A 46,470-nucleotide genomic window follows, 5' to 3' on the forward strand; every position below is an offset into this window, starting at 1 on the left:
CGCTCAGCACTCTCACTTTCAGAGAGTGTCAGCGATGTCCCCGGGACGAGCTGTCAGCCATGTGTCCGGGCTAAACACACTCTCCAATCAGAAGGGTGCTCACTTTTCGACCGGAACTACCTGCTCACTTTTCGACCGGAACTGACATGGCCGCCGATGTGCTCGAGGTGGCAGCAACCAATCAGCTGCACGATCGTTTGGTGGCCCTAGCGGCACAGCCCGGCAGGCCGCCGCGTCTCGCAACTCGTCCACATCACGCGACCTGTGCCGTTGCTAATGTGGCCGGATGCGCCCACTGTTCGCCGCGGTGTCCGCCAGCGCGCTGTTGCTGGCGGCGTGCGCCGCTGAAAAGCCAAACCCCACTTCTGACACCAAGCCATCCCCGACGACCGCTCCTAGCTCGGCGACCGCACCTGCTGCACCCAGTGATGAGAACGGGTTTCTCAACGACGCATACGGCCCCAGCGGCGAAGGTGGCCATCGCTACATGGCCCAATCCCCCGCCTTCCTACTACGGAAGGGTTACGAGGTCTGCGACGAAATGAAAAGGGGCTGGGCGTGGAACTACATCCTCAACAACTTGAGCGACCCATCGATATATGAGGACGTCGAGCCCATCGCTACGGCCGCATCAACTCATTTGTGTGGGTTGACCAAAGATCAACTAGCCGAGTACAAGAAGGTGCATATGGCTGCCTCCCGCTAGCGCAGGCACCTTCTTGGGCGAGTCAGTTTGCGCCACGCGAGCGCATTGCGCTTGATCAAATAGTGATTACGGGAGCGTCCATCTTCGCTGAATTGCCTCTGGGCGGATGGAGGTTCGTTGCCGGCATAGCCAGGTTCACCCGAAGGTGTGCAGTATGTGGCCGAGGCGTACGAGGCGTTGGCCGGAGGCTACGCATTTTGGGCGCCAATGCTGTTGCGCGGCCTTCGGGGAGTTGCGCGGCCAGGGCGGCGGGGTCTCCGGCGGCGAGCACCGCGTCGATCGCCCTTTGCAGATCGGCGAGCACCTGGCCTGGCGTTGTCCCGGCCGGACGGCGGTGTTGCTGTCGGCACACTGTCGAGTGAACTGTGCGAAGCGCCGGAAGAATCCGATCCCACCCAGCGCCCTCTGCGGTTCCCGCGGAACGCTTCTCGGTGGGGCCCACATCCCAGGGCGGGCCTTCGTCGGCGAAAGCATCTCCGGCCGCTTCAGCAGCTGTGTACGTCGCGGTGACGGAATCATCGTTGTCGTCGTCGTCATCGGATTCGGGCAGCGCGGCCGGAACGAGCTCGCCCAGTGGAGATTTCGGTGCTGTCGCCGATTCACTGATGGGCCGAAACTTTCCTCGGCGCCACTGTTCTTGACGGATTCGATGAGCTCGCGCAATGCTTCGGTCTGGTGTTCTGGTTCCTTAATGCCCGACATCGTCGGCTGCAGAAGTGGCTATCCCGCGCGCCTTAAGAGGATTACGTGATTCTTCTGGTCGGTCGTGCTACTCGCTATCGCGTAAATCCCCGAGTCGTCTGCTGCGATGCCACTGGGGGACTCGAATTTGTCGCCGAGATTCAGCCTCTCCGGTGCCGTCCCGCCGGTGGGCAGCACAGTCACGGCTGAGTGCGTTACCCCGGCGAAAACGTCCGTGAACTCGGTCGTGACGGCGTACACGGTCCCGGCCCTGTCTACGGTGATCTCGTCAAGTGAGTTCGTTGAACTCAGTGCGGGAAACGGCAGCGGCGTCGCCGAATTCGGTTCAGAGGGATCAATTTTGATCACCGCACCGTTGTGGCTCCCAGCGTATAGACCGTCAGCGGTGTCGACAGCCACCACGGATACCGTCGCCACCCCTGGGTGAGCTACCACGGTGGGCTCGGTGGCGCCGGGCGCTAGCTTCACCAGCTCCGCGACGTACTTGCTGAAACAGACGATGTAAAGGTTGTCGTGGGAGTCGACGGCGATGTCCCAGGCGCCAGATGGCAGATGTGCGGTCAGCTGCACCGCGGTGGTGGAACCTGCCGAGATTTTCAGCAACGTGCTGCCGGCCATGCTGCAGCCATCCAGCATGTATAGGTCGCCACTCTTGTTGACTGCCATTGCGCAAGGACCGCTGAGACCGCTGACAGGAAGCAGCGTCGGGGCACTCGCGCCAACCGGCAACTTATAGAGCATTCCGGCGGAACCGGCCCTGGCCGCGACATAAAGATTGCCTGCGTTGTCAACGGCAATACTGCTCGGGCCCTCCACAGAAACCGGCAGCTGCACAGGATCGGTGACAAATTTAGGTTGCGGCGCCGGTGACGGTTTCGATGCGGCCGTGCCAGGCATCATGGCGCTGCCGGATTGCGCGGAGGACGTCGCCTCCGAGGCCTGCGGATGAGAGGCGCTGCGAGACAGATTGATTCCGACAATCACTGCGCCTGCGAGAAGCACCGCGACGAGCGCCCCCGGCACTGCGATCGCGGGACGTAGCCGGCGGCGCCGTCTTCCAGCAGTCGCCGCCACTCCCTTCCCGTTCGCACTACTGACGGGGGGCACCTGCCGCGCCGGTGCAACAGCAGTGGGTTCTTCAGCTCGCGCCCCCGGCATTGTTGCCGCCGGCCGCGATGACCACTCCACAGCACCGCCAGCCAAGCCCGCCGGTGCTGCATCTGTTGCCAGCGCGGCGGATGACCGCTGCAACGCTGCCGCGAAGTCAGCACACCGGCTGTAGCGGCCGGAAGGATCCTTGGACAGTGCGCGTGACAACAACGAGTCGAGGCCGGCAAGCTCGATGCGATGCCTGCTGATCGGCGGTGGGACGGCAGTCAGGTGCCGGCTAATGACCACAGCCGGATTGCTGTGCACGAACGGCGGCACCCCGGCCAACAGATGGTAAGCAGTGGCAGCCAGGGCGTATTGGTCGGTCCGGCCGTCGATATTCTCACCCATCAACTGCTCCGGCGCGGCGTAGGCGACGGTGCCGACCGCCATGTTGGTGGTCGTGAGTCCACTGATCTGGTCGACCGGTCTGGCGATACCGAAATCGGTGAGCAGGATCCGTTGTTCGTCGTCATCGAGTCCCGACAGCATGATGTTGGCTGGCTTGACATCTCGGTGCAGCAGACTCCGCTTGTGGGCGTAGTCCAACCCACCGGCTACCGCAGCGACGATGGCACCGACTTGATCGGCCGGCATACCGCTCGGGTAACAGCTCTGCATCAGCTGCGCCGCATCGACACCCTCGACGTAGTCCATCGCGATCCAGAGCTGGCCTTCATGCTCACCGCGGTCATGAACGCCAACGATGTGGGGATGCCACAAGCCCGCCGCCAGGTCGGCTTCCCGAATGAACCGTTCACGGAAAGCGGCGTCGCTCGAAACATCGGTGCGCAGAACTTTCAGCGCATCTTGCCGAGGCAAGCGCGGGTGCTGAGCCAGATAAACTTCGCCCATTCCCCCGGAGCCGAGCAAGCGCAGAATCGTGTACCCGGCAAAGGTTCCACCGATCGTGAGCGGCATTGCCGCATGTTAGCCGCCAACATTGGATTAGCCCGACCCAGGATGAGCCCCGGGGCGCCCCACGCGGCTTGCTAACGGCCTTACTAAACAACGGAGCACTACTGTCAATCACCACTGCTTCTCGACATGCCGCCAGCAGCGGTGACCTCAGTCAGGCAAACGAACCCCCTCCCCACCCCTGCAGCGGGCGGGGAGGGGGTGTCAGCTCGCCTGCTCAGCCTTGTGGCTGGTGGTGTGCGCGCGGCGCCAGCGCACCTTCACTTTGGCCGCTCCTGCCGCCGCTGTCACCGTTGCCGTTAGCCCCCGAAGCCAGCGCCCGGGGCGCTGCTCAGCGTGGTGGCAGTAGTCATCGCGACGGGGCAGGCCCGAGCGCTGAATCCCTCCCCACCTCGCCTAGATAGAAGTTCGACCGAAGCCTCGACCAACCTCTGTCAACAACCTGAGTCCGTTCACGTATTCAGCACGCGGGTACAAACCATTACGTATGGGACAGTCTCGACATCCGGCCCTTCTGCTGCGGTACCACCTACGTGCCTTGCTAGCTTCGTTCTGGACGCATGCTGGATCCGACGTGGACGCTTACCACAGGTGGACATATCCTCAGAATGGATCAGCGTTCAAACCGGATTGCGTTCGTCGACAAAAGACCTGCGCGCCGTTGACTGATAACTGGGGGGGTTTGCGATGCCTATTCAGGCTGCGGGTTGGTACCCCGACCCCAATGACAGCGCCTCTGAGGTGTATTGGGATGGAACCCGCTGGCATGGACGTCGCAACAAGTTGCCTGGGGCTACCGCAGCGGCTGGCGGCCAGCCCAGCGCTCATACGCCGCCGTTCAACACTCTTTCTCAAAAGTGGACCGCTGCATCGCCCGAATCGAAGAAAATGATGATTGCTTTTGGAGTCGCAGCTGTTGTCGCGGTACTGGCATGTATTTTCTTCGTGGTGCTGTCCACCAAGCCTTGGGAATCAGAAACCGAGAAACATTGCCGCGCCACAATGCAGGCAGAAGGCTATAGAGGCGACCAGCTCAAAGACGCAATAAACTTCTGCGTTAAATACGCTACCGAATATGGAGGTCCCACGTCGCGTTGACGATCACCTACCCGAGGCTCAGGTTGAATTCTGGGCAGCCTGCACCCGGGAACTACCTGCTCACATTCCGACCGGAGCCGACAGGAAGACCGCAGCGTCGTGGGCACTCGGCCAGGGCTAATACAAGAAACTTTGACGTGTACAAACAGCACTAATTTGCATGAAAGTCACGTCGTTCTGTTCGACTCTGACGTACTGGCTCAGGAAGCGGGTAGCCGTGGAAGACGAGAAAGACGCCCTGTCACGGCGTATGCACACTCAAACTGCGCGCCGGGTTGGTCGCCACCGCCCCTCTGTCGGCGCCGAACAACGACGCCATGTAGCCCTCCGCCGAGTGATCGCAGCGGCCGTAAGTACAGGCGCTCTGGTTGCCGTTGGCGTTGTCGCAATGACAACAGGCGCCTTCGCTGGACGTCAGGCTGCGCGGCCCACAAAACCGCCAACCGAGACGAGCAATACTTCGACTGTGGCCCCAGCAGAGGCGTCTGCACCCCAATCATCGTGGACTGCCACAACGGAAGGGCTATCTGCTGACTTCGAGCAATTGCGATCAAACATAAATGGTGTTTTAGGTATCGCGCTAAGCGCCGTCGGAGCGCAGCAAGAAGCAGTGCAATTGGGTCAATGGTCATCCGGTCCGGCTTGGTCGACGATCAAAGTTCCGCTAGCAATTGCCGCTCTCCGGCAAGCAGGGCGTCCGCAGGTATCCCAAAACATGTCCGCTGCAATCGAGGAGTCCGACAACGCTGCCGCTGAGGCTCTCTGGGAGAGTCTCGGTGACCCCGTCGTTGCCGCACGGAGCGTCGAAGACGTCCTGCGTGAAGCGGGCGATCAAACGGCTGTGCAGTCGCGAAGGGTGCGTCCTCCGTTCACGGCATTTGGTCAGACGGTCTGGTCCCTGCCCGACCAAGCCAAGTTCCTTTCAGCCGCAGCATGCGATCGTCGAAACGAGCCGATCTTCGATCTCATGGGGCAAATCGTCAGCAGTCAAACCTGGGGGCTCGGTCGAATTGCTAACTCTCGCTTTAAAGGCGGTTGGGGCCCTTCACCTGCGGGCAAGTATCTCGTCCGCCAGATCGGCGTCATTCCAACTCCCGGCGGCACGACCGCGGTAGCGGTCGCACTCGACCCAGCTTCGGGCTCGTTTGACGACGGTGTCAGCAACTTGAACGAAGTTGCGGAGTGGCTAGTAGCACATATCGCTGCACTACCGGCAGGAAAATGTAACAGCTGAAGTGCATTCCTGTGCAAGACGTTTGAGTAAGCGACGCCGCCGCGCTATGTCAATCTGTCAGTATGGGGACTTGACGGCGTTGTCCGTCAGCGGCTGATGCAGGCCGCTGCCACCAAGGCGGCTGCGACGGCTCCGGTCTTCTCGTTGTCACCAGGTCATCGCTGAGGAATTCACCAAATAAATCGAAGTTGCTCCGAGTCGCGCAGATACTAGGTTGGCTGCTGTGAATTCACTGGTCCGGTCTTTGTCACCAGAATCCAAAATTACTTTGCCGCGTGCACCACCATGTGCAGACCACCGATCCGCAGCCGGCTGCCATCCTGCAGCGGTGTCCGTTTTCCGTTGGAAGTCTCGATGTGTTCGATACGACCGTTTCTACAGATAATGCTTGAGACTTGGGGAGGTAGGCCTTTCATGAAGATGTGATCTCCGCCGCCACCGCCGATAGTCACCGGCTGCGCACCCAGACCCACTCGAGTGGTCTCGTAGGGTGCCCATTCGATTTCGACGCTGGCTTCGCGAATCATGTTCTCCACCAGATGTATTGCTAAACCAAGGGCGAGGCCCAACAAGCCTAACCCAAAGATACGGCCGACAAACTCAGCCGAACTGGGCAGTGTTTCCCACGTCAGCAAAGCGCCTAGACAGCCAACAGCACCGCCCAACGCTCCGGCAGCAGTTGCGCGTACCAGTGGAAGGTTGGGTACACGACGCGAAAGGATCACTCCGAGCAACATCCCAAACATCGCCCAACTCACTACCCGGAGGACATAGAACTTAAAAAATCCGGGATCCGCCAAGTTATAAAGCGCCTGTGCCGCGGCACCGGAAAAGAAGCCCGCGACAGCACCCAGGAGGAAAATTGACTGCAGTCTTGCGGGTTTGATTTCGCGCCGCTGATGCCACTCGCCAGCCACAAAGAGTGCCAGAGCAAGTACACAGGCAAGGATCGTGTCATGCAGGCCTTGGTCGATAATCAGGCGAGCAGGGCTATGGCCGAAGCCGTAGTTTGACCCCATGCCTACCTCGGCGGCGAACGCTCCTAACGCTCCGCCCAAAAAGCCGCCGCCTCCGTAGAGGGCCAGTTTGTTTCCTCGCAAAGCCGCAAATGCGTCAGCCATCATCTCCTCGTTCCTCACAAACTGAGTAGCGATTCCGGGATATGATTTTATCCACTCCCCTAACGCTCCGAACAGGTCGGCCGAGCGCGCCTACGGGCACCATCCCGCACCTTTCATCTCGTTCAGATCCTCCTCGTTCGAAGGACGGACCCCTGTGGGACGGCGATCGACGGAAGGCACAGCCTGGCACAGAAATCTGGCGTCGCCTGCCGATGGTAGCTAATCGTTGTGGCTGGCAGCAGGGTGACTTATTTGGTGCTGGGTGGGTAGGGTTTAGTGGGTGTTCAGTCTTTGGTGGGGGTGGCTGGCAGTGTTTACCTTGTGGGGTTGATGCGCTAGTTTGGCGTATCACCTCAGGCCTCGGTTATATAGCTTGAAGTGCGTAAATGTAGAAGAAGGGGTGCAGGGGTGGAACCACAGGGGACGATCATTCCGGTCTACTTCGTGGTGGATCAGTCTGGGTCGATGACGCCTAATATGGCTGAGTTAAATGATGGGTTGACTTCGCTGTTGGATGAGTTGCAGAAGGAGTCTTTCTCTGCAGCTAAGGTTCGTTTTTCGGTGATTGGTTTTTCCGACGCTGCGCACACGTATATGGAGCCGTCGGATCTGCGATCGGTCCCAGAGATGCCCACCTTGCATCCGGGTGGCATGACCTCTTACGCGGCGGCTTTTCGGGAGCTCGCACACCGTATCTCTGTCGACGTGCCTGCTTTGAAGTCGCAGGGGTTCGCGGTGATCCGTCCAGTTGTGTTTTTTCTGACTGACGGTCAGCCCAATTTCGGGGATGATTGGCGAACCGCGCGGTCGAACCTTCTTGCCCAGCAGGCGCGCCCGAATATTGTGGCGTTTGGTATCGGTGAAGCAGATGCCGCGACCGTCGCGGAAATAGCTACGAAACCGGATTACGCTTTGGTCGCGCAAAAAGGCTCCGACACTGGCCAGGCGCTTGCGAGGTTCTTCACGGGCTTGACGCAGTCGGTCATCAGTTCAGGCCAGGCGATCGCCTCCGGTGCCGCCGAACTGCAAATGGAGAGGCCGGAAGGTTTCTCCCTCGCAGTCGACATCCTGTAGTACTGATCAGCTATGTCGGGGTCCGATAGGGGGCGATGGCCTCAGCGTGGTCGGCGGCGGCATCGCCGAAACGATGGTGAGACTTCCGAGACGCACGCGGGGCGTGTCGAACACGGTCCCAGTGAGTTTGATGTCGACATATACAGCAGGTCCGCACGTCCTAAAAGGCCGGCGCTGGCCGGTAACGAGTTTGACCATCCGGATCCCGATGTCGCTTACGACCGGTCGAGACGCGATCTTGCAGTGAGGTATCCGGCTGGGGAGGACTCGGCCGGCCCCCTGGGTGCAAACGAGGCGGATGCCGAAGCTGTTGCCGCTGCGGCTGTTTCGGAACATGCATCAGCGCCTGCTGTCTATTCGGAGATCCATGGGCCTATAGCGGTTCCCCAGATCGTGATCGGGGAGGCTTCTCCTGAAGTGGAGCCGGCAGTAACAAGCGAGGGCTTTCGTTCCTTTCCCTTTCGTCCAGACACGATCATCGACGGGTGGTCTAACGACCTAGTCACCGTCCGCGGCGCCTCACTCCGAGGGCATCTTCATCGTTACAACGGTGCTCCGCGCCAAGATGATTTCGCCGTACATTCGTTGCCGGATGGGCGGGTGATCGCCGTTGTTGCGGATGGTGTTTCGGCCGCGGCTCAGTCCCAGTTGGGGTCGACTATTGCGGTGCGTCAAGCGACCCAGTGGCTGCAGTCACACATGCCACGGGAAACGGCGGCAACGGACTGGATGGCGTTGATCAAGGACGCAGCCTGGGCCTTGATCCAGCAGGCGCAGGTGATGCTTCAACTCGATGAACCTGATCCCAGCAGAGCTGAACAGCAATTGGCGACGACCCTGCTGTGCGCTGTGATTGAGCCGGCCGACTCAGGTGTATTGCGTGCCTTCATCGTTGGCGTCGGCGATTCTGGCGCATGGCTTCTACGTGACGGGGATTTCACGTCGCTATTAGGGGGCAAGACCGCTGATGAGGGAGGTATCTCTTCGTCGGCAGTTGCGGGTCTCCCCCGGCGGCCTAGTGAAATCGAGCCTGTTGTGGTCGAAATCGGAGCAGACGACGTCTTGTTGCTCGGCACGGACGGCATCGGTGATCCTCTCGGGAGTGGCCAAAGCGGCGTGGGGAACCTATTCCGCGAGCTATTTAGCGGCGCTCATCCGCCGTCCCTGTTCGAGTTCGCACACGCCGTGGATTTCAGTCGATTGACGTTTGACGATGACCGCACGCTCGTCGCGGTTGTCCCGCGGCAGGCAAAAACCAATGGGTCAGTGTCACAGGTAAACCCCGATGCGGGCGGTGGCGTGCACTCATGACACAGAAGGTCCAACTCAGCAGCATCGGCGTTCTTACCAAGATCAGCCAAGGTGGGCAGGGGATCGTTTACAAAGCTCCCAACGTGGCGGCTGTGTTCTCGAAATCAATGGTTTTCAAGAAGTATCACGACGGCACTGGTGGCAAACCAGACGTGCTCGCCTCCCTTGACGTCGCCGCGCTAGAAGCCATGCCAGACTTCCTTACCAGCATGCCCTACGGGGAGGGTGCGAAGCTGATCAGTATTGCCGCGTGGCCCTGCCGGATCGTCGAAGACAACGGCCGGGTCAAGGGCTTCGTCATGCCAAGTATCCCGGATGAGTTTTTCACTGACTTTTGGACAGCAAAGGGGCCGTCACGAGTGGCGGCAGAGTTCCAGCACCTTTTGAACGATCCACAGATCACGGCGATGCGATTTCGAGGAAGGATCATCTCTGACCGCCAACGATTCGAGCTTCTTCGTCAGGTCGCTTCTTCGTTGGCCTTTCTCCACGATCACGGTGTTTGCGTTGGGGACATCTCGCCGAAGAATCTTCTCTGGTCTTTAGACGGAGCGCCGGCGGTCTACTTCATCGACTGCGACGCCATGCGAGTCGAAGGCGTGTCGCTGATGAGCCAGCTCGAAACACCGGGATGGGAGGTTCCAAGCGGAGAAGAAAAGGCCACTCCCCGCTCGGACAGATACAAACTTGGACTGCTGGCATTGCGACTCATCCTTGGCGATCAGGACGCCAGAGACCCCAAGCGATTACCGCTTTCATTACCGAACACACTCCGCCAGGTCATCACCGAGACACTAACGGGGCCACCCGCCAAGCGCCCATCATTCTCGAAGTGGGAACTCGCGCTCGAAGAGGCACAAATCGCAGCCCCCGCACAACCGGCAACAGGACCGATTCCCACACCACCCACTCGAGTCCGCCCACGGGTCGTAAACTCCCCACCCCAACCCCCGCGACCGGCACCAACCCCGCCACCACCACCGATGGCCGTCCCATGGAGTGGCGTCCCCGTCGCGAAGCCGTCGTCAAACAAAGCAGCCTGGTTAGTAGTCCCAGTACTCCTGGGACTACTCATCCTTATCATCAACATCGCATCCGGCCCCTCCGAATCCACCAACAGCGCCTACACCACAACGCCAACACCCCCAACCACAACCCGCTGGAACGACGACCCAAACCCACCCACAAGAATGACCGCCACCACACCAAACACCCCAGCGTCAGTGCCCACCCATACAACACCGTCGCAACGCACTACCGGACGAATTCCTAGCGACGCTGACTCACAGGGTTTTCTGAGCTATTCCACTGCGCGCTGCAGTTACACGAACCCAGCCGTTGTGATTGCTAGGACGCCAGATTCGGCCCTGGTGATCTGCGAGACCGGGGCGGATCGCTACTACTACAGGGGTGTTGGGTTGCGGAATGGTTTGTCGGTAGAAATCGACGACCCAGTGCCGACAGGGACCGGCTTCGTCGCGACGAATAACGGCGTGCGCTACTCGATTACCAGTAGCGCGCTGGTCATTAGCCAAGGCTCGAATATCCTGAGCAACGAGTCGATGCTGGAGTACTGGTCCAACTAGTCAGGGTCCGCTCGGCACGACAACTGTCCCCGATCAGCTGGCACAACGACGGCGTCAGCCGCCGTTGAAAGACGTCCACTCCATCACAGCCACCAACATCGCGACCCGCTGACCGATTCGCGTCAACAAACGGACAAATCGTTGTGGCTGGCAGCAGGGTGACTTATTTGGTGCTGGGTGGGTAGGGTTCAGTGGGTGTTCAGTCTTTGGTGCGGGGTGGCTGGCAGTGTTTACCTTGTGGGGTTGATGCGCTAGTTTGGCGTATCACCTCAGGCCTCGGTTATATAGCTTGAAGTGCGTAAATGTAGAAGAAGGGGTGCAGGGGTGGAACCACAGGGGACGATCATTCCGGTCTACTTCGTGGTGGATCAGTCTGGGTCGATGACGCCTAATATGGCTGAGTTAAATGATGGGTTGACTTCGCTGTTGGATGAGTTGCAGAAGGAGTCTTTCTCTGCAGCTAAGGTTCGTTTTTCGGTGATTGGTTTTTCCGACGCTGCGCACACGTATATGGAGCCGTCGGATCTGCGATCGGTCCCAGAGATGCCCACCTTGCATCCGGGTGGCATGACCTCTTACGCGGCGGCTTTTCGGGAGCTCGCACACCGTATCTCTGTCGACGTGCCTGCTTTGAAGTCGCAGGGGTTCGCGGTGATCCGTCCAGTTGTGTTTTTTCTGACTGACGGTCAGCCCAATTTCGGGGATGATTGGCGAACCGCGCGGTCGAACCTTCTTGCCCAGCAGGCGCGCCCGAATATTGTGGCGTTTGGTATCGGTGAAGCAGATGCCGCGACCGTCGCGGAAATAGCTACGAAACCGGATTACGCTTTGGTCGCGCAAAAAGGCTCCGACACTGGCCAGGCGCTTGCGAGGTTCTTCACGGGCTTGACGCAGTCGGTCATCAGTTCAGGCCAGGCGATCGCCTCCGGTGCCGCCGAACTGCAAATGGAGAGGCCGGAAGGTTTCTCCCTCGCAGTCGACATCCTGTAGTACTGATCAGCTATGTCGGGGTCCGATAGGGGGCGATGGCCTCAGCGTGGTCGGCGGCGGCATCGCCGAAACGATGGTGAGACTTCCGAGACGCACGCGGGGCGTGTCGAACACGGTCCCAGTGAGTTTGATGTCGACATATACAGCAGGTCCGCACGTCCTAAAAGGCCGGCGCTGGCCGGTAACGAGTTTGACCATCCGGATCCCGATGTCGCTTACGACCGGTCGAGACGCGATCTTGCAGTGAGGTATCCGGCTGGGGAGGACTCGGCCGGCCCCCTGGGTGCAAACGAGGCGGATGCCGAAGCTGTTGCCGCTGCGGCTGTTTCGGAACATGCATCAGCGCCTGCTGTCTATTCGGAGATCCATGGGCCTATAGCGGTTCCCCAGATCGTGATCGGGGAGGCTTCTCCTGAAGTGGAGCCGGCAGTAACAAGCGAGGGCTTTCGTTCCTTTCCCTTTCGTCCAGACACGATCATCGACGGGTGGTCTAACGACCTAGTCACCGTCCGCGGCGCCTCACTCCGAGGGCATCTTCATCGTTACAACGGTGCTCCGCGCCAAGATGATTTCGCCGTACATTCGTTGCCGGATGGGCGGGTGATCGCCGTTGTTGCGGATGGTGTTTCGGCCGCGGCTCAGTCCCAGTTGGGGTCGACTATTGCGGTGCGTCAAGCGACCCAGTGGCTGCAGTCACACATGCCACGGGAAACGGCGGCAACGGACTGGATGGCGTTGATCAAGGACGCAGCCTGGGCCTTGATCCAGCAGGCGCAGGTGATGCTTCAACTCGATGAACCTGATCCCAGCAGAGCTGAACAGCAATTGGCGACGACCCTGCTGTGCGCTGTGATTGAGCCGGCCGACTCAGGTGTATTGCGTGCCTTCATCGTTGGCGTCGGCGATTCTGGCGCATGGCTTCTACGTGACGGGGATTTCACGTCGCTATTAGGGGGCAAGACCGCTGATGAGGGAGGTATCTCTTCGTCGGCAGTTGCGGGTCTCCCCCGGCGGCCTAGTGAAATCGAGCCTGTTGTGGTCGAAATCGGAGCAGACGACGTCTTGTTGCTCGGCACGGACGGCATCGGTGATCCTCTCGGGAGTGGCCAAAGCGGCGTGGGGAACCTATTCCGCGAGCTATTTAGCGGCGCTCATCCGCCGTCCCTGTTCGAGTTCGCACACGCCGTGGATTTCAGTCGATTGACGTTTGACGATGACCGCACGCTCGTCGCGGTTGTCCCGCGGCAGGCAAAAACCAATGGGTCAGTGTCACAGGTAAACCCCGATGCGGGCGGTGGCGTGCACTCATGACACAGAAGGTCCAACTCAGCAGCATCGGCGTTCTTACCAAGATCAGCCAAGGTGGGCAGGGGATCGTTTACAAAGCTCCCAACGTGGCGGCTGTGTTCTCGAAATCAATGGTTTTCAAGAAGTATCACGACGGCACTGGTGGCAAACCAGACGTGCTCGCCTCCCTTGACGTCGCCGCGCTAGAAGCCATGCCAGACTTCCTTACCAGCATGCCCTACGGGGAGGGTGCGAAGCTGATCAGTATTGCCGCGTGGCCCTGCCGGATCGTCGAAGACAACGGCCGGGTCAAGGGCTTCGTCATGCCAAGTATCCCGGATGAGTTTTTCACTGACTTTTGGACAGCAAAGGGGCCGTCACGAGTGGCGGCAGAGTTCCAGCACCTTTTGAACGATCCACAGATCACGGCGATGCGATTTCGAGGAAGGATCATCTCTGACCGCCAACGATTCGAGCTTCTTCGTCAGGTCGCTTCTTCGTTGGCCTTTCTCCACGATCACGGTGTTTGCGTTGGGGACATCTCGCCGAAGAATCTTCTCTGGTCTTTAGACGGAGCGCCGGCGGTCTACTTCATCGACTGCGACGCCATGCGAGTCGAAGGCGTGTCGCTGATGAGCCAGCTCGAAACACCGGGATGGGAGGTTCCAAGCGGAGAAGAAAAGGCCACTCCCCGCTCGGACAGATACAAACTTGGACTGCTGGCATTGCGACTCATCCTTGGCGATCAGGACGCCAGAGACCCCAAGCGATTACCGCTTTCATTACCGAACACACTCCGCCAGGTCATCACCGAGACACTAACGGGGCCACCCGCCAAGCGCCCATCATTCTCGAAGTGGGAACTCGCGCTCGAAGAGGCACAAATCGCAGCCCCCGCACAACCGGCAACAGGACCGATTCCCACACCACCCACTCGAGTCCGCCCACGGGTCGTAAACTCCCCACCCCAACCCCCGCGACCGGCACCAACCCCGCCACCACCACCGATGGCCGTCCCATGGAGTGGCGTCCCCGTCGCGAAGCCGTCGTCAAACAAAGCAGCCTGGTTAGTAGTCCCAGTACTCCTGGGACTACTCATCCTTATCATCAACATCGCATCCGGCCCCTCCGAATCCACCAACAGCGCCTACACCACAACGCCAACACCCCCAACCACAACCCGCTGGAACGACGGGGGCTCAACCTCCCAACCCGATACCGCCGGGGTCACTAAACCTCAACTCTCGTTCGGCACTCCGCCGGAGATATTTCGAGGCGCCGATGCCGGTAACGACTCCAGGTGCAGCGGCGGTTATCCCTTGTCTGCCGCAAGCACCAACGTGCTTGTTGCGCCAGCGACGTCGCGCGGCAGTCATTACACGTCCTGCGGGTTTGCTATCGAAGTGGGATTGGCTTACTTGAATAGCGTTAGTGATTGGACAACCCAGACTCGGATCAGCGTCGCAAGTCCAAAAGCCGTGTGCTCAAACGCGCAGTGCGACGGCACGAAGTTCGTTATGCAGTGTCAAATGGAGGGCCCCTACACCGCGATGTGGATCACCTGCCGCGGCGGAAACGACGCAGTCGTCTACATCTGGGGCTAGCTCTGCGGTAGCCGCGGCCGGTAGCTTAATCGAAGGCTAGACAACTGAAGCCTGGATACCAGGGGTCAGTTGGGTTGCGTCGATACCCCGAGGGAGACACATGGGGAAACAGATTTGGGCCTCAGTCGTGGCGGTGCCCCTGATTTTGTTCTCCGTGAGTGTCGCTCATGCCGACAGCAACGACGACGACTTCATCCAAAAGGTCAGTGGAGCCGTTCAGGGTGCTCCCGCCGATGTAATCCGCATTGCACATGAAATCTGTCAATCGCTTGACAGCGGCCAGAGTGTCGATGACGTGCTCGACGGCATCGTGAAGCAATTGCATTTCAGCGTGAAGAACGCCGCGATGCTGCAGGCGCAGAGTGTGACGCACTACTGCCCCAAATACGCTAACGTCCCTTTTCAAAGAACACATTAGGACAATGAAGAAACTGCTCCTGGCGGCGGGACTGACCGAATTTTAGTGGCGGCATTGACGGATACAGCGTCACCCGCTCACGCAATCGGTCCCCAACTGGGAGAGTATGGCTCGCCATCGGCGATTTGGTGGCGCAACTCCCTGACCAGGTGGTGTAAGCAATTCGCCTCGGCGCAGTCGCCGCTTTACGACATAGGTGGCATGCTCGCCCGCCAGCGGACTGATCGCGACAGCATGATCTTCCAGAGTCATTGGCGGACCTGATAGTTGATGCCGACCGGTCAGGTTGTTCCCGTTGGGCAAATGCTCTAGCGGATACTGCGGAGTCGTGTTAGAACAGTTTGCTATCGGCCACGTCGATCATGACTCAATCGGAGGATTGCAGTGTCGTTTCTCATCACAACACCGGCGGCTTTGACCGCAGCCTCGGCGGATTTGACTGGTATCGGGGCGTCGGTCCGCGCCGCCACCTTAGCAGCAGCGCCCTCGACAACCTCAGTGCTGGCCGCTGCCCAGGATGAAGTGTCAGCGGTGATCGCGACGCTTTTCTCCAACCACGCCCTGGACTATCAGGCGCTGAGCAGGCAGACCACCGCATTTCATGCCGATTTCGTGCAGGCGATGAGCAGCGCGGGGGGTGCATACGCGGCTGCCGAGGCGGCCAGCACTGACCCGCTGGGGCTCCTTTTGGAAGTGGTCAACGCGCCCACCAACCTGCTGTTGGGGCGCAAGCTGATTGGCGATGGCACCAACGGAGCAGCCGGGACCGGGCAGGCTGGCGGCGCAGGCGGGATTTTGTGGGGCAATGGCGGTGTCGGCGGCTCCGGGGCCACCGGCCAGAGCGGCGGTCGCGGGGGTGACGCCGGGTTGTTCGGAAACGGTGGGCGGGGGGGCGTCGGCGGGGCCGGTATTGCGGGCGAGACGGGCGTCCTTGGCGGCACGGGCGGCAACGGTGGGACCGGCGGTGCGGGAGGCGTTGGCGGTACCGGGGGGATCCTGCTCGGTAACGGCGGTGTGGGCGGCACCGGCGGTGTCGGAGGCGCTGCCGGTCATGGCGGTGCCGGCACCGCCGTGGCGGCGGGCGGCAAGGGCGGCAACGCTGGCGTTGGAGGCGCGGGGGGCCGCGGCGGGGCCGCCGGATTACTTAGCACGGGCGGTTTGGGCGGCGACGGCGGTGCGGGCGGGACCGGCGGCGACGGCGGCGCCGATAACGGCGCTGGCGCCGGTGCTGGCAGCGCGGGCGGTCGCGGAGGTGGCGCCGGGTTTGGTGGTAATGACCTTTTAGGGGGGCGCAACGCCGCTGGCAGCGGCGGGGACGGCGGGGACGGCGGGGACGGCGGTGCCGCCGTCACCGCCGGTACCAAGGGTGGCGCCGGCGGCAGCGGCGGTAGTGGCGGATTCGGCCTCGTCGGCGGCAACGGCGGTGTCGGCGGTGACGGCGGCAATGGCGTTCTCAGTACCACTACGAAGGGTGCCATCGCCGGTGGTGCTGGTGGTTCGGGCGGTAGCGGTGGTTTAGGTTCCACCGACGGTCACGGCGGTGCCGGCGGGCAAGGCGGCAGCGCCCAACTAATCAACTCCGACCTCTCCCTTGACATAACCGCCTCCGGCGGTGCCGGTGGTCAAGGTAGCCGAGATTGGCTGCTCGGTGGTGGTGGTGGCGGCGGTGGCGGCGCCGTCAACTTCGGTGCCACCTCGATCAGTGGCGGTAGCGGAAGTGGCCTCGGCGGCAGCGTCAGCGGGACCAACGCCGCCGCTGTCGGAGCCGCCGGCGGTGGTGGTGGCAGCGGTGGCAGTGGTTCCGGCGGCGCCGCCGGCGGTGATGGCGGCGCAGGCGGAGCCATCGGCAGTACCGGCGGAGGCAGCGCAGGCGTCGGCGGCAGCGGTGTCAACGGCGGCACCAATGGCGGTGCCGGCACAGGAGTCGGTGGCGGCACCGGCGGCGCCGGTGGAACGGGCGACTCCTCGTCCGGAGGAGGAGGAGGAGGCGGCGGAGGTGCCGCCTTCAGGGGCGCCGGCACCGGCACCGCTACCGGCGGCAAAGGCGGCAGCTAGGCGTCCTAGTGACGGTTCTCAAAGCCGCTGGCGTGAGGTTGAACCGTCAAGGCCGCCGGCGGAACCCACAGATCCATCATCAGCTCCGAGCGCCCGTTGGCGCTACGAGCGGGCATCTGTACGGCAGCTAACCACTCCCCATCAGATTTTCGGATCCAAGCGACCTGTCTCGCCGGCATCGAAGGCTCGATCAGGAGACCAAAACATCTGACCCACAGCGGCAACTCATCCTTGCGAACTGCCCGGGAAGGGAACAGGCGTGCCGTGTCGACGAGGACTTGCCTGTCCATCGCAAACAACGTCGGGAAGTCCGCATCCACCTCCCATGAATCGAACATGCGTTCGATAATAGACGGTCGAGCTGTCGGTGCCCAGCTTCGGGACAAGCGGCATTGGGCTTGGTTGAGGTCCCTCAAGCCCCTTGCCTCGTTGCCTCACGGATTCCGCTAGTGGCGGTGGGTGCGATGAGCTGGCGGGTACAGCTCGCAAACCAGGCAAACGTGCCCCGAATGGATCGTCGCCACGCACCGCTTATGTAGAGACGTAGAGGTAAGACGACTCGTCCGGGCCGAGTGGTTGCACGCACTCGACGGTAATCCGCGTTCTCCCATTGCCCCAATGGGCATGACCGCCTCATAGTCGACGCGCCGGCCGTCCCAGCCGAGGTCGAGCGGGTGGTGTTCGTGGCGTCCATTCACGACGCCAAAGCCAGGCGGTCCCCGCCAGACGGAATAGCGCCGGCGTGCCGAACCGACCCGTCGCGCGAGCTGGGCTGGTTGTAGAAGACGAAGTCGTTGTCGTCGCGCACCTTTCCGGCGCCGGTCAGCAGCAGGGCGCTGGCATCAGCGTCGATGCCACCGATGGCCTGCCAGCTGACTTCAACAACGAGCTCGGCGGTGGGCACAGGCGCGTTGGAGCCCTTTGTCAGCTCGGGCATGAACCTCCGATTCGTCCGATCGTGGCGACAGCGTAATCGGGGACCCCAGTGCGCGTACTGAGAAGCATCAGAAGTCAATCCCCACGCCGACAAATCCGCCCGCGTTAGAACTTGATGAGTGATACACGTGGACCAGCAGCTTCACCGATCGTTTCTTGAATGCCCCTGCAGCGAGCGGAAATTCCCCTTCTGAGGCGAAGATGATGTAGCGGGTCGAACAGTGCAGAAGTGTCCCATTCGCCCTTTTTAACGTGATGAAGTCTTCGTTCGCATCGACCAGGTTGATGAGTTTGAAGTCGTTGGGCTTCTCCACATTGATTCCGATAACTTCACCTTTGTGACGTGCAATTATCTGATGCATCTTCACTTTCTTTCGAGGGTGGACCTGACGAGGTGGAGGTTCCCGGCCTACTCGGCCTGTGCACATCTCAGGGTGTGAGCACACTACCTGCGGCAGCATGCGGCGATCGACACGTTATTGAGAGTTGACACCGCAACGCTTGGGTCCCACAACCACACGTGGCAACACACGTCGTGCATGTCTACCGAATGGTGATTGAAGCCGTGCGGAGTTGCGCCGGGAACGTTGCCCGGCGGCGACCTGGACGACCGGCCCGAGCCTCTATCCGCGAGCGCAGAAGCAGCACCGCTACTCCCCCTAGTCTCCATAGGGGCACTAGGGGCACTAGGGGCACTAGGGACGCGCGAGGCACTAGATGGAAGGACTCTGTCCTTAACACTCCCTTCGCCGTCACCGGAAACCACGGAGCGCGCCGCCGCAGTTGACGTCATGCAGCATTTCGGCCGCAGCGGCCAGCGCACTCACTGCCACCAGATCTGCCTTGCGGGCCGCGCCCATAATTGAACTAAGGTTTGCCAAATTGCTGCTGGCGGGGGTACACCCCGGGTTAGACACGGAAGGAAATCCCAACATGAAGGTTGCCGTTGCTGTGGCCGGGACTCTCGCCGCCGTCGTGGCGCTGGTCGTCACCCCCAACGCTTCCGCATACCCTGGTGACCCGATGCCGGGGTGCGAAACGCAAGTGTTTGCCACCTACTGCGACGGCCCGATCCGGCCCGATGGGTCGCGGAAACGCTGCCTGTTCGCCAACGGGCAGGGCAACGTGCCGCCCGTCCAGAACTGCTTCATTGTGCCTGGCGCCGACCAGATTCCGCCGACGCCGCTCGGTCAACCGAACCACCACGTCGATTAGCCGGGACTGATCGCGTTGACCAACGCTAAGACGCTTGTCGTTTGCTCGCACTGCGCGGCGCGGCTAACGCTGCCAACCGCCAGCACACGAAAGCAATTCTCTTGCGCCAAGTGTGGGGAACCGACCACCCGCGAGCTCGGGATCGCGTTGGCTGGGAAGGCGACAGCTCGCCAGCCGGCTCAATCCGATCATCCGAAACAATCGAGGGTCCTTATCCCTTGCCCTGCGTGTGGGAAGAAAGTCTCGAACAGGGCTCCTGCCTGCCCCGGATGCGGCGAGCCGATCTTCCGGGAATCCAAAGTCGTCGTTTATGGATATACGCAGCAGTTTTTGGTCAACCCCAAGGTTCAGGTCTTTTGGAACGGTGAGTTTGTCGCCTCGGTCAAGAAGGGCGACAGCATCTCATTTGAAATTGACGCCCCCGGAGAGGTCACCTTTCGCTCTTCATTCAGGGAAGCGTCACTTCGGGTGCTGGCCGGGCGCGTAACCAACATCAAGATTTCGTGGGACCGAATCACGGGCAAGATGATCCCGCAGATCGTTGACGCTGTAACGCCAGGAACCTAGCTGCAATTTTCTCCGTGAGCGGTGATTTTTTTGCGTGCCTTGCGCGCCGGCACGCGCGCCACGGCCGGCCGACGCCCACTCCCACAGCTTCACCGGATGAGACGGCGATCGCGTATTCTCTTAGCGACCATGCCGCTCCACGGGTACCGCGAATCCGGAAAAAGACGGAGCCCTCGCGGCGGGTGCGACTGACGGCCTGATCGATATTCGCCGCCCGCCGCGGCCCGCTGGGAGGCATCGCGCTCGGCTGAGACAGAGCCAGGGTGAGCGGTGCCGTAGAGGGGATGACATTCACCATCTGCCCCGAGTGCGGAAAGCGCGGTGCCCACATCAAACTCGACCGGCGCGGCCAGGATGAGTGGCGCTGCCGGTACTGCCGCTGGTGCGTGCTCACCGATGACGTGTTCGATTTTTGCCGCGGCCAGTGGGTGTGGGTCGAGGTGGTTTAGACCGCGCGCCATTGGTCGGGCTTGTTCTTGTCATCTAGATGCCTGACGCGGGCCACGTGCGGGGTGTACCCCTGCTGTTGGGCCCAGTCGATGGCTTCTTTCTGGGTCGGGAACTTCCTGAGCACGGTGTCGGCGTTCTTTTCGACGACGAAGTGGGAGATGGGGTCTCCGTCGCGGCCTTTGGGTCGCGCTTCGATGTAGACGCTGGTCATGATTGATCCTTTCTGGGTACTGACCCCGACCGTGTCTGCATACCCAGAGGTCGGGCCCTTCCAAGCGCGTATGACCGCATCGGCGGCGAATCGTCGCACCTATCCCCCTTGCTGCACACGCCGATTTACGCGCCGTTCCCAGGTATCGAAAGCCCGCCGATAGGCACACCGAAGCGGTCCGGTAGGTGCAACCACGTTGCAGCGCAACGCATAACGGGGCCAGAGCGCAACTACTGTTGCGTTTTCAGCGGGCGGTTGATGACTTGAGCAGTTGGTGCCGGGCCCTTTGCAGATCGGCGACCCGGACGTCGGGCCGGCCAGCTGCGGCGCGGGCCCGTACGTACATGGCGTTGAGCACTGACGGGTTGAGGTATTGGTTCGGGTTGCTCACCGAGGGGAACAGCAGCGCGTCGGGGTGGGGCGCTACGTGATCACGCAGGTGGGTTCTGAGCGCCGCTCGCGGATGCGCGGGAATGGTGATATCCCTGATGCCTTCAGTGCTTTTAGGTGTTGTGACTTCGTAGCGGCCGCGCACGAGCGCGACGGCGCGGCGTACCCGCACGATGTTGGCCTGCAGGTCGATGTCGTGTCGTCGTAGTTCCCGCAGCTCGCTGAACGGCATGCCCAGCCACGCCGCCATGAGTACGGCCGCGGCGTGAGCCTTCGGCATCGCGGCCGCGATCGCGGCGATTTCGCTGGCGTCGGGTGAGGGTGCCTGGGCGGCGCGGTGCGAGGTGGTGATGCCTTCGCACTGGCAGGGATTGGCCTCAATCAGCCTGTCTGCCAACGCGGTTCGCATGATGGATCGCAGCAGCACGTAAGCGTGGAGTTGTGCGGTGGGTGCTGCGGGGGCCAGGGCGTCGAGCCAGTCATTGACGGCTGCCGCGCTGATGGCCGACAAAGTGGTGTCGCCGAACGCTGGCAGCAGGTGGTTTGTCAGCAGTCGGCGGTAGTTATCGCGGGTGCGTTCCGAGATCTGGTGATGCTGCCGCAGCCACGCGTCGGCATAGTCAGCGAACCCAGGGGCGAGATGCCCGTCGCGGCCAGGTGTCGCGGGCAATGCACCGCTCATAACTTTCTCTCAAACGCTGAAGGTGGGCATGCTCGCCGAACGGCACGGTACGCCAGTAGCAACATGCACCCACCAACCACTGCTATACCCTGCACGCTTCAGCGACCGGACTCGCCGCTCGAGCGACGGGAGACCGCCTGCACGCGGTCGACCACATGGCCCGCCAACACGAACTATGCACCTATCCGTGGGATGGCCGTTTGCGCGAATTGCTTGAGCGTGTCGCAAGATTCACCGTGCCGGCCGCTCGCCTGATACAGACGGTTACCGCTGAGAAGCACCTGCAGCATCGTCGTTGCTTTGCCGTCGCTCTGACTCGTGGAACAGTACGCACGACCGGGTAAGCCGGTCACCTCGTTGCCATGCCCGCCGGCCGCGAGCAGGTTCAAATCGGTCTGCGCATCGACAGGGAAGCTCGCCGGCAACCTGAGCCCGGAAGTCACCATTTTCGAACTGCCGCTGTAAACGCACGACTGTTGCACCGACCCCGCCTCGTCGCCCGTAGGGAGGGCCGACGTGGAAGCGCCAAGGAACTTTGCGGCTTCGGCGGTTGTCACCCAGTCGCACGGGTGGAACGCGGGCGTGGCCGATGGGTCCAGCCGGGTGACGTGCAACGTGACCACGTCATTTTTCCCGATCAGCGTCCCGGGCGGCGGCGACACGGTCGTGATGCGATACGCGCCGCTGTTGGCTGGCTCGTTGGACACGTCATGCCCGTCAGGGGCTAGCGCCTTCACGTTGTCCCAGCACGCCAGCGCTCCGCCCAGGGCATCGTCGAAAATCACCCCGGAAACTTGCGGCACCGGGCGTGGCCACGCCTGCGCGTCGCAAACCTGCTGCACAGTGGTGGGCTGAGGCGACGCGGTCGCCGATTTTTCAATACCCCCGCATGCGGCCAGAGGCAAAGCGAGCACGAACGCACATAATCCGAGAGTCGTCCCCTTCACGACGGCCGATGCTACTGCGACAGTCGCGGCTGGGGACGCTTCCCCCGTGCAATTGAGCTGCAGGGGTGGATCGTTCAGGCCCGGCCTGGCTGACCTGTCATCCCTTTGACTGCACGGGAAGGCAATTCACAGTTGCGAGTCGCGCTCGGGCGTTCGACAAGGACATCAGCCTTCCACCGCGAGGGACGGCGGTGAAGTGCGGCGGGATAGATCAGGCCACCACTTCACCTGTTGTGGCCCACGAAGTGGCTCCGCCTAGTCGCCCGCATTCCGGAAGCTCCACCGAACAGCGCGCGCCAGGCTGGATACGTACCGGCTCTGGTAAGGGCCGCGTTCGAGTTCCGGCAACTTGTTCCGCTCCCGTATAGCTGCTGACGGATGCAGTGTGAACAAGAGAGCGGGACCGTTGTCGATCCGCCGGCGCGGCACAGTGAACGGCGACGATAATGCGACTCCTTGGGGATAAATCTTCCGTACTGCATATGCAGCGACATCACCGAGACAAATCACCAGATTGGGCGATACAGACTTGAGTTCGCGCTTGAGACGCGGGATTTCGCGATCAATGTCCTGGCGGGTCAGCCGATAATCATTGCGGGGGTGCCAATCAACGACGTTCGTAATGAACAGCGCCCCCTTCGCTTTGCCCGCTTCCTTCAGTGCGCGATCCAACAACCAGCCCACACCACCATCAAACGGGATCCGCGACTCTTGAGGACCAAGACTCTCCCCCACAATGACCACCGGCGATTCCCGCGATCCGTTTCTAGCTACAGTCGCCATGGTTGACCGAATATCATTGCCCGACGCGTCTTGTCCAGCTTATTCACTAGCGCACGCATCAGAACGAACTGCGCACTCCGTGGCGAGCGTAAGCTGCGTCCCGTCCATAGCGGAAGCGCTAGACCGCCCAAGCGATCAGACTCCGGTGCGTCTACAGCGATTTTGCGAACTGGGGGCACAGATTGCGCACCGCGATACTTACCAAAAGGTAGGCCTTGCTGAATTCGAAAGTCGGATACATTCCATCGGCGACACCGGCCGGCGTCTCACCTTCGCCTATGCGCCTGCAGAGCGTCCGCCCCAGGGTAAGTTCAGCCGCAACGCCATCCGATCTGGCATATCCGTTTGCATGCAGATCAGTTAGATAACTCCACTCATCGTTGGCGTGCGCTGTGCCCATTCCTGATGTAGCTGCGACTATCAGGGACAGGGCGATCCCGACAACAGCAAGTCTCATCAACAGCACGCTAGCGGTCGACGACTACCCAACGTAAGCGCCATTCCCGGACGGCTGTTGTCGCAGCCCCGCGTCGCGGGGCTGAATCACTTTGCGTCCCCAGCCTTCAGTCCGTCAGCCGGCGCGGCCCGTAGCTGATCACACTGGCTGGCGAAGTAGGTCAACGACACCAGCGCGTCCGGCACGATCAGATCAAACGTGCGGAGGGCGCCGACCGCAATCTTGACGTGGGCACATATCAACCACGAACTAGTTTCACTATGCGGTTGTTCCCCGTATCGGCGATGTAGACGTTGCCAAGATTGTCCACGGCAACGCCCCCGGGCTCGTTTAGCCCGCTCACTGGCAGAGCCAGAGTCGCGGCCGCTTGGCCAATCGGCAGTTCCTGCACGCGGTCGTTGCCGGCGTCGACTACGTAAACAGTGTCCTTTCTGTCCACTGCGATCCCTGGGGCTTCGAGTCCAAAGAAGGGCTACGGACTTGCTGCAGGCTGTCCGGATTGACTTGGAACACTTGCTGCCTGGCGAAGTCGACCAGGCCGGCGTCGTGGGCAACCGACATCTCTGATTCAGCAGCAGCTCGTGGACCCCTGCGCGGGTGCCAGCGCTGATCATGCCGATGTAGTGGCACAACCTGATGCCGTCGTCCAGCGAGTGGCGCGGCGAGGCGGTATGCCACCGCATTGAACGGGAAGTGGTCGAGCCTGGCGGCCGCCTGGGACAGATCAATTGATGCTGTCGCCAGTCGCGCTCTGCGCGGCAACAACGTTCTGCGCCAGTTGGTTTGGGAGGTGTTCTTGTTCGAGTTGCAGTTCGCGTCGGTGTTCTTGATGGTGGTGGGTGAGCCGTTCGTAGAGGGCGGATTCGGCTGCGGTGAGCCCGGCGGGCACTTCGTCGTTGGTGACTTGGGTGCCGGTGGTGTGCCAGATGAGCGGGTGGGCATCGAGTGCGGTTTCGTCCATCAGGATGCTGTCTGCGGGGATCCCGGCGCGCCGTACCGACGCGAGGATCGCTAAGCCGGCGCGATCGATGTCACCCCAGTACAAGATGTGGTCGGCGTCGTCAATCCAGTTGAGAGCGGCAAGGATTGGTGCGCCCGCGCCGAGGCCGACGATGATCGCGACGCCGTTCAGGTCGGTGTTCAGTGTTTGAAACGGCGCAGCGTTTTCGGCGATCAGTACCGTCGTTGGTGCGAGCACGGTGTTGTTGAGTTCCGGGATGGTCGCTTGAAAGCGGTGTAGTCCGCCGGCCTGGGCCCGCAGATGTGGGCAGGCCAGGGTCACATGCAGAGGTGTTTGTTTGGCGAGGAGTCCGATGTGGGTGATGAGTCGGGTGATCGGGTCGCCGGCGGCGGTGTCGGCGGGCACTCCGAGCATGGCGCCGACCAGGACGGCGTGTTGTTCGATCCATTTGCTGTGTACGCCGGGGATGGTGAGCTGCCGAAGGACGGTCGCATCGCCGGGGCCTACACGTACCAGGTGGCCGACGACGGCGACCGCGTGGCTCCAGTCGCGGTCTTCGAGATCGGCGACCAGGCGGGCAATCCGAAGTGGTATCTGTTCGACGGTGTCCCAGACGATTTCGGGCAACGCGGCTGCCTCGCGGAACCGCGCAACGGTGCGCCGGTAGCCGACAACGATGCTTGGGTCCGCCAAGGTCAGTGCGGTTATGGGGTCCTCAATCAACCATGCCGTGGGCAGATCGTGGGTGCCTAGGGCGCGGGCGCGGCGTGCCTCGACGGTGATCGTTCCGGGGATGCGTTGGGAGTCTATTGCGGAGCGCCAGGTGCCGGCCCATGTGGTGGACTCGATGACGGCGGTGTCGAACCTAGTTCCTTTGGGGGCGCCTAGCTTCAGGCGCATGGGCCACGTGCCCTGGCCGAGGGTCCAGTGCAGCCAGTGATCAGCGCATTGGCGGCGCACCTCGTTGACCGCGTCATCGACAGGGAGCACCTGCGGTCACCGCCCCGCAGTCGGGGTGCCGGCCATTTCGCGGCTGATGTCGGCGAACTCCCGGACGGTTACGGTGCGTGTCGAGGCGATCGGGTCCGTGCCGGGGGTGTCACGTTTGGAGACCATCACCACGCTGTCGATGTAGGGCTGGATCGTCGTGGTGTTCTGCACGGTCGCCACGATCAGTAGCTGGAATCCGAACTTGCGGAACGCCGAGAGCGCTTGGTCGGCGAACACCGGATCGGATTTGGAGAAGGCTTCATCGAGCATCAGCTGGGAGAACACCGGACGGTTGTCGTTGCTGGCGGGATCGGCCAGGTTGAAGCTCAGTGCGCCCGCCAGGCAGAACGCCATCAGCTTCTCTTGTTCGCCGCCGGAGTTGGCGCCGGCGTTGCTGTAGGTGCGGATCAGCCGGTCAGGGTCGTCGGCGGCGGTTTCGGCGCAGTACAGGGTGAAGCGGTTACGTACGTCGAGGGCGTCGCGTGTCCACTGGCGCGCTTCGGCGGTGTCGGAGGCCAGCAGGTTACGTAGCTCGAGGATGTCGCGGTACTGATCGTGGATGGCTTTCTCGTCGCCGAACGACACCTCCGTTGCGCGCGCGGAGATCCGGCGGGCACGTTCGTTGAAATCCTTCACCGCAGAGAGGGTTTTCGGGTCGGCATGCAAGGACAGCCGGGTACCGCGGTTGAATTCCACGGACCCCAGCCCGCGGTTGACCCGCGCGATCTGTTCCTCGATGTACTGGGCTTCCTGCTCGGCCTTCTGGTAGAGGTGCAGTGCGGCCATCGGCGCTTGTTCGGTGATCAGCCGCAACATGCGGTCGTGGGCCTGGGGCAGTTCGCGGTCGTCGATGCGCCGGCATAGGGCGACGTAGTCATGGACCTTTTCGTCGAGATCTGTGCTGTTGTTGGGGATTTCGTCTTCGAATTGTGCATCGAAGTTGACGATGATCCGCTTGAGCTCGGCGATGGAGCGGTTCACTGAATCACGCAGGGACTGCGAGTGGTTGACGGCGACACGGTTGACATTGTCGACGATGTCCGCGGAAGGCTTCGAGTGCGCATTTTGGGCGTCGACACTCCTGAAACCAAGAAGCCCGGCTACACGGTAGGTTGCTGGGGACCCGAGGCCACACAGTTCGCTGAGACCAACCTGGCCGGGCAACGCATGGCTTTGATCACCGACCCAACACAGGATTCGAACGACCGCTACGGACGCACTTATCTGCACTAGTCAACCCTGGACATCCGGCAAGGTCGCTTGACGGGATCACACCTCTTCCGTGGCCATTTGTGGCTTCTCGTTTGATCTGGCGGTGCCGATCGCGGCTGACCTGGCTTCAGCCAGTTTGGGGTTGGCGGCGTCGTTGGGCATTGTTCTCATTTCGAAGTGGCGGATTGCTGGCGAGTGAGGCGCTGAGGTATCCGCTGCGGACGATCCGTTCCATGCGTCGCGTTCGTGTTAGAAGCTTCGGCGGTGTTCTTTGGACCTGGCCGGGCATGCCGAAGCGCGTCTAGGGTCTGATAACGAAGAGTCTCTGACTATCTGAGGTGGGATTTTGGAGGGCAGCGAAGGATTGCCGTTCGGCCGCTATCGCCTTACTGAGCGGTTGGGCCGCGGCGGCATGGGTGAGGTGTGGCGTGCCCATGACACCCGAACGAACCGCACCGTGGCGATCAAGGTGCTGCACCCGCAATTTTCCGATGATCCGAAGTTCCAGTTGCGGTTTCGCCGCGAAGCCCACAGCGCCGCTCGCATCGAGAACCCCCATGTCATCCCGATCCATGACTACGGCGAGATCGACGGCCGGCTCTATGTGGACATGCGCCTCGTCCGCGGCCAAGACCTACACACTGTGTTGACCAGCGGACCTATCGAGCCTTCACGCGCGGTGCGGATCATCGAACAAGTCGCCAAGGCCCTGCATGCCGCTCACCGCGCCGGACTGGTGCATCGCGACGTGAAACCGTCCAACATCTTGCTCGACGAGGACGACTTCGCCTATCTCATCGATTTCGGCATCGCACAGGCCGCCGACGACACCCGCATGACCGGCACCGGCATCGCCATCGGAACCTTCCACTACATGGCTCCCGAACGGATGGGCGGCCAACCCGATGACGCCCGCGCCGACATCTATGCGCTGGCCTGCGTCCTGTATGAATCCCTGACCGGGCAACCACCCTTCGCCGGTACCAACGTGGTCAGCCTGATGGCAGCCCACCTCAATGCCCCACCACCACACCCGTCGAGCACCAAACCCGGCCTTGCCCAGGAGCTCGACGCAGTGATCGCCAAGGGGATGGCCAAAGACCCCGACCGCCGGTATGCCACCACTGTCGAGTTAGCGAAAGCCGCCCACGACGCCATCACGGTGCCCATCGCCCCGCCGTCACCGACCGCGCCGACACGACTCATCGGCGCGGATATAGCACGGCCCACCACTAAGCATGTGCCGAACCCAATCTCCGACAAGTCAGGTACAAAGGCTATCCCGCCGCCCAAACCGCGAAAGGCTGCGGAAGTTTCCCCGCTGCCCAAACCGCGAAAGGCCGCAGCCATTCAGTCCCCGCTAACTTCACCCAACGAGGCACAGGGTGCTGAAGCACCCGGAACCACCGACGCCGAAACCCCACAACACCCACCCGAACATCCTGAAGCGGAACACACTAAGACATCCCGCGATCCACTCGCTCACCAACCGTCGCAGAAGCAGAAAGCAACCACCAAGGAGCCCACCAGCCATTTCAAGGCTCCGTTAGTTGTGGTCTCCATATTGGTGCTCCTCGGCGCACTTTTTTTGCTTTTTCTACGGTCGCATAGGAGCACAGCTCCCTCCTCCACCGTCACACCTAGCGCACAATCCGCGCTTGAGGGGTTGCTGCTTAGCCCGGAGCAAATCAACACCGCAGTGGGCGCCACCGGGATGACGAGTACTGCTATGCACACCGGGTTTAACGACCCCAGCGCGGACAACATCCAAATATCGAACTCAAGCTGCCTAGATGTTTACGAACCAGCGCAAGCCGCGGTCTATGCCGCACAAAGTTGGACTGCGGTGCGTGGCCTGGGGCTCGCCGGCAACACTCACACCCAGAACGCCATTCAGTACGTGGTGGCATTTACCTCCGCACAATCGGCGAGCGAGTTCGTCGCTGGATCACAGTACCGCTGGGAAATGTGTCATGAGTTCACCCTTACTGCGCCATCTGACCCAAGCGCGGTGTGGACGGTAGGACCGGTCACCAACACCAAAGGCATCCTCAGTGTCACTAGAACAACGACTTCCAGCGCTGATTGGACCTGTCAACGAGCACTGACCGCGGCTAATAACGTCGCTATAGACGTCCTCACATGCCACGCAGATTCGTCCCGCTCGCCGTCCGATTCCGCAGTCAGCATCGCCGAACAAATCGCAAAAAAAATACGCGCCTAGCTTAGCCGCAGCGACACCGGGCCGGCGGTGTTCTGGCCCGTCCTGGCGCCGCCCGCTGGCGGCACTCCTCCTTCCTTCCCGGGGCGCGGCGGGGGTCAGGGAGTGCGGGTCGAATCAGCCGCCGCGGCTAGGTCAGCGGTGAGCTGGCGCCGTCGTCCGCGGCGGCGACGACGAGGTCGGGTGTCTTGGCTGCGTGTTCACGAAGGGCTGCTGCCTTGCGGTCCGCGTGGTCGATGGTGAGCCTCAACTGCGTGACGTCACCCAGCCAGTGATTGCGGGTCGCCTCCTCGACCTGGTTGTGCAGGTTGTCGCGGATGTCATCGAGACGGCCAGATTGGGAAGGGTCTATCTGGCAGAAGTCGCAGCGGATGCAGGCGTGTTCGTGGACGCAGTCGGAGCCGTACGGTCGGTGGCAGTTGCCCAGTGCGATCTTGCGCTGTCCAAAGTGTTCGATGAATTCGTCCCACTCGGCTTGACTTGGTTCCCTGTATTCGGCGGATGGGCGCCCTTGACGTCGGTTCTCGATGAAGCGCTCGTAGGCCTCGAAGACGTCCTTCTGGTAGACGGCGGTGTAGCCGCGCGTGACTTCGATGTTGTTGTGTCCGACGATCTTCGAGGCCAGATGGATGGGAAAGCCGGCGTTGACGATGTCGGTGATGAAGATGCGGCGGAAGTCGTGCGGGGTGAAGTGCAGCGCAGCGCCATCTGCGTCGGTTAGACCGATGCCATTGACGAGTTCGGTCAACCACTTGCGAACCGTGTTCTCGTTGATCACGCGTGATCGTCCCGACTCACGAATCTGCAAAAGGTGGGGCATGGGGCCCGACACTCGCCGTTCATGCTTGTCGATGCGGCCGCACAACGGAACCCGGCCGTCCACGCTGACGAAGACGACCAGCCGCGCCAGCGCCGACGTCAACTCGGGGCTGCAGGGGAAGATGCGCTCTTGATCGGTCTTGCTCGGAGCGATCTGAAGCAATGGGATCACGGTGCCGTCGGGTTTGCGGTACTGCTTGATGCTCAGGTGGGTCAGTTCGAGCAGCTCTTCGATGCGAATCCCGGTGTGGCGGAGTATCTCCAAGATGGTCCAGGTCATGAAGGCGCGAGTTACGTTGTACTCAGCGTCGAATCGTTTCTCGGAACCATCGCGGACCTGATAGGCCCGGGTGCTGTAGGCTCTTCGGCCCGGCTTGTGCTTGAGGTAGGTGCCGCCATGGACGGTGAAGGGCGTGCCGAAAGGGCCGGCGACGACCGCGGACCGCACATCCAGCGCCTGGTCGTAGGCGCGTTTGGCCGCGGCGAGCAATGCATCGACGTGGGGCATGAGGGTGCGGGTGCGTGCCTGGAAGCGGTGCGTTCGGTGGGCGCGACGCTTCTGCTGGCCGCGAACGTCCTGGATGCTGACCGGGCATCGGACCGCCCATTGAGCTCAGGCGGCCGGATCCTCGTGGGCCCAGGCCGCGATGTCGAGGTAGAAGCTTCGCACGGCACTGATGGTGCTTTCTGCGTTCTGCCGCGGGGATCCATCGGGCTTGGTGCGCAGCCAAGACTTCCATGCCGTCGCTTGATCTTTGGTGAGGTTGATCGTGTCGATGCCGGGGTTGGCGTCCTCGATCGGTTTCCAGAAGAGCTTGACCAACATCCTGCTTGATCCGTCGAGACTGCCGTAGTCCAGGTTCGGTGAGATCTCCGTGAGGTAGGCAACCAGCACGTTTCGCACCGGCTGGGATCGGACGTCGAAGCGATCCACCAACTCCACCGGCGACAAGCGTTTGGCGATCAGGTAGTGCCGTAGGTCGTCGGCCTCGCCGGCGAACAGTCCGGCCCGGCGGCCGTAGTGCCACATCGCCAGCAAGTCGCCGGGCGTGCGACCGGTTGAGGCGAGGAAGTCGCGGTAAGCCAGCACGTGGTGACTCTTCAGAGCGGTGATCGGCACGCCGTTGACGATGCTGAGCCGAACCAAGTGCGTCACCGTTACCCAGAGCTTCGCCTCCGGCGCTTGCTCCTGGTGGGCGGCGTCGAAGTAGCGATCCCACGCCTGAGGTTCGTGGGTGGTCGTCCAGTCACGGTAGAGGCGGGCCTGCTTGTTCGCGATGAGCCATTCATGGCCGGGGCGGATCGCGCCGAGCAGGATCAGCGCGTTGATGGACAGGCGTGCGCCGAGCCGCGTGTAGGACCCGGACGACAAGGCCGGGCACCAAGCGTCTACGTGATTGTCCGAATCGCTTGTGATCCAGCGGTCCTGGTAACTGGCACCGGCGTATGCGTCGAGCCAGTCGAGCAGTCTGTTGAGCCAGCGCGCCGCGCCGGTCACGGCGTGTTGTGGGCTGAGCCGAGTGCTCATCCGCGCCATGACGAGGGGACGTGCTGCGTCGATGAGTCGGGTGCGTTCCTCTGGCGTGACGGGGTTTCCGAACCAGGGGTGATCGTCTGCTAGCGGGCTCAGTGGGGGGAGTTCTTCTACCGGATGGTTGGAGAAGGTTTGTGAGGCCGCGATGGACTGGGCCCTGGTTAGCACACGGGGCATCTAGAACACCTCCCCGAAGAGTGCCCGCAGGTCGTCGGCTGCGTAGCCAGTGGCCGGCGTCGGCGGTGGTGGTGTGGGCTTGTTCCAGTGTTGGTCGAGCTTCTCGACGAGCTCGTCGAGGGTGGGCCGAAGGTAACGTGAGGTGCTCGCGATCGACTTGTGGCGCATCAATTCCTGCATCTGGGCGATGGTCAGGTTCTCGTCCTCGGCGAGCCTCGTGCAGAACGTGTGCCGGAAGTCGTGCATGGTGACGTTGGCTCCGAGCACCGCGTTGGTCCGTTCGAGAACCTGCCTCATGGCCCAGTACGTGAGGGGCCGAGGTGTCCCGCGCAGCGTCATCCAAACGGGTTGCTCTGGAGGGCCAGGTGGTCGCTCGGCGAGGTAGCGTGCGATCCATAGGAACGCAGCCGGACTGATCCGAACGAGTACACGACTTCCGTTGCTGCCCTTGGGGATGACGTCTGCCGTCTGATCGGCGGCATGCAGCATCCCGCGACGCATGCTCAGCAGTTCGCTTGCACGCAGTCCTGCAGAAACGGCGGTGGCGATGATCGCACGGTCACGGTTCGTCTTCAGTGCGGCGAACACGTCCTCGTAGAGCGCGTCGCTCAGGGCGCGTGGCGCGCGCTCGGCGATCTTCTGCCGGTAGGGCGCCCGCTTCTGGTGCCGGGGTGCGCCGAAGGGCCGGCGATGGGCGTCCACGCGGGTCATCTCCTCGCGGGACTTGGGCACCGGGTTGATGAGGGGGCCGAGGTCGGATTCGACGGCGAACTCGTAGAAGCTGCTGAGCGACGAGAGTCGGCGGTTGATCGACGATCGGGCGTAGGTGTCCTCCAAGTACGGCTTGCCCGTGCGCTCGTTGATCGAACCGGGGTTGGGGCGGTGGCTGGTCGTGGTTGCTCCGCGGCGCCGTTGTGGGTTCTCGCGGTATCGGTACCACCGCACCCAATCGCGTACCTCCCACCTGGTTGCTTGGGCCCAGTGGACGTCGACTGCCAGCAGGAATCGGTGCCAGCTCAGTTGATCGTAGGCGTAGGCACGTAGCGTCGCGGGTGAGGCGTCGCTGGTGTAGAGCTCCGTGAGCCAGACGTTGACGTGGTCCACTCCGACACCCGTGTGGTCGATGAGATGCCATGGCAGAGTTCGAGGTTTTCCGCGGACGACGGCTCCGAGATTCGGAACGTCGAGATCTTCCACGTGTCTGGGCTCGAGCGCCTCGTCCATCAATGCCTCCCGCATCCGCAGTCGTCGACCTAGGGGGAGGCTAAGCGCGCATGGGTGACAAATCGAGAACGCGAGGCACCGCCTGTGGATAACTGCAACTGCAGTTAACAGAACCTTGGCCTATCTCGTGAGAGCCGACGGCTGGAACTATTCAGTCGAGGTGGCGCGGGCCGGTGCAGCGAAGTCGTACGTCTACCACAAGAAACCAGTAACCGAATATCCGAGCATCGCCGCGGCGGAGCAGGAAGCGATCGCCGCCAAACGCGGGCTGTGGGATGCACCATGTTTCGGCAATACCGATTGAATCCCCAACTAAAGCAACGTGATTGGTATCCGGTCAGGCGGGCGTGGGCAGCCTCGGCGGAGAAGCGGTGAGGGCTGGCTTCGCGCTGATCTCACCGGAGTTACCTATGCGTCGGATAGGCGAATCGTTTAGCACCCGTATCGCTATCACCGCCAACGGCAGCGATCCTGGGGTAGTGGAGTGACTGGGAGACGAGGAGCGGTGAAGGGCTACGGCAACCGGGGTTGGGGTCGAATCTCTAGCGCGGCGGCCCTGCACGACCGTTCCGGTCAAACTCGGGTGAAAGCAAGTTTTGGGGCAAACAGGTGTCGCCACGGAGTTAGTTTTGACCTATCACGTCCGCCGTTCAGACGCCGATCTTGGCGAGACCTTGATCGCCCCGGCTTATCCGCGAATCGCTCCAGCGTGTCGCCGATGTCCTCTAACATCCGCGGATGTGGGGACATTCGCTGATTTGTTCAATCAGCTCGATACCGACGATCGCATCAAGGGCAAGCAGTTCGAGCGCATATGTAAGTGGTTTCTGACCAACGACGCAACGTACAAGGCCACCCTCGGCCGGGTGTGGCTCTGGGATGAGTGGCGTGGACGGTGGGGAGGTGACGCGGGGATCGATCTTGTCGCCGAGGACTTTGATGGTCGCTTGTGGGCAATCCAAGCGAAGGCGTACAGCCCAGCCAACGCGGTTACTAAACACGACGTGGACAAGTTTCTGTCGGAGTCGTCGCGTGCGGTGTTCTCCTACCGACTGTTGATTGCGGCCACGGACAAGCTGCATCACGTCGCCAGGCGCACCCTCGACGACCAGGAGAAGAAGGTTGGTTTCGTCGGACTGGCGGACCTGCAGACCGCCGAGGTCGATTGGCACTCTGACCCGATGGACTTCCGCCCATCAAAACCGCCGAAGCCTGCCGAACCACACGACTATCAGCGAGAAGCCGTCCGCGATGTAGTCGCGGGCTTTCGGTCTGCCGAGCGCGGCCAACTCATCATGGCGTGCGGCACCGGAAAGACCCTGACGTCGTTGTTCATCAAGGAGAAGCTCGAAGCCGAGCGAACCCTGATCCTGCTGCCGTCGCTTTCGCTACTGAAGCAGACCATGCAAGTCTGGAGGACGAACGCCAAGGTGCCGTTCGAGGCACTCCCAGTCTGCTCCGACCAGACCGTGAGTCAGAACGAGGACGAGGCAGTCAGCCATACGAGCGAACTGGGCGTACCCGTCACCACGGACCCTGCCGAGATAGCCGCATTCCTGCGGCGGCGTTCGGGACCCCGTGTGGTGTTCTCGACCTACCAGTCGTCCCCGAGACTCGCCGACGCTTTCGCCCTCGAACGGGTGCCACCGTTCGACATCGCCTTTGCCGACGAGGCCCATCGGGTTGCTGGGGACGAGTCCACCGTTTTCGGAACGATTCTCGACGCCAACACAATTAAGGCACGTCGTCGGCTGTTCATGACCGCGACCCCCCGCTACTACACCGGACGGGTGCTGAGGGCGGCACAGGACGAAGACCTCGAAGTCGCCACAATGAACGACCCCACCAAGTTTGGCGAGGTGTTCTACCGCCTGAGTTTCGGCAAGGCCATCAGCCTCAAGCGACTTACCGACTACCAGGTTGCAGTTGTGGGCGTTGACGATGCGACGTATCGCCAGTGGGCAGAGAAGGGTGCTCTGGTCAAACGAGATGGTAAGCCCACCGATGCGCGGACCCTTGCTAGCCAGATCGGGCTTGCGAAAGCGATCCGGAAATACGACCTCCGCCGCGTCATCAGCTTCCACTCCCTCGTCTCCCGCGCCCGCAACTTCGCCTCGGAGTTTCCAGAAGTCGTCGAGTGGATGCCTGCAAACCAGCGTCCAAAGGGTGCGCTGTGGACCAGCTATGCATCCGGGGAGATGACCGCTGGCGAGAGGCACGTCCGGCTCCAGCGTCTGCGCCTGCTCCATGACGGCGAGCGCGGTCTACTGAGCAACGCCCGATGCCTGTCCGAAGGTGTCGATGTTCCGACCCTGGATGGGGTGGCGTTCATCGACCCTCGGCGCAGCGAGGTGGACATTGTGCAGACAGTCGGGCGAGCGATTCGTCTCGCAGACGATAAGACCGTCGGGACCATCGTCATCCCGGTGTTCATCGACACAGACACGGACGCGGAGACCGCGCTCAACGACTCGTCGTTCAAGAAGGTGTGGGACGTGATCAAGGCGCTCCGCGCCCACGACGAGGAGCTGGGTGAACAGATTGACTCCTTCCGCCGGCAACTTGGTAGGGCCGGGGGTCGCGCCCGGTTGCCGGCCAAGATTCACCTGGACGTGTCCGCCACGGTCGGTGCCGACTTCGCCGCTGCATTTGATGTGCGGCTCGTCGAGAAGACCAGTGCCCGTTGGGAGTTCTGGTTCGGCTTGCTGGAGAGATTCACCACCGAGCAGGGGACAGCTCGGGTTGCGGTCGATCACGTCATGGACGGGTATCCCCTTGGGCAGTGGGCAAGTGTCCAGCGGGGCTTGTACACAAAGGGGAAATTGAGCGAAGACCGGCAGAACAAGCTGGAGTCGCTATCCGGTTGGGCGTGGGATGTCCTGTCCGACAAGTGGGATTTGTGGATGCGGCTGATGCACCAGTTCGTCGCTGGACATGGTCACGCCAATGTGCCCTATCCGTACGTGGTGGGCGATTACAACCTCAGAAGCTGGGTCGCCACTCAACGTGGGCTGTACCGACGGGGTGAGCTAGCCGAAGACCGAATCCGCGATCTCGAAGCTCTGCCAGGTTGGTTGTGGGATGTGCTGGAAGACAAATGGACTCAGCATTACGACGCCGTGAGAGAGTTCTCGGAACGCGAGGGGCATGCCCGCCTCAAATCGACTCACGTCGAAAACGAACTTCGGCTGGGTCAGTGGGTCACGGTCCAGCGAAATAGTCGCGATCAGATGCCTCCGGACCGGGTCGCACTGCTCGAAGCCCTGCCCGGCTGGTCCTGGAACACCCGCATCGACGCATGGGAACGGATGTACCGGCTGCTGGCGAAATTCGCCGAGCGTGAAGGTCATGCGCGGGTCCTTAACGACTACATCGAGGAAGGCGTCCGACTCGGAGACTGGGTGTCAGATCAACGCAGTGGGCGCGACCAGATGATCGAGAGCCGACGAAAGCTTTTGGAGTCCTTGCCTGGATGGAGTTGGGATGCCCGCGCCGACATGTGGCAGCGCAAGTTCGCACTGCTGCAACAGTTCCAGAAGCGGGAAGGTCATGCGATGGTGCCGCAGAGTTGTATTGAGGATGACGTCAAACTCGGAAGTTGGACAAGAGAGCAACGTGGTCGCCGCAACGACCTGAGCCAAGAACGGCGAGACCGTCTGGAGTCCGTGCCGGGGTGGTCATGGGACCCGTACGCGGAGGCATGGGAACGCGCTTTTTCTGCAATCTTCAAGTTCGCCAACCGCGAAGGTCACGCTCGCGCTCCGAGATACCACAGAGAAGAAGGAGTCAAGCTCGGTGACTGGGTGGCTGAACAAAGAGGCAACAGGTCAAAGATCTCCGACGAGCGACGAATCAGGTTGGAGGCGCTTCCTGGCTGGACATGGAACGCCAGAGAAGCATCTTGGATGGCACACCTCGACCTGCTGCGGGCTTGGGCAACGACGGAGGGGCACAGCCGCGTTCCCGTGGACTACGTCGACGATGGCATGAAACTGGGTCAGTGGACCCGGCTCCGTCGCCGTGAACACAAAACACTCAGTCCAGAGCGGCAGGCTCTGCTGGAAGCGATTCCTGGTTGGTACTGGGGGACCAGCTTCGACCAAATATGGAACCAAAAGTTCGACATACTGAAGAAATTCGTTGCACGCGAAGGTCACGCCCTGGTGCCCAGCGGTCATGTCGAGGAGGGAATTAAGCTCGGTGGCTGGGTGGCGGAACAACGTACGGAAAGAGAGAATCTCGCCCCCGAGCGGATAGCGAACCTAGAGGCCCTCGCCGGTTGGAGTTGGGACATCTCAGGCGACACCTGGTACGAGAAATTCGAACTGGTCAAGAAATTCGCCGCACGCGAGGGGCACTCCCGCATACCGCAGGGGCACAACGAGGACGGTGTCGCTATCGGCAAGTGGGTGGCAGTACAACGCGCCACAAGAAACAAGCTGTCCGTAGAACGCCGCGCTCTGCTCGAGTTTCTTCCTGGCTGGTCTTGGGACCCGCACGAAGACACGTGGAGCCACGCCTACGACCTCCTGGCGAAGTACACAGCAGAACATGGCACCAGCCGCGCTCCTTACGACTCTGTCTATATGGGAGCCAAGGTCGGTCAGTGGGCCAGCATTCAGCGGAGCAGTTACGCGAAAGGCAAGCTCAGTGACGAACGGAGGCAAAAGCTAGAGGGACTGGCGGGCTGGGAATGGGCAGCGTCGTAGCAGACTCAACCCGACGGTATAGCGTCGCAAATCTAAAGAAACGAGGTCGATCAGTTCCTGTCTCGTTTCACGCGTGCACGTGCACACTCACGAATCCGTTGAGTGGCAGAGGAATTGATGAAGACAGCTTCCGCAGTGCCCGGCGTATCACCAAGTTGTGCACGCCGGAGCAAGGAAAGTCGGAGCCCCAACCGTGGCCGAAGCGGCGTGCAACCCCTGCCGCGCAATCAGCGACCGGCATTCTGCCCGAGGAGGGGTGGATACCAACGGCGCCCGAACTAGGCCGCTTTATCCGCTGATCACCGACACCGTGCCGCTGTTGAAGTTATTGACGTAGACCGCTCCGGTGAGGGGGTTGACCCGCGATCCCGCGCGGAAGGCTGCCGACGGGAATGGTGGCGGTGACGGTGCTGGTGGCGGTGTTGATCACCGATACCGTGCCGTCGCCGGAGTTGGTGACGAAGACGTAGCCGCTGGTAGGGCTGGTCGCCACCCCGATTGGTGAGTCGCCGACGCTGATGGGTGATCCAGTGACGGTGTTGTTCGCGGAGTTGATCACTGAGACGGTGTCGGTGAGGTGAGCCCGTCGTAGTGGTCCAGTCGCTGTGCGACTTCTTTGCCCGGTGTTCGGGCAGGAAGAATGAGCAGCGACATGGCATCGAACAAGCGCCGGCACACTGACACACACTTCAATGCATCCGCCGCTATCGGGTTCTATCAGCACAGCGGCGAGAAGTGCCGGCGCAATTGTCGGGCCTCCTGGGTAGCGTCCACTGCGACACGGTCGATGGCATGGACGTGGAGGATCGTGCGGGTTCTCAATGGGAACATTCAGAGGGGTGGCGGCACTCGTCATCCGCAAATCTGCCAGCACATTGCCGAGGTCGGGCCAGACCTGTTGATAGTCAACAAATTTCAGATGCGCAACGAGCCGCCGTTGCGGGCCGCGCTGACAGACATAGGTCTGCCGTTCGTGGCGACATCGAATCCTGCGCCGAATTTAATGGCCTGATGGTCGCCTCTAAGTGGCCGTTGGTCGACCAGCCTTGTCCTGGCGCTCCTGAGTTTGATCGTGGGCCTGTGGCGAGGCCACTTTGACGACCCTCAGCCCGGCGGCTACGTCATGTCACTACCGGCCGCGCTCGACTACTTCTGCAGCAACAGCTACTAACGCTGACGAAGGTTGCTGCCCAACGCATTTCGCACAGAAACTCGATATCACTTCGCACTAGAACAACGCGACCACGACTCGGATACTGCCTTAATTGCACGAGCTATTCGCCGAGCGCGTTCACAAAGAGGGTCGTAGTTAAGCTGGTCGCAGGGTACAAATCGATAGTGAACGGACTGTTGCTCCACACGGTGTCGATGTCCCTTCCGACGCCATGGCGTTCTGCCCATCCGACCTCTGCCACTTGACCACGGACCCACACCAAAGCATCGGAGTACGGCATATTGAGCATGTATTGCTCGAGGGCTGGTGGATCCCAGCAATAATTCCCGGCGACGAGGGGCGCAGAGCAGACACCCAAGGTGTCCGAGGGCAAGTCGAGCCAGGGCAGCAGCTGCGAATGGACACCCGATGCCGACGCGGGTGAAGCGCAGAAGCACATCACGATGATTGCCGCTGCGACTGCCTTGACGGTTGTTACCACCTACCCCGAGACTCCCAGAATCTGATTGGCCTTCACTTATGCATTCACCGAATTGCGACCTTAAGGGGTCTCAGCAGAGGTAGGTCTGAGCGAGGGCGACGATCGCCAGACCTTGGTTCCACGACAACGTCCCCGCGGTTTGGGCTTGAATTAGCTTCTGTGTCACCTGGGGTATCGACTGCCCATTTGCCAACGCTTGGCAGATCCACCGACCTTGCTGAAGGGCGACATCGCGGTTGTTGACGGGGATGCCGGATCTCTGGACGTAGTACAGGTAGGTGTCGGCGTCGGCGGTGGCCGCCGGTGCTGGTCCCAGCAGGAGGGCTAGCGTGGCGTGAGTGCCGGCCGAGGCTCGTCGTGTGAATTGATGACGTGACTTCTTCATTGAAAGTCTCCGATTCCGCGACGGCGGGCACTGCCTCGCAACCTCAAACTCAATCTTCCTAAAGGTTAGCTGTGCGGACTTTCATGGTGAAGAGGACGTCGTGGTTCGTGCTGCCCTTCCGGCTATCGCCGGGCCAGTGGTGCCGCCCTTCGTCGCGCGCCTTCTGCGTCGCAATCAACGCGAGCGTTCCGCACTATTGGAACCGAGATGCGCACTGCGGGTGCACAAGATGGTGACTATGCGCGTTGCGGACCGAGTGTTCAACGAGCCCATGGCAGGACCTGCGGGTAGGCGGCTGGACATAGATTGACCACCGTCGAGGAGACCCACAGCTCGCCCATCGTGTATTGCATGTGACTCGGAATACGCACGATCTGCGTCGCGCTGTCAGCGATCTGCTGTGGGCCAGTTTGACCTCCGGCGAGCATGCCGCAAAACGAGTGACCCATCGCGAGTAGCTGGGCAGATGTTCGGCCCGTGGTTGCGGGGGTGATCCCCATGTTAGTGATTTCCCACATGTATTCACTCTCGCCGGAATCGGCTCGGGCTGGCGCGGCGCTGAGCGCCGCCGTGAATGTTGCTGCCGCTGCGAGCACCCTCAATCTCGGCACTTGCTGACTATAAACCCGGGAACACCGCGCGGATTCAGATTCTTCAGCGCTCGGCCTAGAGTCCGTACGATAACGATGAATTGTCCGACACAGAGGCAGCGCGGATGACCGCCAGCAGGATCTTGGGAATAGCCATCTCGGCGGCGGCGGTATTTGCCGTGTCTACTACCGGTCCTGTGTCGACGAGCGGCGCCGATCCCGGACAGGCGCTGCATTCGCAACTCATCAACGTGACTTTTCCTGCAGGTTCCGCGCCGACGGGTGGCCAGCCTGTCGCCGGCACTGAGATGTGGCATGTGCCGATGGGGCCAGCTCAGGAACGCGCGGACTTGCTCCCCCAGCTGCCGATCGGGAAACCATTCAGCGGCCTGGCGTGGTGCGCGGACGACAGTTGGCGAAACCCGAACGAGCTCAGCCAGTGGTCGTGGGGGGGTGTCCGGGAAACGATTGTGGTCACCGTGACCAGCCCTTACTCCGTAGCCTCAGGCAGTGACGTCACTATTCAGCGAGGCCCGGATCCCAATGCCGTCAGCTGCCACTAGTTCACGAATCGGGATGTCTCACAAGCTCAGTGGCGAGAGAGCTGCAGTTAGCACGAAAGCCGATCCCACTGCTAGAGGGCAAGCTCGCCGACGATCTACCCAATCCCCCAACTTCCACAAGCCCCGATGGAGAAGCTGTGCAATGAGAAGCGTGGTCAGCATTGTCGCCGGCTTCCTCATCGCCACCGTGATTGCCGCGCCAGCGCACGCCGACCCTGAATATCCAGGCTGGCTCGAATTGGACTACGCCACCGACGCGCAAGCAGCGAAAACTGCTGGTATCACTGCAAGTACGCTCAACGTGGAGAACCTAATGCAAGATTTCTGCTACTGGCTTCACGGCGGCTCGTACGCGGGGGTGAGCACCACCGACGCCATCGTGGCCAAGTCCGTCACGAACGAGCTGGGGCAAGTCCCGCCGACGCAGGTCTACGCAGTCGGTCTCATGGCCACCAAGTACTTGTGTCCACCAGAGCGGCCCAAGCTAGAGGGCTATCTCAGGTCCAGCACCAGCCCAATCCTGCGCGCCGCAGCACCGTCATAGGCCCGCTCGACGAGAGTAGGCGACCCGGGTTATGTGGCCACACTCAACGGTTGACGGATGCCGCCGATGGTTTGGATCACGGTGTTGGTAGCGGTGTCGATGACTGAGACTGTGCCGTTGTTGCTGTCGGTGGCGGAGACGTAGTTGCCGTTGGCGGTCACTCCCACTCCGGAAATGTTGCCGCCGTTCTGCGGGATGGTGGTAGTGAAGGTGTTGGCGGCAGTGTCGATCACTGACATTGTGTTCTGACCGCTGATGTGGGCGTTCGTGACCTGACTTTAGGCGCGGAGGTTCTTCATGATGGTGGCGTCCTGCGCTTGAGCGACCGCCGTGGCGAAATCTATTGGTACTGAGTCGCCCGGGGGTCCTTGGAAGTGCAGCGTGACGGAAGCCTTACCTCGGGTGAATACCAGCACAGTCGCGGTCGCGGTTCTGTCCGGCGAGGTGCCAGCGACTATTGTTCCGCCGTTGCCGACTGACACGCGTTGCGAGACGCCGCCGACCACCGAAGTGTCCAGCGACCCCAACGTGCCGTTCATTGCGCTCACAGCGGCGGTAGCGTCCGCTAGGACGAAAATGTTGACACTGATGATGTCGACGCCAGTCGAGTTCTTGAACGTGCCCTGAACTCCGGGCGCGCGCTCGGTCTGGGTGGGCGGCTGCCCGACGGTGAACGGGTCGCCCGATAAAGCAGTGATATCGGAGGCTGGAATCAACAGGTCGAGGTAGTCGGTCGGTGTCGGCGACGTCGACGTCGACGTCGACGTAGGCAGAAGATATGTCGGCAACGTGACTGTGCTGGTGGGCGCGCCGCTCGGGGTGTTCACGGACTTCGATCGCGTGTCCCCCGTTCTGGTCAGCACGACGACGATGACGACGGCTATGAGCAATGCGACAGCCGCGACGCCGATCAGTGACATCCGCTTTCCGGGCTGGGATCGTTTCGGATTTGTTGGTGGCGGTGCCGCTGGTGGCTCCGATGGGCCGGAGCGGGCCCGGGTCGCCGCGGATCCGTCTCGAATCGTGGCCGCCTCGGGTGTCTTGTCACGCGAGGCCCTTCTTGTTGGGTCTGGCGTCGCATTGGGCTGCGTTGGTGTTTGGGCGGCACGCGGCCCGTCGGCGGTCGCCGGCGACGAATGATCGTGAAGGTGGGCGGATGCGGGTTGGGTTGGCTCTGCGAGCAGACGGGATTCGCTATGGGGCAGGTTCATGAGCGCTTCACGTGCGGCTTTGGCTAGCTCGACCACGGTGGCAAATCGATTGTCGGGGTCTTTGGCCATGCCGGTTGCTATCACGGCGTCGAGCTCTCCGGGGATGCTTGGTTTCGAGTTAGATGGTTGTGGCGGCGGGGTGTTGAGGTGGGCTGCCACCAGGCTGGCCATGTTGGTGCCGGCGAAAGGTGGTTGCCCGGTGAGGCATTCGTACAGGACGCAGGCCAATGCGTAGATGTCGGCGCGGGCGTCATCGGGCTGGCCACTCATCCGCTCGGGAGCCATGTAGTGGAAAGTGCCGATGGCGTTGCCAGTGCCGGTCATGCGGGTGTCATCGGCGGCCTGGGCGATTCCGAAATCGATGAGGTAAGCGAAGTCGTCTTCGTCGAGAAGGATGTTCGATGGCTTCACATCGCGGTGTACTAATCCCGCGCGGTGCGCGGAGTTGAGGGCTTTCGCGACTTGTTCAACGATGCGGACCGCTCGGGCGGGCTCGATAGGGCCGCTGACCAGCACGGAATGAAGGTCTCGGCCGCGGATGAGGCGCATGTCCACATACAGCCGGCCATCGATTTCACCGTAGTCGTGGATCGGAATGACGTGGGGGTTGTCGATACGGGCGGCGCTGTGGGCTTCGCGGCGGAACCGCAATTGAAATTTTGCATCATCGGAGAAGTGCGCGGGCAGCACCTTGATCGCCACAACGCGGTCGGTTCGGGTGTCATGAGCACGCCACACCTCGCCCATGCCGCCGCGACCCAGCAACTCGATCAGGCGATAGCGTCCGAACGGGGTTCCTTCGCCGACCTCCAAGTCAGTCCCTCCACAGTCACCGGGATCTCCCGGAATTTGACCTTAGACGTCGTATGGGCAGTGCTCTAGGCGCATCGCTAACTCGCATCCAGGTCGCTGCAGACGGTTGCTCGGCCGAATGCTTATGGTGGGCCGGTGGAAGGGATGCCGTTCGGTCGTTATCGCCTCATCGGGCCGTTGGTGCGCAGATTCAATCCTCGTTGCCGACGCGGTCGGTAAAGGATGCGGCTATCGCTTCGCCGAGCCGACTGGCCGACGCAGGCGCACCCGGCTCCTAAAACACTGCCGAAGAAGTCGGAGCGCTAGTGCTACAGCAAATTTCAACTAGAGCATGTACGGGGTAATGAGAACAATGTTTGACCGGCGCGAGGTGAGCAAGGGATCGAAAACTGATTTGCACGCCGCCGCCTACACCATCACGGTCGGCGGCGGTGCGACGGACGTTGACGTTGATGTCATGGCCGTACTTCTCGACAGCTCCGGCAGGGTGCGCAGCGACGACGCCCTTGTCTTTTTCAACAACAGAAGAGCCGCAGGGGTGGCGTTGGTGTCCGACCAAAGCATCTCGGTCTCTCTGGCGGATGTGCCCGCCGACGTCCATCGAGTACTCATTGCGGCCAGTGCAGAAGCCCAAGGTAAACGCTTCGGCCAGGTGCCTGCACTGCACGTCGACGTCTACGGCGGCTCCGACCGCATCATTTTCCGGCCGCCTTCCCTCACAAACGAATCGGTACTGCAGCTGGTCGCTTTGTATCGGCGCGGCGGCCGGTGGCGCCTCGATTCGATCGGGCAAGGCTACGCAGGGGGGCTGGCTTCCTTTGCTACAGACTTCGGCGTCACAGTCGACACGCCCAGTGCTCCAAGCGCTCAAAATGATCAACCGCCAGCGCCACCCGTGCCAGCGACACCGACGGTGCAGCCGCCGCCGGAACACGAGCAGCTCGACGCCAGAGACGAGAACTTATTCGGTTCTACCGATGCGGTAGAACCGAACCGCGCCGGGACTCATACTCGGACGGCGACTGCCGCGTTAGGAGCTTTGGTCCCCCCAAGAACACCGATGACGGGTGAAAAAAGCTCTCGCGCGCGAAGATTAGGCGGAAGGCGGCCGGCTCTGATCGTCGGGAGCCTCATCGGCACAGTGATGTTGATCGTAGTGATTGGCCAGACCGGCCGCACCGATTCGGCGAGCACCACGGTGTCGCCCTTGCCCACAACGTTTTTCGGCACGACGCCCGCCTTTTCGACCCCGATCGCAGCTCCCCCGGCCTCGTCTCCCACTTCGACGTCGCACGAGATCAGCCCGGCCCCCCAGCCACAACCTGGCGATGCCTCAGCCGCGCTAGCGAAGCTTGCCACGCTGCCGATCAAGGGGCGTGCACCTAAGACCGGATATGACCGCGACCAGTTCGGTCCGGCGTGGACCGACGACACGACGGTGGACTACGGGCATAACGGCTGCGACACCCGCAACGACATTTTGCGGCGAGACCTCGTCGCGGTGGAGATCAAACCGGGCACGAATGGCTGCACAGTGCTTGCCGGCATCTTGCATGATCCCTACACGGACACGACCGTCGAGTTCCACCGCAGCCCTGGCTCATCATCGCAAATACAGATCGACCACATCGTCGCGTTATCGGACGCGTGGCAGAAAGGGGCGCAACAGTGGGACGCGAACCAACGGCGCGCCTTCGCTAACGACCCGATCAATTTGCAAGCCACCATCGGCTCGGTCAACGAACAGAAGAATGACGGCGACGCCGCAACGTGGTTGCCTCCCAACAAGTCCTACCGATGCACCTTCGTTTCCCGCATTGTCAACGTGAAGACCCTGTACGGGCTTTGGGTGACGCAGGCCGAGCACGACGCGATCGCGCAGATCCTCACCAATTGCGGTGCGACCGCCGCAACACCAACGCCATCACCGCCCACGGTGGCGTCTCCTCCGTCCGAGAGCGTCTCCGAAACTGTTTCACCGCCACCACCGCGATCGCCATCGCCATCGCCGTCGCCGTCGCCATCGGAGACGGTGCCCACCAACGGGTCGTCTGTGTACTACCCGAACTGCGCTGCGGTGAAGGCTGCCGGTGCAGCGCCGCTGCACGCCGGGGAGCCCGGTTATCGCCGGGGACTCGACCGCGACGGTGACGGAATCGCCTGCGAAAAGTGAGCCCAGCGAAGTAACAACGGGGCAACACAGCCTGCACCACCACCCACACCACAACGGGTTGAGCTGTGCCCGTCGTCCCGCAGCGCCGCTACGGATTGCTTAACCGTCGATCGAATTTGCCGGCGCACCAGGCGACCGTTGCGCGGTCTGCAAAAGCTCACGCATACGTGAAAAGATTGCACCAACTGCAAAGCGCCGGCGGTCGAAGCTCACCAATCGACTTTAGGAAGATACTGCGGGCAGTAGTAGGTGATTGCGGTCTTAACGAAGAAAAACGCTTCCTTGCTTCCCGGAGGGACTACGTACCAAAAATCTCCGTTTGCCTCCTGCCGAACGGTACTTCCCATCGAGATCCCGTCGCAGATGTTATGCCCCAGCCTCACGGTGCTTTCCGGCGAGCCGCTGTACCACTGGCCCGCAGCCAACGCACTTAGGAATTGTTGGTCGTGAGCGGTGATATCCGCCGCCGCTACGGGCATGGTGGTGACCAACCCGGCAGAAACCAACATCAGCAGCATAACGGGCACACGCAGGCTTGCCACTGAAATCCCCCCGGTCGAAAACCTCAAGGAAACGATGCTGAATCCTATCCAAGTGAACCAGCACTGCGGCGATCGCGGCAATCGTGGAGTCGACCAAGACGCCAGGCCCGTGTCGGCTCCGGTTGAATTCTGAGCAGCCTGCTCCGGTCGAAAAGTGAGCAGGTTTACGGGGTTGAGTCTGTGTAGTGGCCGGGGACATCCCTGACACGTTGTTGTCAGGACATCGCTGACACTACTTTCGGTGGTGCGGTTTCGG

At 61.6% G+C, this 46,470-nt stretch carries 41 protein-coding genes and 1 pseudogene; 21 read left to right on the plus strand and 21 right to left on the minus strand.

The annotated features are described in order from the left end of the window. Positions 1-286: 286 nt before the first annotated feature. Positions 287-706, plus strand: coding sequence for a hypothetical protein (locus tag ACZY1I_RS31835; protein WP_463761620.1), 420 nt, complete (start codon positions 287-289; stop codon positions 704-706). 720 nt (positions 707-1,426) lie between these two features. On the opposite strand, the gene ACZY1I_RS31840 is transcribed toward ACZY1I_RS31835, so the two are convergent. Then, on the minus strand, positions 1,427-3,478 hold the full coding sequence (locus ACZY1I_RS31840; RefSeq protein ID WP_463761621.1) for a serine/threonine-protein kinase: 2,052 nt from the start codon (positions 3,476-3,478) through the stop codon (positions 1,427-1,429). A 684-nt stretch (positions 3,479-4,162) separates the two neighbouring features. On the opposite strand from ACZY1I_RS31840, the gene ACZY1I_RS31845 reads away from it, so the two are divergent. Beyond that, positions 4,163-4,573 (plus strand): DUF2510 domain-containing protein, encoded by a 411-nt coding sequence (locus ACZY1I_RS31845; RefSeq protein WP_463761623.1) that lies wholly within the window; start codon positions 4,163-4,165, stop codon positions 4,571-4,573. 715 nt (positions 4,574-5,288) lie between these two features. Next, complete coding sequence (locus ACZY1I_RS31850) at positions 5,289-5,807, plus strand: serine hydrolase (RefSeq protein ID WP_463761625.1); 519 nt, start codon at positions 5,289-5,291, stop codon at positions 5,805-5,807. Positions 5,808-6,070: 263 nt separating this feature from the next. On the opposite strand, the gene ACZY1I_RS31855 is transcribed toward ACZY1I_RS31850, so the two are convergent. Beyond that, the gene (locus ACZY1I_RS31855; RefSeq protein WP_463761627.1) at positions 6,071-6,931 is read right to left on the minus strand and encodes an FHA domain-containing protein; all 861 of its coding nucleotides are present in this window, start codon (positions 6,929-6,931) and stop codon (positions 6,071-6,073) included. Between the two features lie 405 nt (positions 6,932-7,336). Between ACZY1I_RS31855 and ACZY1I_RS31860 the strand changes: the two genes are divergently transcribed. The 8 genes from ACZY1I_RS31860 to ACZY1I_RS31895 all read left to right on the plus strand — a co-directional run bounded on the left by ACZY1I_RS31860 (position 7,337) and on the right by ACZY1I_RS31895 (position 17,253). Further along, the gene (locus tag ACZY1I_RS31860) at positions 7,337-8,002 is read left to right on the plus strand and encodes a vWA domain-containing protein (RefSeq protein ID WP_463761629.1); all 666 of its coding nucleotides are present in this window, start codon (positions 7,337-7,339) and stop codon (positions 8,000-8,002) included. A gap of 393 nt (positions 8,003-8,395) precedes the next feature. Further along, positions 8,396-9,313: a protein phosphatase 2C domain-containing protein gene (locus ACZY1I_RS31865; RefSeq protein WP_463761630.1), complete on the plus strand. Its 918-nt coding sequence runs from the start codon at positions 8,396-8,398 to the stop codon at positions 9,311-9,313. Then, positions 9,310-10,899 carry a serine/threonine-protein kinase gene (locus tag ACZY1I_RS31870; protein WP_463761631.1) on the plus strand — a complete coding sequence of 530 codons (1,590 nt, stop codon included), beginning with the start codon at positions 9,310-9,312 and terminating at the stop codon, positions 10,897-10,899. The genes ACZY1I_RS31865 and ACZY1I_RS31870 overlap by 4 nt, the downstream gene beginning before the upstream one ends. 324 nt (positions 10,900-11,223) lie before the next feature. Beyond that, positions 11,224-11,889, plus strand: a complete 666-nt coding sequence (locus ACZY1I_RS31875) for a vWA domain-containing protein (protein ID WP_463761629.1) — start codon at positions 11,224-11,226, stop codon at positions 11,887-11,889. A gap of 393 nt (positions 11,890-12,282) precedes the next feature. Next, entirely contained in the window at positions 12,283-13,200 is a 918-nt protein-coding gene (locus tag ACZY1I_RS31880; protein ID WP_463761630.1) for a protein phosphatase 2C domain-containing protein, read from the plus strand. Then, positions 13,197-14,780, plus strand: coding sequence for a serine/threonine-protein kinase (locus ACZY1I_RS31885; RefSeq protein WP_463761633.1), 1,584 nt, complete (start codon positions 13,197-13,199; stop codon positions 14,778-14,780). The genes ACZY1I_RS31880 and ACZY1I_RS31885 overlap by 4 nt, the downstream gene beginning before the upstream one ends. Before the next feature lie 100 nt (positions 14,781-14,880). Continuing rightward, positions 14,881-15,198, plus strand: coding sequence for a DUF732 domain-containing protein (locus ACZY1I_RS31890; RefSeq protein WP_463761634.1), 318 nt, complete (start codon positions 14,881-14,883; stop codon positions 15,196-15,198). Between the two features lie 384 nt (positions 15,199-15,582). Continuing rightward, positions 15,583-17,253, plus strand: coding sequence for a PE family protein (locus ACZY1I_RS31895; RefSeq protein WP_463761635.1), 1,671 nt, complete (start codon positions 15,583-15,585; stop codon positions 17,251-17,253). A 5-nt stretch (positions 17,254-17,258) separates the two neighbouring features. Here ACZY1I_RS31895 and ACZY1I_RS31900 read toward each other — a convergent pair whose 3' ends face one another. From ACZY1I_RS31900 to ACZY1I_RS31910, 3 genes are all read right to left on the minus strand, one after another. Continuing rightward, positions 17,259-17,591: a hypothetical protein gene (locus ACZY1I_RS31900; protein WP_463761637.1), complete on the minus strand. Its 333-nt coding sequence runs from the start codon at positions 17,589-17,591 to the stop codon at positions 17,259-17,261. 356 nt (positions 17,592-17,947) lie between these two features. Beyond that, positions 17,948-18,190: a TerD family protein gene (locus tag ACZY1I_RS31905; RefSeq protein WP_463761638.1), complete on the minus strand. Its 243-nt coding sequence runs from the start codon at positions 18,188-18,190 to the stop codon at positions 17,948-17,950. A gap of 67 nt (positions 18,191-18,257) precedes the next feature. Beyond that, positions 18,258-18,551 (minus strand): hypothetical protein, encoded by a 294-nt coding sequence (locus ACZY1I_RS31910; RefSeq protein ID WP_463761639.1) that lies wholly within the window; start codon positions 18,549-18,551, stop codon positions 18,258-18,260. Between the two features lie 571 nt (positions 18,552-19,122). Here ACZY1I_RS31910 and ACZY1I_RS31915 point away from each other — a divergent pair. From ACZY1I_RS31915 to ACZY1I_RS31925, 3 genes are all read left to right on the plus strand, one after another. Next, complete coding sequence (locus ACZY1I_RS31915) at positions 19,123-19,404, plus strand: CDGP domain-containing protein (RefSeq protein WP_463761641.1); 282 nt, start codon at positions 19,123-19,125, stop codon at positions 19,402-19,404. A 330-nt stretch (positions 19,405-19,734) separates the two neighbouring features. Next, positions 19,735-19,971 (plus strand): RNA-binding protein, encoded by a 237-nt coding sequence (locus ACZY1I_RS31920; RefSeq protein WP_463761643.1) that lies wholly within the window; start codon positions 19,735-19,737, stop codon positions 19,969-19,971. 284 nt (positions 19,972-20,255) lie between these two features. Next, positions 20,256-20,420 (plus strand): hypothetical protein, encoded by a 165-nt coding sequence (locus ACZY1I_RS31925; RefSeq protein WP_463761644.1) that lies wholly within the window; start codon positions 20,256-20,258, stop codon positions 20,418-20,420. Here the strand turns inward: ACZY1I_RS31925 and ACZY1I_RS31930 are convergent. From ACZY1I_RS31930 to ACZY1I_RS31965, 8 genes and pseudogenes are all read right to left on the minus strand, one after another. After that, a complete protein-coding gene (locus ACZY1I_RS31930) occupies positions 20,417-20,632 on the minus strand; it encodes a hypothetical protein (protein ID WP_463761646.1) in 216 nt (71 codons plus the stop codon). The two genes, ACZY1I_RS31925 and ACZY1I_RS31930, sit on opposite strands and share 4 nt — an antisense overlap. 244 nt (positions 20,633-20,876) lie before the next feature. Further along, positions 20,877-21,704 (minus strand): tyrosine-type recombinase/integrase, encoded by an 828-nt coding sequence (locus ACZY1I_RS31935; protein ID WP_463761647.1) that lies wholly within the window; start codon positions 21,702-21,704, stop codon positions 20,877-20,879. A 173-nt stretch (positions 21,705-21,877) separates the two neighbouring features. After that, entirely contained in the window at positions 21,878-22,651 is a 774-nt protein-coding gene (locus ACZY1I_RS31940; protein WP_463761648.1) for a hypothetical protein, read from the minus strand. 255 nt (positions 22,652-22,906) lie between these two features. Further along, positions 22,907-23,434 carry a uracil-DNA glycosylase family protein gene (locus ACZY1I_RS31945; protein WP_463761649.1) on the minus strand — a complete coding sequence of 176 codons (528 nt, stop codon included), beginning with the start codon at positions 23,432-23,434 and terminating at the stop codon, positions 22,907-22,909. 151 nt (positions 23,435-23,585) lie between these two features. Further along, positions 23,586-23,891, minus strand: a complete 306-nt coding sequence (locus ACZY1I_RS31950; RefSeq protein ID WP_463761650.1) for a DUF732 domain-containing protein — start codon at positions 23,889-23,891, stop codon at positions 23,586-23,588. A 238-nt stretch (positions 23,892-24,129) separates the two neighbouring features. Next, positions 24,130-24,330 carry a hypothetical protein gene (locus tag ACZY1I_RS31955; RefSeq protein WP_463761652.1) on the minus strand — a complete coding sequence of 67 codons (201 nt, stop codon included), beginning with the start codon at positions 24,328-24,330 and terminating at the stop codon, positions 24,130-24,132. A gap of 285 nt (positions 24,331-24,615) precedes the next feature. Further along, complete coding sequence (locus tag ACZY1I_RS31960) at positions 24,616-25,842, minus strand: Wadjet anti-phage system protein JetD domain-containing protein (protein WP_463761653.1); 1,227 nt, start codon at positions 25,840-25,842, stop codon at positions 24,616-24,618. A 6-nt stretch (positions 25,843-25,848) separates the two neighbouring features. Beyond that, a pseudogene (locus tag ACZY1I_RS31965) lies at positions 25,849-26,835 on the minus strand (SbcC/MukB-like Walker B domain-containing protein); the annotation flags it as partial. 9 nt (positions 26,836-26,844) lie between these two features. Between ACZY1I_RS31965 and ACZY1I_RS31970 the strand changes: the two are divergent. Together ACZY1I_RS31970 and ACZY1I_RS31975 are read left to right on the plus strand one after the other, a co-directional pair. Further along, positions 26,845-27,075 (plus strand): thermonuclease family protein, encoded by a 231-nt coding sequence (locus tag ACZY1I_RS31970; RefSeq protein ID WP_463761654.1) that lies wholly within the window; start codon positions 26,845-26,847, stop codon positions 27,073-27,075. 343 nt (positions 27,076-27,418) lie between these two features. After that, entirely contained in the window at positions 27,419-29,278 is a 1,860-nt protein-coding gene (locus tag ACZY1I_RS31975) for a serine/threonine-protein kinase PknH/PknJ (RefSeq protein WP_463761655.1), read from the plus strand. A 127-nt stretch (positions 29,279-29,405) separates the two neighbouring features. On the opposite strand, the gene ACZY1I_RS31980 is transcribed toward ACZY1I_RS31975, so the two are convergent. The 3 genes from ACZY1I_RS31980 to ACZY1I_RS31990 all read right to left on the minus strand — a co-directional run bounded on the left by ACZY1I_RS31980 (position 29,406) and on the right by ACZY1I_RS31990 (position 33,044). Continuing rightward, a complete protein-coding gene (locus ACZY1I_RS31980) occupies positions 29,406-30,602 on the minus strand; it encodes a tyrosine-type recombinase/integrase (protein WP_463761656.1) in 1,197 nt (398 codons plus the stop codon). 105 nt (positions 30,603-30,707) lie between these two features. Next, positions 30,708-31,805, minus strand: coding sequence for a hypothetical protein (locus ACZY1I_RS31985; protein ID WP_463761657.1), 1,098 nt, complete (start codon positions 31,803-31,805; stop codon positions 30,708-30,710). Beyond that, complete coding sequence (locus ACZY1I_RS31990; RefSeq protein WP_463761658.1) at positions 31,806-33,044, minus strand: tyrosine-type recombinase/integrase; 1,239 nt, start codon at positions 33,042-33,044, stop codon at positions 31,806-31,808. Between the two features lie 100 nt (positions 33,045-33,144). Here ACZY1I_RS31990 and ACZY1I_RS31995 point away from each other — a divergent pair, with 100 nt between their 5' ends. Beyond that, positions 33,145-33,333: a thermonuclease family protein gene (locus ACZY1I_RS31995; RefSeq protein ID WP_463761659.1), complete on the plus strand. Its 189-nt coding sequence runs from the start codon at positions 33,145-33,147 to the stop codon at positions 33,331-33,333. A 436-nt stretch (positions 33,334-33,769) separates the two neighbouring features. Continuing rightward, positions 33,770-37,738, plus strand: coding sequence for a DEAD/DEAH box helicase (locus ACZY1I_RS32000; protein ID WP_463761660.1), 3,969 nt, complete (start codon positions 33,770-33,772; stop codon positions 37,736-37,738). A gap of 325 nt (positions 37,739-38,063) precedes the next feature. Here the strand turns inward: ACZY1I_RS32000 and ACZY1I_RS32005 are convergent, their stop codons facing one another. Next, positions 38,064-38,297, minus strand: coding sequence for a YncE family protein (locus tag ACZY1I_RS32005; RefSeq protein ID WP_463761661.1), 234 nt, complete (start codon positions 38,295-38,297; stop codon positions 38,064-38,066). A gap of 1,166 nt (positions 38,298-39,463) precedes the next feature. Next, a complete protein-coding gene (locus ACZY1I_RS32010; RefSeq protein ID WP_463761662.1) occupies positions 39,464-39,778 on the minus strand; it encodes a DUF732 domain-containing protein in 315 nt (104 codons plus the stop codon). Positions 39,779-40,493: 715 nt separating this feature from the next. On the opposite strand from ACZY1I_RS32010, the gene ACZY1I_RS32015 reads away from it, so the two are divergent. Continuing rightward, positions 40,494-40,931 (plus strand): hypothetical protein, encoded by a 438-nt coding sequence (locus ACZY1I_RS32015; protein WP_463761664.1) that lies wholly within the window; start codon positions 40,494-40,496, stop codon positions 40,929-40,931. A gap of 142 nt (positions 40,932-41,073) precedes the next feature. Then, a complete protein-coding gene (locus ACZY1I_RS32020) occupies positions 41,074-41,475 on the plus strand; it encodes a hypothetical protein (RefSeq protein WP_463761665.1) in 402 nt (133 codons plus the stop codon). Between the two features lie 29 nt (positions 41,476-41,504). Here the strand turns inward: ACZY1I_RS32020 and ACZY1I_RS32025 are convergent, their stop codons facing one another. Together ACZY1I_RS32025 and ACZY1I_RS32030 are read right to left on the minus strand one after the other, a co-directional pair. Continuing rightward, a complete protein-coding gene (locus ACZY1I_RS32025) occupies positions 41,505-41,714 on the minus strand; it encodes a YncE family protein (RefSeq protein ID WP_463761666.1) in 210 nt (69 codons plus the stop codon). 39 nt (positions 41,715-41,753) lie between these two features. Continuing rightward, positions 41,754-43,499, minus strand: a complete 1,746-nt coding sequence (locus ACZY1I_RS32030) for a serine/threonine-protein kinase (RefSeq protein ID WP_463761667.1) — start codon at positions 43,497-43,499, stop codon at positions 41,754-41,756. A 343-nt stretch (positions 43,500-43,842) separates the two neighbouring features. On the opposite strand from ACZY1I_RS32030, the gene ACZY1I_RS32035 reads away from it, so the two are divergent. Further along, a complete protein-coding gene (locus tag ACZY1I_RS32035; RefSeq protein ID WP_463761668.1) occupies positions 43,843-45,672 on the plus strand; it encodes a TerD family protein in 1,830 nt (609 codons plus the stop codon). Between the two features lie 209 nt (positions 45,673-45,881). Here ACZY1I_RS32035 and ACZY1I_RS32040 read toward each other — a convergent pair whose 3' ends face one another. Then, entirely contained in the window at positions 45,882-46,214 is a 333-nt protein-coding gene (locus ACZY1I_RS32040; RefSeq protein WP_463761670.1) for a DUF732 domain-containing protein, read from the minus strand. Between the last annotated feature and the right edge of the window lie 256 nt (positions 46,215-46,470).

The sequence above is a fragment of the Mycobacterium sp. IDUB_37 genome (assembly GCF_055419245.1).

Coding starts and splice junctions, on each gene's coding strand:
- ACZY1I_RS31985 (WP_463761657.1), bottom strand. CDS start 31,805: ATGCCCCGTGTGCTAACCAGGGCCCAGTCCATCGCGGCCTCACAAACC.
- ACZY1I_RS31935 (WP_463761647.1), bottom strand. CDS start 21,704: ATGAGCGGTGCATTGCCCGCGACACCTGGCCGCGACGGGCATCTCGCC.
- ACZY1I_RS31925 (WP_463761644.1), top strand. CDS start 20,256: ATGACATTCACCATCTGCCCCGAGTGCGGAAAGCGCGGTGCCCACATC.
- ACZY1I_RS31945 (WP_463761649.1), bottom strand. CDS start 23,434: ATGGCGACTGTAGCTAGAAACGGATCGCGGGAATCGCCGGTGGTCATT.
- ACZY1I_RS31915 (WP_463761641.1), top strand. CDS start 19,123: ATGAAGGTTGCCGTTGCTGTGGCCGGGACTCTCGCCGCCGTCGTGGCG.
- ACZY1I_RS32010 (WP_463761662.1), bottom strand. CDS start 39,778: ATGAAGAAGTCACGTCATCAATTCACACGACGAGCCTCGGCCGGCACT.
- ACZY1I_RS31980 (WP_463761656.1), bottom strand. CDS start 30,602: ATGCCCCACGTCGATGCATTGCTCGCCGCGGCCAAACGCGCCTACGAC.
- ACZY1I_RS31885 (WP_463761633.1), top strand. CDS start 13,197: ATGACACAGAAGGTCCAACTCAGCAGCATCGGCGTTCTTACCAAGATC.
- ACZY1I_RS32015 (WP_463761664.1), top strand. CDS start 40,494: ATGACCGCCAGCAGGATCTTGGGAATAGCCATCTCGGCGGCGGCGGTA.
- ACZY1I_RS31835 (WP_463761620.1), top strand. CDS start 287: ATGCGCCCACTGTTCGCCGCGGTGTCCGCCAGCGCGCTGTTGCTGGCG.
- ACZY1I_RS31900 (WP_463761637.1), bottom strand. CDS start 17,591: ATGTTCGATTCATGGGAGGTGGATGCGGACTTCCCGACGTTGTTTGCG.
- ACZY1I_RS31930 (WP_463761646.1), bottom strand. CDS start 20,632: ATGACCAGCGTCTACATCGAAGCGCGACCCAAAGGCCGCGACGGAGAC.
- ACZY1I_RS31890 (WP_463761634.1), top strand. CDS start 14,881: ATGGGGAAACAGATTTGGGCCTCAGTCGTGGCGGTGCCCCTGATTTTG.
- ACZY1I_RS31905 (WP_463761638.1), bottom strand. CDS start 18,190: ATGCCCGAGCTGACAAAGGGCTCCAACGCGCCTGTGCCCACCGCCGAG.
- ACZY1I_RS31855 (WP_463761627.1), bottom strand. CDS start 6,931: ATGATGGCTGACGCATTTGCGGCTTTGCGAGGAAACAAACTGGCCCTC.
- ACZY1I_RS32020 (WP_463761665.1), top strand. CDS start 41,074: ATGAGAAGCGTGGTCAGCATTGTCGCCGGCTTCCTCATCGCCACCGTG.
- ACZY1I_RS31910 (WP_463761639.1), bottom strand. CDS start 18,551: ATGCATCAGATAATTGCACGTCACAAAGGTGAAGTTATCGGAATCAAT.
- ACZY1I_RS31840 (WP_463761621.1), bottom strand. CDS start 3,478: ATGCCGCTCACGATCGGTGGAACCTTTGCCGGGTACACGATTCTGCGC.
- ACZY1I_RS31870 (WP_463761631.1), top strand. CDS start 9,310: ATGACACAGAAGGTCCAACTCAGCAGCATCGGCGTTCTTACCAAGATC.
- ACZY1I_RS31990 (WP_463761658.1), bottom strand. CDS start 33,044: ATGCGGGAGGCATTGATGGACGAGGCGCTCGAGCCCAGACACGTGGAA.
- ACZY1I_RS31850 (WP_463761625.1), top strand. CDS start 5,289: ATGTCCGCTGCAATCGAGGAGTCCGACAACGCTGCCGCTGAGGCTCTC.
- ACZY1I_RS31845 (WP_463761623.1), top strand. CDS start 4,163: ATGCCTATTCAGGCTGCGGGTTGGTACCCCGACCCCAATGACAGCGCC.
- ACZY1I_RS32035 (WP_463761668.1), top strand. CDS start 43,843: ATGAGAACAATGTTTGACCGGCGCGAGGTGAGCAAGGGATCGAAAACT.
- ACZY1I_RS32025 (WP_463761666.1), bottom strand. CDS start 41,714: ATGTCAGTGATCGACACTGCCGCCAACACCTTCACTACCACCATCCCG.
- ACZY1I_RS31950 (WP_463761650.1), bottom strand. CDS start 23,891: ATGAGACTTGCTGTTGTCGGGATCGCCCTGTCCCTGATAGTCGCAGCT.